57 protein-coding genes and 2 pseudogenes (2 of these 59 running past the window's edge) are annotated in these 55988 nt (G+C 58.9%); 22 read left to right on the top strand and 37 right to left on the bottom strand.

Going from position 1 to position 55988, the window contains the following annotated elements:
* Window positions 1-418, top strand: partial view of a PRC-barrel domain-containing protein gene (locus tag BVL55_RS00910; RefSeq protein WP_075995329.1) — the 3' portion only. Its footprint begins 26 nt before the window's first position; only the last 418 of its 444 coding nucleotides appear in the window; the start codon falls outside the window, past its left edge; its stop codon occupies window positions 416-418.
* 101 nt (window positions 419-519) lie between these two features.
* Window positions 520-1674: an alkane 1-monooxygenase gene (locus BVL55_RS00905; protein WP_075995328.1), complete on the top strand. Its 1155-nt coding sequence runs from the start codon at window positions 520-522 to the stop codon at window positions 1672-1674.
* Window positions 1675-1729: 55 nt separating this feature from the next.
* Here the strand turns inward: BVL55_RS00905 and BVL55_RS00900 are convergent, their stop codons facing one another.
* From BVL55_RS00900 to BVL55_RS00885, 4 genes are all read right to left on the bottom strand, one after another.
* The gene (locus tag BVL55_RS00900) at window positions 1730-2398 is read right to left on the bottom strand and encodes a YiaD family glycine zipper/OmpA-like lipoprotein (protein ID WP_075995327.1); all 669 of its coding nucleotides are present in this window, start codon (window positions 2396-2398) and stop codon (window positions 1730-1732) included.
* Between the two features lie 201 nt (window positions 2399-2599).
* Window positions 2600-3943, bottom strand: a complete 1344-nt coding sequence (gene dddP / locus BVL55_RS00895; RefSeq protein ID WP_075995326.1) for a dimethylsulfonioproprionate lyase DddP — start codon at window positions 3941-3943, stop codon at window positions 2600-2602.
* 145 nt (window positions 3944-4088) lie between these two features.
* Window positions 4089-4439: a PilZ domain-containing protein gene (locus tag BVL55_RS00890; protein WP_083649288.1), complete on the bottom strand. Its 351-nt coding sequence runs from the start codon at window positions 4437-4439 to the stop codon at window positions 4089-4091.
* Between the two features lie 121 nt (window positions 4440-4560).
* Window positions 4561-4950 (bottom strand): hypothetical protein, encoded by a 390-nt coding sequence (locus tag BVL55_RS00885; RefSeq protein ID WP_075995325.1) that lies wholly within the window; start codon window positions 4948-4950, stop codon window positions 4561-4563.
* 102 nt (window positions 4951-5052) lie between these two features.
* On the opposite strand from BVL55_RS00885, the gene BVL55_RS00880 reads away from it, so the two are divergent.
* A complete protein-coding gene (locus BVL55_RS00880; RefSeq protein ID WP_075995324.1) occupies window positions 5053-6063 on the top strand; it encodes a 2-dehydropantoate 2-reductase in 1011 nt (336 codons plus the stop codon).
* A gap of 36 nt (window positions 6064-6099) precedes the next feature.
* Here BVL55_RS00880 and BVL55_RS00875 read toward each other — a convergent pair whose 3' ends face one another.
* Both BVL55_RS00875 and gyrB read right to left on the bottom strand, forming a co-directional pair.
* A complete protein-coding gene (locus BVL55_RS00875; protein ID WP_156892372.1) occupies window positions 6100-6528 on the bottom strand; it encodes a glyoxalase superfamily protein in 429 nt (142 codons plus the stop codon).
* Window positions 6529-6782: 254 nt separating this feature from the next.
* Entirely contained in the window at window positions 6783-9239 is a 2457-nt protein-coding gene (gene gyrB / locus BVL55_RS00870; RefSeq protein ID WP_075995322.1) for a DNA topoisomerase (ATP-hydrolyzing) subunit B, read from the bottom strand.
* A gap of 258 nt (window positions 9240-9497) precedes the next feature.
* Here gyrB and BVL55_RS00865 point away from each other — a divergent pair, with 258 nt between their 5' ends.
* On the top strand, window positions 9498-10877 hold the full coding sequence (locus BVL55_RS00865; protein WP_075997789.1) for a cytochrome P450: 1380 nt from the start codon (window positions 9498-9500) through the stop codon (window positions 10875-10877).
* 33 nt (window positions 10878-10910) lie between these two features.
* Here the strand turns inward: BVL55_RS00865 and BVL55_RS00860 are convergent, their stop codons facing one another.
* The 5 genes and pseudogenes from BVL55_RS00860 to BVL55_RS00840 all read right to left on the bottom strand — a co-directional run bounded on the left by BVL55_RS00860 (window position 10911) and on the right by BVL55_RS00840 (window position 14278).
* Window positions 10911-11387 carry a hypothetical protein gene (locus BVL55_RS00860; protein ID WP_075995321.1) on the bottom strand — a complete coding sequence of 159 codons (477 nt, stop codon included), beginning with the start codon at window positions 11385-11387 and terminating at the stop codon, window positions 10911-10913.
* Between the two features lie 39 nt (window positions 11388-11426).
* A pseudogene (gene cysK / locus BVL55_RS00855) lies at window positions 11427-12424 on the bottom strand (cysteine synthase A).
* A 176-nt stretch (window positions 12425-12600) separates the two neighbouring features.
* A complete protein-coding gene (locus BVL55_RS00850) occupies window positions 12601-13218 on the bottom strand; it encodes a LysE family translocator (protein ID WP_075995319.1) in 618 nt (205 codons plus the stop codon).
* 58 nt (window positions 13219-13276) lie between these two features.
* Window positions 13277-13732: a dUTP diphosphatase gene (dut, locus tag BVL55_RS00845; RefSeq protein ID WP_075995318.1), complete on the bottom strand. Its 456-nt coding sequence runs from the start codon at window positions 13730-13732 to the stop codon at window positions 13277-13279.
* Between the two features lie 42 nt (window positions 13733-13774).
* On the bottom strand, window positions 13775-14278 hold the full coding sequence (locus tag BVL55_RS00840) for an Lrp/AsnC family transcriptional regulator (protein WP_075995317.1): 504 nt from the start codon (window positions 14276-14278) through the stop codon (window positions 13775-13777).
* Between the two features lie 104 nt (window positions 14279-14382).
* Here BVL55_RS00840 and BVL55_RS00835 point away from each other — a divergent pair, with 104 nt between their 5' ends.
* Window positions 14383-14598 carry a DUF6356 family protein gene (locus BVL55_RS00835; RefSeq protein WP_075995316.1) on the top strand — a complete coding sequence of 72 codons (216 nt, stop codon included), beginning with the start codon at window positions 14383-14385 and terminating at the stop codon, window positions 14596-14598.
* Between the two features lie 4 nt (window positions 14599-14602).
* The gene (locus BVL55_RS00830; protein ID WP_075995315.1) at window positions 14603-15427 is read left to right on the top strand and encodes a class II glutamine amidotransferase; all 825 of its coding nucleotides are present in this window, start codon (window positions 14603-14605) and stop codon (window positions 15425-15427) included.
* Here the strand turns inward: BVL55_RS00830 and BVL55_RS00825 are convergent.
* From BVL55_RS00825 to ubiE, 6 genes are all read right to left on the bottom strand, one after another.
* Entirely contained in the window at window positions 15407-18703 is a 3297-nt protein-coding gene (locus BVL55_RS00825; protein ID WP_075995314.1) for a response regulator, read from the bottom strand. The genes BVL55_RS00830 and BVL55_RS00825 overlap by 21 nt on opposite strands.
* Window positions 18704-18879: 176 nt before the next feature.
* Entirely contained in the window at window positions 18880-20355 is a 1476-nt protein-coding gene (gene coaBC, locus BVL55_RS00820) for a bifunctional phosphopantothenoylcysteine decarboxylase/phosphopantothenate--cysteine ligase CoaBC (RefSeq protein WP_075997788.1), read from the bottom strand.
* Between the two features lie 62 nt (window positions 20356-20417).
* Window positions 20418-20813 carry a type II toxin-antitoxin system VapC family toxin gene (locus tag BVL55_RS00815; protein WP_075995313.1) on the bottom strand — a complete coding sequence of 132 codons (396 nt, stop codon included), beginning with the start codon at window positions 20811-20813 and terminating at the stop codon, window positions 20418-20420.
* Window positions 20813-21091, bottom strand: a complete 279-nt coding sequence (locus BVL55_RS00810; RefSeq protein ID WP_075995312.1) for a FitA-like ribbon-helix-helix domain-containing protein — start codon at window positions 21089-21091, stop codon at window positions 20813-20815. Before BVL55_RS00810 ends, BVL55_RS00815 begins: the two co-directional genes overlap by 1 nt.
* A gap of 100 nt (window positions 21092-21191) precedes the next feature.
* Window positions 21192-22757: a 2-polyprenylphenol 6-hydroxylase gene (gene ubiB / locus BVL55_RS00805; RefSeq protein WP_075997787.1), complete on the bottom strand. Its 1566-nt coding sequence runs from the start codon at window positions 22755-22757 to the stop codon at window positions 21192-21194.
* A gap of 13 nt (window positions 22758-22770) precedes the next feature.
* Window positions 22771-23565, bottom strand: a complete 795-nt coding sequence (gene ubiE / locus BVL55_RS00800) for a bifunctional demethylmenaquinone methyltransferase/2-methoxy-6-polyprenyl-1,4-benzoquinol methylase UbiE (protein ID WP_075997786.1) — start codon at window positions 23563-23565, stop codon at window positions 22771-22773.
* Between the two features lie 201 nt (window positions 23566-23766).
* Here ubiE and mutM point away from each other — a divergent pair, with 201 nt between their 5' ends.
* From mutM to BVL55_RS00755, 8 genes are all read left to right on the top strand, one after another.
* The gene (mutM, locus tag BVL55_RS00795; RefSeq protein WP_075997785.1) at window positions 23767-24660 is read left to right on the top strand and encodes a bifunctional DNA-formamidopyrimidine glycosylase/DNA-(apurinic or apyrimidinic site) lyase; all 894 of its coding nucleotides are present in this window, start codon (window positions 23767-23769) and stop codon (window positions 24658-24660) included.
* Between the two features lie 255 nt (window positions 24661-24915).
* Window positions 24916-25182: a 30S ribosomal protein S20 gene (rpsT, locus tag BVL55_RS00790; RefSeq protein ID WP_075995311.1), complete on the top strand. Its 267-nt coding sequence runs from the start codon at window positions 24916-24918 to the stop codon at window positions 25180-25182.
* A 1055-nt stretch (window positions 25183-26237) separates the two neighbouring features.
* Window positions 26238-26678: a rhodanese-like domain-containing protein gene (locus tag BVL55_RS00780; protein WP_075995309.1), complete on the top strand. Its 441-nt coding sequence runs from the start codon at window positions 26238-26240 to the stop codon at window positions 26676-26678.
* Between the two features lie 86 nt (window positions 26679-26764).
* Window positions 26765-28306, top strand: a complete 1542-nt coding sequence (gene dnaA / locus BVL55_RS00775) for a chromosomal replication initiator protein DnaA (protein WP_083649286.1) — start codon at window positions 26765-26767, stop codon at window positions 28304-28306.
* Window positions 28307-28527: 221 nt separating this feature from the next.
* Window positions 28528-29646, top strand: a complete 1119-nt coding sequence (gene dnaN, locus BVL55_RS00770) for a DNA polymerase III subunit beta (protein ID WP_075995308.1) — start codon at window positions 28528-28530, stop codon at window positions 29644-29646.
* A 124-nt stretch (window positions 29647-29770) separates the two neighbouring features.
* Window positions 29771-30961 carry a DNA replication/repair protein RecF gene (recF, locus tag BVL55_RS00765; protein WP_083649285.1) on the top strand — a complete coding sequence of 397 codons (1191 nt, stop codon included), beginning with the start codon at window positions 29771-29773 and terminating at the stop codon, window positions 30959-30961.
* 28 nt (window positions 30962-30989) lie between these two features.
* On the top strand, window positions 30990-31736 hold the full coding sequence (locus tag BVL55_RS00760) for a molybdopterin-synthase adenylyltransferase MoeB (protein WP_075995307.1): 747 nt from the start codon (window positions 30990-30992) through the stop codon (window positions 31734-31736).
* Between the two features lie 18 nt (window positions 31737-31754).
* Window positions 31755-32234, top strand: coding sequence for a GNAT family N-acetyltransferase (locus BVL55_RS00755; RefSeq protein ID WP_075995306.1), 480 nt, complete (start codon window positions 31755-31757; stop codon window positions 32232-32234).
* Here BVL55_RS00755 and BVL55_RS00750 read toward each other — a convergent pair.
* Window positions 32224-33012, bottom strand: a complete 789-nt coding sequence (locus BVL55_RS00750; protein WP_075995305.1) for an arginine deiminase family protein — start codon at window positions 33010-33012, stop codon at window positions 32224-32226. The genes BVL55_RS00755 and BVL55_RS00750 overlap by 11 nt on opposite strands.
* A gap of 15 nt (window positions 33013-33027) precedes the next feature.
* A complete protein-coding gene (locus tag BVL55_RS00745) occupies window positions 33028-34023 on the bottom strand; it encodes a 2-hydroxyacid dehydrogenase (protein ID WP_075995304.1) in 996 nt (331 codons plus the stop codon).
* A 237-nt stretch (window positions 34024-34260) separates the two neighbouring features.
* Between BVL55_RS00745 and BVL55_RS00740 the strand changes: the two genes are divergently transcribed.
* The gene (locus BVL55_RS00740; RefSeq protein WP_075995303.1) at window positions 34261-34842 is read left to right on the top strand and encodes an SH3 domain-containing protein; all 582 of its coding nucleotides are present in this window, start codon (window positions 34261-34263) and stop codon (window positions 34840-34842) included.
* A 267-nt stretch (window positions 34843-35109) separates the two neighbouring features.
* Here the strand turns inward: BVL55_RS00740 and mepA are convergent.
* Window positions 35110-35973 (bottom strand): annotated as a pseudogene (gene mepA / locus BVL55_RS00735) (penicillin-insensitive murein endopeptidase); the annotation flags it as partial.
* A 356-nt stretch (window positions 35974-36329) separates the two neighbouring features.
* Between mepA and BVL55_RS00725 the strand changes: the two are divergent.
* Entirely contained in the window at window positions 36330-37487 is a 1158-nt protein-coding gene (locus BVL55_RS00725) for a zinc metalloprotease HtpX (RefSeq protein WP_075995300.1), read from the top strand.
* Window positions 37488-37490: 3 nt separating this feature from the next.
* Here the strand turns inward: BVL55_RS00725 and arfB are convergent, their stop codons facing one another.
* Complete coding sequence (gene arfB / locus BVL55_RS00720) at window positions 37491-37895, bottom strand: alternative ribosome rescue aminoacyl-tRNA hydrolase ArfB (RefSeq protein WP_075995299.1); 405 nt, start codon at window positions 37893-37895, stop codon at window positions 37491-37493.
* A gap of 57 nt (window positions 37896-37952) precedes the next feature.
* Here arfB and BVL55_RS00715 point away from each other — a divergent pair, with 57 nt between their 5' ends.
* Window positions 37953-38675, top strand: coding sequence for a DUF3800 domain-containing protein (locus BVL55_RS00715; RefSeq protein WP_075995298.1), 723 nt, complete (start codon window positions 37953-37955; stop codon window positions 38673-38675).
* A gap of 166 nt (window positions 38676-38841) precedes the next feature.
* On the opposite strand, the gene pheT is transcribed toward BVL55_RS00715, so the two are convergent.
* From pheT to BVL55_RS00675, 8 genes are all read right to left on the bottom strand, one after another.
* Window positions 38842-41289 (bottom strand): phenylalanine--tRNA ligase subunit beta, encoded by a 2448-nt coding sequence (gene pheT / locus BVL55_RS00710; protein ID WP_075995297.1) that lies wholly within the window; start codon window positions 41287-41289, stop codon window positions 38842-38844.
* An 18-nt stretch (window positions 41290-41307) separates the two neighbouring features.
* The gene (locus BVL55_RS00705) at window positions 41308-41727 is read right to left on the bottom strand and encodes a GFA family protein (RefSeq protein WP_075995296.1); all 420 of its coding nucleotides are present in this window, start codon (window positions 41725-41727) and stop codon (window positions 41308-41310) included.
* The gene (locus BVL55_RS00700) at window positions 41724-42314 is read right to left on the bottom strand and encodes a hypothetical protein (RefSeq protein ID WP_075995295.1); all 591 of its coding nucleotides are present in this window, start codon (window positions 42312-42314) and stop codon (window positions 41724-41726) included. Before BVL55_RS00700 ends, BVL55_RS00705 begins: the two co-directional genes overlap by 4 nt.
* 446 nt (window positions 42315-42760) lie before the next feature.
* Window positions 42761-43048: a GIY-YIG nuclease family protein gene (locus tag BVL55_RS00695; protein WP_075995294.1), complete on the bottom strand. Its 288-nt coding sequence runs from the start codon at window positions 43046-43048 to the stop codon at window positions 42761-42763.
* Between the two features lie 86 nt (window positions 43049-43134).
* Window positions 43135-44217 (bottom strand): phenylalanine--tRNA ligase subunit alpha, encoded by a 1083-nt coding sequence (gene pheS, locus BVL55_RS00690; RefSeq protein ID WP_075995293.1) that lies wholly within the window; start codon window positions 44215-44217, stop codon window positions 43135-43137.
* Window positions 44218-44322: 105 nt separating this feature from the next.
* Entirely contained in the window at window positions 44323-44724 is a 402-nt protein-coding gene (rplT, locus tag BVL55_RS00685) for a 50S ribosomal protein L20 (protein ID WP_075995292.1), read from the bottom strand.
* Between the two features lie 45 nt (window positions 44725-44769).
* Complete coding sequence (rpmI, locus tag BVL55_RS00680; protein ID WP_075995291.1) at window positions 44770-44970, bottom strand: 50S ribosomal protein L35; 201 nt, start codon at window positions 44968-44970, stop codon at window positions 44770-44772.
* A gap of 338 nt (window positions 44971-45308) precedes the next feature.
* On the bottom strand, window positions 45309-45554 hold the full coding sequence (locus BVL55_RS00675; protein WP_156892371.1) for a hypothetical protein: 246 nt from the start codon (window positions 45552-45554) through the stop codon (window positions 45309-45311).
* Window positions 45555-45754: 200 nt separating this feature from the next.
* Here BVL55_RS00675 and BVL55_RS00670 point away from each other — a divergent pair, with 200 nt between their 5' ends.
* Complete coding sequence (locus tag BVL55_RS00670; RefSeq protein ID WP_075995289.1) at window positions 45755-46699, top strand: LysR family transcriptional regulator; 945 nt, start codon at window positions 45755-45757, stop codon at window positions 46697-46699.
* Between the two features lie 43 nt (window positions 46700-46742).
* Here BVL55_RS00670 and infC read toward each other — a convergent pair whose 3' ends face one another.
* Window positions 46743-47282 (bottom strand): translation initiation factor IF-3, encoded by a 540-nt coding sequence (infC, locus tag BVL55_RS00665; protein ID WP_075997782.1) that lies wholly within the window; start codon window positions 47280-47282, stop codon window positions 46743-46745.
* Window positions 47283-47464: 182 nt separating this feature from the next.
* Between infC and BVL55_RS00660 the strand changes: the two genes are divergently transcribed.
* The 4 genes from BVL55_RS00660 to BVL55_RS00645 are packed head-to-tail and all read left to right on the top strand — an operon-like array spanning window position 47465 to window position 50654.
* On the top strand, window positions 47465-48244 hold the full coding sequence (locus BVL55_RS00660) for an alpha/beta hydrolase (RefSeq protein WP_244530555.1): 780 nt from the start codon (window positions 47465-47467) through the stop codon (window positions 48242-48244).
* Complete coding sequence (locus tag BVL55_RS00655; RefSeq protein ID WP_075995287.1) at window positions 48237-48605, top strand: YidH family protein; 369 nt, start codon at window positions 48237-48239, stop codon at window positions 48603-48605. The genes BVL55_RS00660 and BVL55_RS00655 overlap by 8 nt, the downstream gene beginning before the upstream one ends.
* A 4-nt stretch (window positions 48606-48609) precedes the next feature.
* Window positions 48610-49752, top strand: a complete 1143-nt coding sequence (locus BVL55_RS00650) for a benzoate/H(+) symporter BenE family transporter (RefSeq protein ID WP_075995286.1) — start codon at window positions 48610-48612, stop codon at window positions 49750-49752.
* On the top strand, window positions 49749-50654 hold the full coding sequence (locus tag BVL55_RS00645; RefSeq protein ID WP_083649282.1) for a DMT family transporter: 906 nt from the start codon (window positions 49749-49751) through the stop codon (window positions 50652-50654). Before BVL55_RS00650 ends, BVL55_RS00645 begins: the two co-directional genes overlap by 4 nt.
* Window positions 50655-51380: 726 nt before the next feature.
* On the opposite strand, the gene BVL55_RS00635 is transcribed toward BVL55_RS00645, so the two are convergent.
* The 7 genes from BVL55_RS00635 to BVL55_RS00605 all read right to left on the bottom strand — a co-directional run.
* Window positions 51381-51605: a hypothetical protein gene (locus tag BVL55_RS00635; protein WP_075995283.1), complete on the bottom strand. Its 225-nt coding sequence runs from the start codon at window positions 51603-51605 to the stop codon at window positions 51381-51383.
* A gap of 123 nt (window positions 51606-51728) precedes the next feature.
* Complete coding sequence (locus tag BVL55_RS16775) at window positions 51729-52007, bottom strand: hypothetical protein (protein ID WP_075995282.1); 279 nt, start codon at window positions 52005-52007, stop codon at window positions 51729-51731.
* Between the two features lie 115 nt (window positions 52008-52122).
* Window positions 52123-52332 carry a cold-shock protein gene (locus BVL55_RS00625; RefSeq protein WP_075995281.1) on the bottom strand — a complete coding sequence of 70 codons (210 nt, stop codon included), beginning with the start codon at window positions 52330-52332 and terminating at the stop codon, window positions 52123-52125.
* 291 nt (window positions 52333-52623) lie between these two features.
* Window positions 52624-53634, bottom strand: a complete 1011-nt coding sequence (gene mbfA, locus BVL55_RS00620) for an iron exporter MbfA (protein ID WP_075995280.1) — start codon at window positions 53632-53634, stop codon at window positions 52624-52626.
* 109 nt (window positions 53635-53743) lie between these two features.
* Window positions 53744-54880: an ABC transporter permease gene (locus tag BVL55_RS00615; RefSeq protein WP_075995279.1), complete on the bottom strand. Its 1137-nt coding sequence runs from the start codon at window positions 54878-54880 to the stop codon at window positions 53744-53746.
* Between the two features lies 1 nt (window position 54881).
* Entirely contained in the window at window positions 54882-55895 is a 1014-nt protein-coding gene (locus tag BVL55_RS00610; protein WP_083649281.1) for an ABC transporter ATP-binding protein, read from the bottom strand.
* Window positions 55892-55988, bottom strand: partial view of an HlyD family secretion protein gene (locus tag BVL55_RS00605; protein ID WP_075995278.1) — the end only. 872 nt of this gene lie beyond the right edge of the window; 97 of the gene's 969 nt are visible here — the last part of the coding sequence; the start codon falls outside the window, past its right edge — the gene reads right to left on this strand; its stop codon occupies window positions 55892-55894. Before BVL55_RS00605 ends, BVL55_RS00610 begins: the two co-directional genes overlap by 4 nt.

Genomic DNA, 55988 nt, shown 5'->3' with positions numbered 1-55988 from the left:
TGTAATCGCATCGACCATGACCGCCGGGGCATTTTCGGCGGCGGAAACGGCGGCAGCCAGCGAGTACGCCCTGTTCGACAAGCCGATTGCGCTTGCCTACGCTCCACAAAGCGCGCCCCTCGACAATCGCTTCGAACAGTTCGAGGATTTCGAAGAGGAACATGAGCTCAATGATGCCTGGCTCGGCATGCCGGTCCACTCTGCCGAAGGCGAGTTGGTTGGTTTTGTCGAGGATGCCTATCTTGATGAAAATGGTGATGTGGAGGAGTTGCTTGTCGGCCTGAGCGACCAGAACTATGCCGTCTACATTGACGCGAAGAACACCAGCCTGACCGAGTCGGAAGTGGCCGTTTCCCTGTCTTCCAACGCCATTGCAGGGCTTGAGCGGGCCGAAGATTACCAGCTCGTTCAGCGCTGAGAACTGCGCCCTTACACCTTTAACCAATTTACCGCGCCAAGCACCTGCTCCACGTAAAGACGGGCGTTGGCAGGTGCCGGGGGCAATGATAGCCTCCCCAGATGATCTTTATCGCACGATCTGAAAATGGCGAAACCGTCGAATACCAGGACACCAAGCGGTGGCTCTGGATACTCTCGGTATTGTCGCCGTCAGTGCCGCTTGTCGGCGCCATTGCCATGGTCTGGGCGGGGAACCCGCTGTGGGCACTGTTTCCGCTTGTTTTCTATTTCATGACCGTTCCGCTGCTCGATGCCTGGTTCGGCGAAGACAACGACAATCCGCCGGAAGCGGTGGTCGAGGCGCTTGCCGCTGATCCCTATTATCGAATGCTGCTGTTTGCATCAATCCCGGTCTTCTATGCGGGGTTTCTTGCGGCCATGTATGCGGCCATGCAGGAAGCAACGCCATGGTGGGCCATGGTGGCGCTGGTATTGGGCACGGGCGCTGCCTCGGGAGCGGGAATCACCGTCGGCCATGAACTGGGACACAAGCCCAGCCGGGCAGACCAGTGGGGCGCCAAGGCCATTCTGGCACTGACCGGATACGGCCATTTTCCCATCGAACACAATCGGGGCCATCACGTGAAAGTGGCAACGCCGGAAGACCCGGCTTCAGCCCGAATGGGCGAAAGTGTCTACCGCTTTGCCCTGCGTGAGATACCGGGAGCGGCCCGACGTGCCGTTGCCCTGGAACGTGAGCGGCTGGCGCGCAAGGGGCTGCCTTTCTTGCATTGGCGCAACGATATTCTGCAGGCCGGCGCCATTACCGCGGTAATCGCCGGGGGGCTTATCGCGTGGCTGGGGGTTGCGGTTCTTCCCCTGTTGCTCCTTCACCATCTCGTCGGATGGCTGCAACTGACGTTTGCCAATTATGTGGAGCATTACGGATTGTTGCGGGAGAAACTGCCGAATGGGCGGTATGCGCCTTGTGAACCGCGCCATTCCTGGAACACGAACCACATCGTATCAAACCTGATGCTGTTTCACCTGCAGCGCCATTCCGATCATCACGCCAATCCGCTGCGCCCCTATCAGACCCTGAGAAACTTTGATGAACTGCCGCGCCTGCCCAGCGGTTATCCGGGAAGCTATGTGCTGGCGGCCATTCCGCCGCTGTGGTTTCAGGTCATGGACCCGAAAGTGCTTTCCTGGGCCGGCGGAGATATTTCCAGGACCAATCACGTCCCCGGCTGTTCAACCCAGAGCGTGTCCTGATTAGCTGGAAGCAGTTTTTCCAACAAACAAAACGCTGTGAACGCTGCTGCAGCAGTTACTGGCGCAACGGCGAAATGCGAATCTCGACGCGGCGGTTCTGCTGGCGGCCGAAATCGGTCGAGTTGTCGGCAATTGGCCGTGTTTCGCCAAAGCCGACAATCAGCAGGCGGCGCGGATCGATGCCACGCTGGGAGATGTAAGTTCCCACCGAAACAGCGCGGCGCTCGGAAAGCTGCTGGTTGTATTCGGCGCTGCCGGTATTGTCCGTATGACCATCGATATCGAGCAGGGTTTGCGGGTACTTGTTCAGCACGATGGCGACCGAATCCAGCACACCGATGAAGTTCGGGTTGAGATCGGCACTGTCGGAGGCAAACGTGACGTTGCCCGGCAGATTCAGAATAATCTGGTCGCCGGCGCGGGTGACGCTGACACCTGAATTGAGCAGCTGCTGGCGCAGTTCCTGCTCCTGGCGGTCCATGTAGTTGCCGATGCCGCCGCCCACGAGCGCGCCAACACCTGCGCCGATCAGGGCAGCCTTGCGCTGATCATCGCCCTTTTTGTCCTTGGCAATCAGCAGGCCGGTTACCGCGCCTGCAACAGCGCCGAGCGCCGCGCCTCCGGCGGTGTTGTTGCGCTGCGGCTGGCCGGTCAGCGGATCGGTTGGCGTTTGGCAGGCGGTGAGGAGCGCCATCGCGCTCGCCAGAATTACAGCTTTTTTCATGAAACAGCCCCGGTATCGATTGGTTATGCGGCATGGTCGAACTCCATGCCTTAATGATGCAGGTGCAGGGTACACCCAATGGCGCGGAAACTGCCACCCAAGAAGGGCAAAAATACGGCCTGTATCTGAACGCAAAATGAACGCGGGAGGCAGTCTGATTCCGTTTGTCAGAAGCATTGAGCAAAAACGGGTGGTAAAATCCTAACTCAGGAATTTCCGGTCATAAGGATAACTGGTCAGATTTTCAAACCCGTCCTCGGTGACCAGCACCTGATCTTCCAGCTTGATCGAAAAACCGGCATCTTCCGACCCGATCAGGGCTTCCACGCATAACATCATTCCGGCCTCGAGCTCGTAGTCAAAGGCGCCGGGCACATGGTTTTGCGGATAGGCGATCAACGGCCACTCGTCGCAAAGGCCCACGCCATGCATGCGGCAGCCATACTGGCCTTCAACCAGATAGTCGGGAAGCTGGTGGCCCTTGAAGACGAGGTCGTCAAACCGCACGCCGGGCTTCAGCAATGCCATGTTTTCCATGATGTGCTGATAGCCGATCTGATAGTATTTCTTCATCAGATCAGTCGGTTCGCCATCGCCCAGAAACCAGGTTCTGGAAATGTCGACACAAAGGCCATAGGTGCCGATCAGATCCGTATCGAAAGCCAGGATTTCATTGTTCTGGATCACCCGCGGACCACATTCCTGAAACCAGGGATAAGTGCGCGGGCCTGATGCCAGAAGCCGGGTCTCGATCCACTCCCCGCCCCGCTTGATGTTTTCGGCGTGCAGAACCGCCCAGACATCGTCTTCCGTCATGCCGGGAGCGGCAGCCCTCTCCATTGCCGCGACTGCCTGTTCGCAGGCATGGACCGAACAGCGCATCGCCTTGATTTCCTCTTCGCCCTTGATCACCCGGGCTTTTTCGGTGACCTCTTCGCCCTCCATCACCTCAATGCCACGCTGTTCCAGCGCCTTGAGGCCCGCAACCATGATCTTGTCCACGGCAAGACGCCGGTTTTCGCCCGCATGGTCGCGCATCAGGGACTGTATTTCGCCGGTGAAGCTGTCTGCCGCACTGTCGGTTTTGTCGCCGGTGCCGAAATAGAACATGGACGCGCCGCCGCGTACCTCGCGTACAAGCGGATTGAAATCGGCCAGAAACGGCGAATTCTTGTAATCCCAAAGCACCATGTAGCCGTCCGCCAATACCAGACAGGCGCGGAACGGATTGTGAGCGTTCCAAAGCTGCATATTGGTGCTGTCGGTGGCATAGCGGATGTTGAGCGGATCCATCATCAACAGGCCCGCATAATCGCGCTTGTTGATTTCCGCTACCAGGCGGTCAAGGCGGAAGCGGCGCATTGCTGCCAGATTGGGGGGCTCAAGGCCGGCTGCTGCCCATTCCTCGAAAGCCAATGCGGTCGGGCCGATTTCAACCCGGTCATTGTCATCCGGCGATCCATCCGGTTTTACGGGCATGCGCCGCGACGGATCGATCTTGCGGTTTGAAATCTGGTAACCGCTGACGGCTTCAGGAGCATCCATCGCCTAGCCTCCCCTGCAGGACCTGTTGGTTCGTCTGACTGTTCAGGTTAGGACGGTAACGCGCAAAGGCCAGTAGCCAAAAGCGCCAAAGCTGCGCCAAATGCGCCATGGCCACATCTCGGGCCGATGCGAATTCTGCAGGATGCTACAGACGCTCGTCGATGGAAAAGGGCCGCGGCTTGGTCAGGAAGTTGACCCCGATGATCTGGTTCTTGCGCCAGACCAGGCGGCACAACGTCTTGGTGCGCCGGGTGTAGTTGGCCAGTACGAAGCGTTTTGGCAGTTCGCCACAGGAAACTTCAAGGCGGGCGCCACCTTCGGATATGTCATGGATCAGGCAGGCGACGCCGAATTTGCGGCCATCAAGGATGATTTCGCTCAGATCATTGGCCGGGTCGCGCCTGGATCTGCGTTGTTCCGAACCATCGAACGCGTTCGCAGGCGTTTTTCTCTCGGCCAGGTTTCTGGTCTCGAACTTCAGCGCAGGCTGGATCATCGTGTGTTGCCGCTTGTTGTGACATCTGTGGCAATTGTTACCGTAACAGTAGGGGGGAAGTGGTTAACCGAAAGTAAACGGCCAGAAGATACTCAATTTTTAAGTGCATTTCCGGAACATGCTATTCTTTTGGTTTTACCTTCGCCACGTAGCGTTCGCCGCCCGAGGAAACCCAGACAATGGTTGTCTGCCCGCCTTCGGCTGACCAGAACACATCATAGCAGGACCAGGCTTCATTGGGCGGCCACTGGGAGCAATACTGGCCGTTCGCCACTTTCCAACGGCCAAAACTGCCCTGATTGCCCTGCCAATAGCTGGTCGGCGCCGACTCATGGCCGCGCGGATCGCCGAAGGTCTGCTCGAAATCCTCGCCCACGGCCTTCGCATCGACCAGAAGCTCATAAATGCGCCTTTCGCCGGCGCGCTGTTCTTGCTGGGCGAAAGCAGGCAGCGTCAAAGCGAGCAATGCAGCAAGCGGTGCAAAAAGCAGGATGTGGATGTGCGCAGTCATGGGCTGAATCCGGTTTGTGGCATCAGGGAATTGTGCAACACTTGGCCCCCAGGCGGAAGCGACGATTGGTAACAACCCTGCGAGCGGCAGAGGAGGCATGGCATGCGCATAGCTGTATTCGGGGCGGGATCGATCGGTTGCCTGATCGGCGGCTCGCTGCTGGTACGCGGCAATAATGTCGTGCTGATCGGGCGCGAGCAGGTGGGCAGTGAAATTGCCGCGCACGGGCTCACCGTATCCGACCTTGACGGGCGCCATGAGACCATTGCGGCAGACAAGGTGCCCTATTCTCTCGATCCTGGAGCGGTGGCAGATTGCGATGTCATTCTGCTGACGGTCAAATGCACCGATACGCGCCATGCGGCAGAGGAAATTGCCCGGCATGCGAACAAGGAAACCGTGATCTACAGCCTGCAGAACGGTGTCGGCAATACGGATGTTCTGCGTGAGGTACTGAAGGGCTATCCGGTGGTTGCCGGCATGGTTGCCTTCAACGCGCTGTGGATGGAAAAGGCGCGCTTTCACCGTGCCACCGATGCAGGCCTTGTGCTGGGCAAGCATCCTGCCTCGCACCAGCTGGCACGGCTTTTGAAGCAAAGCCATATCCCGACCACCATCGCCTCGGACATGAAGGCGGTGCTTTGGGGCAAATTGTGCCTCAACCTCAACAACGCCATCAACGTGCTTTCCGACCTGCCGCTGAAACAGCAGCTGGAGCGGCGCAACTACCGCAAGGTCCTGGCGGCCTGCGTGGAAGAGGCGCTGGCGGTGATGCGGGCAAAAGACATCGAACCGGCAAAAATCGGCAAGGTCAGCCCGAAATACATTCCTTCCATCCTCAACCTGCCCGACCCGGTATTCAAACTGGTTGCCGGCAGCATGATGAAGATGGACGACAATGCGCGTTCCTCAATGTGGGAGGACTTGCAAAAGGGCCGTGAGCCGGAGATCGATTATCTCAACGGACGCATTGCCGAGGAAGGCGACAAGCTGAAAATCGCCACGCCCGCCAATGAGAAGATCACACAGCTGGTCAGGCTAGCCTTTGCAAACGGCAAGTCACCGCAGATGAGCGGGCAGGAACTGCTGGATGCCATTACCCCGCAGGTGTGAGGACGGAATAACCGCCCTCACACGGGTACACCAAAGTCAGCAAAGATCGAGAGCAAGCTGCGGCTTGCCGTTCGAAGTCTTTTCGGTAGTCGAACCATTTCGGTTGATGGTTGCCTGTACGCGGCGGCGGAAATTTGAAAAACTGTCAAACGTCACAACATCCACCGGCTCGGCAAGGTCGAGCTCAACGCGATAGCGGCCATGAGCGGCCTGTGCGTTTATCCCAATGACCTCGGCCGTAAACGGCTGCCCGAGATAGCTGCCTCCGACGATCTGCCCGACATGAACCGGCGGCCCCGCCTGCCGGTTGCCGCAGGCTGCATGCGCGGTGTTCCAGTCACGGAAGCCGTGCTGGCGCGCAACGAGCTCAAGGGATTGCGAATGGCTGACGGTTTCACCGGATTGCGCCATCGCATTGCGCAGGCGGCGGGCCTGATCTTTAAGGTTTTCAATCGTATGTTTCATCTGAACACCCATGCGTTGCCGCCCACCGCAAATATGCGGTGAAGCGCTGCCAGACATGCGGCTTGAGGGCTGGACGCCCCGGCTGGTGCCCGCGTTGCAGCCTGCCACATGTACTGGACGGCAGGTTGCCAGAACGAAATATCAACGGAACTTCACCAAGGACCGGCGTGGCGGCCCTGCGGACGGCGGGTGTCCGAAACCCGGTGCGCAGATAGGTCGCATCACCGGCGTTGTCAAGTTGCGCCGGTTTTCCGTCAGATGTCCAGGTTGGCTACGCTGAGGGCATTATCCTGAATGAACTCACGGCGCGGTTCGACTTCATCGCCCATCAGGCGGGAGAACAATTCGTCGGCATCGGTGGCGTCATGGACCTTGACCTGCAGCAGGGTACGTTCGTTGGGATCGAGCGTCGTCTCCCAAAGCTGGTCCGGGTTCATCTCGCCAAGCCCCTTGTAACGCTGCAGCGAGACGCCCTTGCGGCCGGCCTCGAACACCATTTCCAGCAGCGCGCGCGGCCCGGTAATCGTCTGGCTGTCCTCCTTGCGGTAGAATACGGGCGGCGTTGCATAAACCTCCTGCAGGCTGGGCGCCAGTTCATCGAGGCGCATGGCATCGGCGGAGCCGATCAGTGCCATATCGATCTGTGCAGCTTCCTTGACCCCGCGCACCACGCGCTCGAAGGACAGGCCCCCGTCGGGCATCAGTTTGGCTGTCCAGCCGCGCTCCGTCTCCTCGGCGATCGCATCAAGCCGTTTTGCCACATAGTCACCGGCAGCCTGGGCACGTTCGGTGTCGCTTATCAGTTCAGGATTGAGAATGCCGGCGATTGCAGCCTGCTCAACCACATCCCGGCTATAGCGCGAATGAATGGCGCCAAGGGAGGCGCGAAAGGACAGTGCAGTGGCAATGACAGCGCGCAGATCCTCGCCCGTGCGCACCTCGCCATTGGCAAGTTCAAGCCTGGCCTCATCGAGCCCGCCCTCAATCAGATATTCCTCCAGGGCACGCTCGTCCTTCAGGTACTGGAAGGATTTGCCGCGGGTAACCTTGTAGAGCGGCGGCTGGGCGATGAAGACATGGCCGCGCTCGATCAGTTCCGGCATCTGGCGAAAGAAGAAGGTCAGCAGCAGGGTGCGGATATGGGCGCCGTCCACATCGGCATCGGTCATGATGATGATCTTGTGGTAGCGCAGCTTGTCGATATTGAACTCGTCCTTGCCGATCGAGGTGCCGAGCGCCGTGATCAGCGTGCCGATTTCCTGGCTCGACAGCATCTTGTCGAAACGTGCGCGCTCGACGTTCAAAATCTTGCCGCGCAGGGGCAGGATCGCCTGGTTGGCGCGCGAACGGCCCTGCTTGGCCGAACCACCGGCAGAATCACCCTCCACCAGAAAGAGCTCGGATTTCGCCGGATCTCGTTCCTGGCAGTCCGCCAGTTTTCCGGGCAGGGAGGAAACATCGAGTGCGCCCTTGCGGCGGGTCAGTTCGCGGGCCTTGCGGGCAGCTTCGCGGGCGGCTGCCGCCTCAACGACCTTGGAGACGATGGTGCGGGCATCGGCCGGGTTTTCCTCAAACCACTCCGAAAGCAGCTGGTTGACGAGGCCTTCCACCGCCGGGCGCACTTCGGAAGAGACCAGCTTGTCCTTGGTCTGTGAGGAAAACTTCGGATCGGGAACCTTGACCGAAAGCACGCAGGTCAGCCCTTCCCGGCAGTCATCGCCGGTCAGGGAAACCTTCTCCTTTTTCAGGATGCCGGAAGTATCGGCATAGCCGGTAACCTGACGGGTCAGCGCGCCGCGAAATCCGGCAAGGTGCGTGCCGCCGTCGCGCTGGGGAATGTTGTTGGTAAAACACAGCACATTCTCGTGATAGGAATCGTTCCACCACAGCGCCACCTCCACGGTGATGCCTTCTTTTTCCGAATTCAGATAAATCGGGTTTTCGATCAGGGCGGTGCGGTTGCGGTCCAGATAGCGAACGAATTCCTGCAATCCGCCTTCGTAAAACAGCTCCTCGCTTACCGCCTCCGCGCCGCGCCGGTCGGTAAGGAGGATGCGGGCGCCCGAGTTAAGGAAAGCAAGTTCACGCAAGCGGTGTTCGAGCGTCTTGTAGTCGAATTCCACCATGGTGAACGTTTCGGGCGACGGCTTGAAAGTAACCTCAGTACCGGTTTCCTCCTTCGGGCAGTCACCGGTCACCTCCAGCGGTGCATCGGCGACGCCATGGGTAAAACTCATTTCATGAACTTTGCCGTCCTGGCGGATGGTCAGCTTCAGCCAGATCGAAAGCGCGTTGACGACGGAAACGCCGACACCGTGAAGCCCGCCGGAAACCTTGTAGGAGTTCTGGTCGAATTTTCCGCCGGCGTGAAGCTGGGTCATGATGACCTCGGCAGCCGAGATCCCCTCTTCCTTGTGGATGCCGGTGGGAATGCCGCGGCCATTGTCGGTAACCGTTACCGACCCATCGGCATTGAGCGTCACCGTCACCCGGTCGGCATGGCCGGCAAGTACCTCGTCGATGCCGTTGTCGACCACCTCATAGACCATGTGGTGCAAGCCGGAGCCATCATCGGTATCGCCGATATACATGCCGGGGCGCTTGCGCACTGCGTCGAGGCCCTTGAGGACCTTGATCGATTCGGCGCCATAGTCGCCATTCGGCGTGTCCCCACCAGGGGTTTCGTCCGGCGTCTGCGGAGTATCGCTCATACAAGATTATCCAGGTTTTGCCGCCTATTTTGCCGCCCTTTGTGCCGTCTGACGCAGCACTTCGAATCGCGGCATTTTCCCTCGATAAAATATAGGCTCTTTGGCCCAAAAAACCAAATCGGCGAGCCTTCTTTTTCGGCCGCGGCCGGGGCCTGGGCGCCATGGCAGGCCTGCATTGCCGGGCAAGTGGAAAACCGCCACAATACGGCGCTATCAGATGCCTGGCGAAAAACCGCCCAACACCCTGGCAATGCTCTCATGGATGCCCGCACAGAGCCTTTCATACCGCCCCATCCTGCGCCCCGCACGGAGATTCCGTCGATGTTCGAGGTCATACGAACGGTGCTCAGAAATCCGCTCGAGCTGTGGGGTGTACCGTCCTATACCAAGCCGCACATTCTGACGCGGTTTCTCAATGAGCGCACGCTGATCGTCAACGATCCAGGCCTGATCCGCCATGTGCTGGTCGACAATGCAAAAAACTACCGCATGGCAACGATCCGCCAGCTCATCCTGCGGCCGATCCTGCGCGAGGGATTGCTGACGGCGGAAGGCGAGGTATGGAAGCGATCCCGCAAGGCAATGGCGCCGGTCTTCACGCCCCGGCACATCGACGGGTTTGCCGCCTCGATGCTTGCAACCTGTGAAACCTTTTGCCAGCGCTACGGGGGCGATGATGATGTCCACGAAATCAGCCAGGACATGACGGAGCTTACCTTCGAGATTCTGGCGGAAACCCTGTTTTCCGGCGAAATCGCCGGACAGACCGAGAGTTTTGCCGATGACGTGAACCAGTTGCTCAACACGATGGGCCGCGTCGATCCGCTGGATCTGATCAAGGCGCCTTCCTGGGTGCCGCGGCTGATCCGGTTGCGCGGGCTCGGGGTTCTGGAGAAATTCCGCCGCCTGGTGCGCGATACCGCCGACCAGCGGCGCGGGAAAATGCTGCGGGAAGCGGAGAGCGTACCGGAGGACTTTCTTACCTTGCTGCTGCGTGCGGAAGGGCCGGACGGGCTGTCGCCGCAGGAAATTGAAGACAATATCATCACCTTTATCGGCGCAGGCCACGAAACCACTGCGCGGGCACTTGGCTGGGCGCTTTTCTGCCTCGCCAACGCGCCGGCAGAGCGCAGAATCGTGGAAGCGGAAATCGACCTGATACTGGGGAGCAAATCCGTTCCCCACCCGAAGGAGTGGCTTGCATTGCTGCCCAGGACCCGTGCCGTGTTTGAAGAGGCAATGCGGCTTTATCCGCCCGCGCCTTCCATCAACCGGGCAGCCGTTGAGGAAGACCGCTATGGCGACGTGATCATTCCCAAGGATATTACGGTACTGATCATGCCCTGGACGCTGCACCGCCACCGCGCCTTGTGGGATGAACCGAACGCGTTCATCCCGTCGCGTTTCTGGCCGGAAAACCGCGATGCCATAGACCGGTTCCAGTATCTGCCCTTCGGTGCGGGGCCGCGCATCTGCATTGGTGCGACCTTTGCGCTGCAGGAAGCGGTCATCGCGCTGGCCGTCCTGCTCCATCGTTTCCGCTTCGACATGGCGGAAGGAGCGAACGACCCGTGGCCGGTGCAGAAACTCACCACCCAGCCCGAAGGCGGCATCCACATGGTGGTGACACGGCGTTAAAGTGCGTTTTGGAAGGCCATTACCACAATGGTATCAATCCACCGGCCAGGCACAGGTCTGATCGCCTACATCCTTGCAGGGTTCATAGACCATGACCTCCGACTGTCCGCCATCATCCCAAACGACCTGGACCGCGACTGTCCGGGCCGTTTCCGGCGGCAGCTGGATGGCGATATCTTCAAGGCCGGAGCCGGACGGCAGCGCGAGCGGGTTCTGCGGATTGCATTTGACCAGTTCGAAGCGCTTGTCCAACAGATCGCTGTTGATGGAATAGCGGATTTCCGAAAGCCTGCAATGCAGGGTTTGAAGCGCCGTGAAGTAGACCAGTTGCTGGCCATTCCAATTGCGGAAGGCGACCCATCCAGAATCCCGCGCCCCATTCAGCATCGCCTGATACACCGCGCGGTCGGGAATGCGCGATTTGGTCTGTGCAGCGCCATGTCCAAACCCTGCCGTCAAAAGCGCTGTGGCAACCGCTACCGCTATCAGAGATCTTTGCTCGCCGGTCATTTGCCTGCTGTTGGTTGGGTCAACTTCCCCAAGTCTGCCTCAACAGGGCACACAGTGGCAAGCGGGCGTTCGGCCCTTACTCCCCAACCCCTCAAACAGCGCCGTTGACAGGTAACGCTCGGCGAAACTTGGGATAATGGCCACCACGTTCTTTTTGGCAAACTCCTTGCGCCTTCCCACCTTGATCGCGGCAAGGAGCGCCGCACCCGACGAAATGCCGACGGGCAGGCCCTCAAGCGCCGCCACCTCACGGGCCATGGCAAAGGCATCTTCGTTGGAAACCTGTACGATTTCATCGTAGATTTTCGTGTCCAGAACGCCGGGCGCAAAACCCGCACCGATGCCCTGTATCTTGTGCGGGCCGGGCTCACCCCCGAAAGTACCGGCGAATCGGCCGGTTCGATCGCCACAACATGCAATTTCGGGTTTTTGCGTTTCAGGTACCTGCCGGCGCCGGTAATGGTGCCGCCTGTGCCGATGCCGGAAACAAACGCATCCACCCTGCCCCTTGTATCGTTCCAGATTTCAGGACCGGTGGTCTTGCGGTGGATTTCCGGATTGGCCGGATTTTCGAACTGCTGGGGAATGACGGCATTCTTCGTCTTCTCTGCCAGTTCTTCGGCCGCCGCAATTGCCCCTTTCATGCCCTTGGGACCTTCGGTCAGTACAAGTTCAGCCCCCAGAAGCGCCAGCATCTTGCGCCGCTCGATGGACATGGTCTCCGGCATGGTGAGGATAAGGCGGTAGCCCTTCTGGGCGGCGGCAAAGGCGAGCGCCACGCCGGTGTTGCCGGAAGTGGGCTCGATCAGCACGCTTTTGCCGGGCTTGATGATGCCCTTCTTTTCCATCGCATTGAGCATGTTGACGCCGATGCGGTCCTTGACCGAGGCGATCGGATTGAAGAACTCCAGCTTGGCGAGCAGGTTTGCCTGCACCTTGTGCTTGTTTGCCAGCTTGTCGAGGCGGATGATCGGCGTGTCGCCGATGGTTTCGGTGATGTCGTTGAAAATGCGGCCGCGGCCGGGCGTCTTTGCCATGGGATTACTCCTTGTACCGGTTGCGGCGAGTAGACCACGGTCTTGCGCCGGTTGCCAGAAACCTGTGCCGCCGCAAGGAGAATCCAGAGAAGAATTTTTCTATTGCCTTGCAATAATGCAGGACGGATTGGCGCCGTCTTTCGCTGTCAGCGTAAATCAGCCGCCATCAACCCGTTTCAGCCTTTGGCAACGATCCAGCCCGCCGTGCCGGCCATGGCAGCGGCAGCAGACCGGTTGAGCCGCCGCAGTGCCCGGGGATCGGTGAAGAACAATCGTGCCCTGGAGGCAAGCGCCATATAGGGCGTCATGACGACAAAGAGCACGAGAAAGGTAAGAATGACCAGCACGCCGTAACCGGCAAGGGTTACCGCGCTCAAATCCATCACCGCAGGCAGGATCGCCATATAGAAAACGATGGTCTTGGGATTTCCCAGGGTGACCGCAAGTCCGGCGAGAAAGGAAGCGATACCGTCTCTTCGGCCAGCCGATTTTTCAACCTTGCGAACGGCGATCCCTTCGTTCCAGAAGCGCCAGGCGAGCCAGAGGAGATAGGCGGCCCCGGCCAGTTTGACGACAAAAAACGCAGCGGAAAATGCCGTGGCAATGAAGGCAAGACCGGCAATGGCCAGGGTCAGATAGATCACATCGCCAACCGCAAGGCCCAACAGCATGGGCACGGACCGGGCAAAGCCCGTTCCAAGCGCACGGCCGACCAGCGCGGCAACACCGGGGCCGGGAATGGCAGCAGCAATACCAAGCGCTATGGCATAGGCGAAGAAGGCGGCGACGGTCATGACTGGCCTTTGTTGAAGTTAGGACTCTTTAACAAACGCGAAAACCCATACAGGCGGTTCAGTTTCCCGTCGAGCCGAAGCCGCCGCTGCCACGCTCGGTCGCGGTGGCCAGATCGGCAAGTCCGATGCGGGCACGGCTGACCGGCGCAAGCACCATCTGCGCAATGCGCATGCCACGTTCAATGGTGAACGGATCTGTGCCGTGATTGATCAGCAGGATCATGACCTCGCCGCGATAGTCGCTGTCGATGGTGCCGGGTGTGTTGAGGCAGGTGATGCCGTGCTTGCAGGCAAGGCCCGAGCGCGGGCGAATCTGGACTTCATGGCCGGCAGGAATTTCAAGGATTAGGCCAGTGGGCACCAGGCTACGCTCGCCGGGCTTGAGGGTGAGAGCCTTTTCGACCGCGGCGCGGATATCCATGCCGGCGCTGCCCGGTGTCTCGTAGACAGGAAGGTCCAGCCCTTCGCCATGGGGCAAGCGCACCACATTCAAAAGAACTTCCGATCCCGCCATGTCGACTTTCCCCAATCCGGCACCCAAGTTCACCCTTGGCGCTCACTGCTGTCGCTCCAGACGGGCTTGCCTGCGAACACGCGCCAGATCAAGCGGCAATTCGGCGGTTTCCTTGATTTCCTCCATCACGAAGGAAGCCGATACATCGGTAAGCGGCACCCTGTCGATCAGACGCTGATACAACTCATCATAGGCCTTCACATCGGCCACGCGAGCGTGGAGCACGTAGTCGAGATCACCACTCATGCGGAATGCGGCGATGATCTGCGGCATGGACTGGATTGCCGAACGGAAGGCCGCCAGCCATTCGCGGTCATGGCTGGAGGTGCGGATCAGAATGATCACCAGAAGGCCGAGGCCGATCTTTGCAGGATCGACCAGCGCCACCCTGCCGCGCAGATAGCCTGATTCCTCCAGCCGCTTTACCCGCCGCCAGCAGGCATTGCGCGACAAATGCACCAGCTCGGCCAGCGCGTCGGCGGTCAGCGAAGCATCGCGCTGCAGCGCCTGCAGAATCTTGAGATCAAATTCATCCAAATCACTCATACCCGATTTTTTATCCCATTATTTACGCAAAAGTAACAACAGAATTGAATAATCACCCAATGGCATCGGGATAAACTCCACCAACAAATCATATGGAGGAAGCCATGTCTCAACTGATCAACAGGTTTTTCATCTCGCACCCCAACTCGGTGGACGAGAGTTATGGCGAACATGCATTGTTCGCATTCCGCTTTTCCATGGCGCTGTTTGCCGCCGCTTTTGCAGCGCTGGTGCACGCCATCATTCCGGGTCTGTGCGAAAAAACGGCAAGCCGCATCGTGCGCCGTCTTTATGAGCGCACCCACAACAGGGGAAACTAACCTGATGTGCCGCTGGGCCGCCTATTCTGGAAAGCCTGTCCATATCGAGGAAATCGTCGCCTCGCCGCGCCATTCCCTCATTGAGCAATCCCAGGCGGCGAGCGAATGCAAAACCAGCGTCAATGGCGACGGGTTCGGGCTTGCCTGGTATGGCGACCGCCCCGAACCGGGCCTCTACCGGGATATCCTGCCAGCCTGGTCCGACTGCAACCTGCGCAACATTGCACGGCAGGTGCGCTCACCGCTGTTCCTGGCCCATGTTCGCGCTTCCACCGGCACACCAACCAACCGCCAGAACTGTCATCCCTTCGTTATGGGGCACTGGGCGTTCATGCATAATGGTCAGATCGGCGGTTTTACCCATCTCAGGCGGGCATTGGAAGAGAAACTGTCGGACGCCCTTTATCAGGTCCGCTTCGGGTCGACGGATTCAGAGCTACTGTTTCTGCTGGCACTGCAGGAGGGGCTTGAAGAAGCGCCCGCCCGCGCCCTGATGAAAGCCGTCGAAACGGTTCTTGAAACAGCCCAGCGCCTGAGTGTTGAACCTCTGGTCAGGCTCACGGCAGCCCTGTCGGACGGCAGGCAGCTCCATGCGGTACGGTATTCGACCGACGCAATCTGCCCGACCCTGTATGTTTCACAGGAAACCATTGGCGAGGGATGGTGCCTTGTTTCCGAACCTCTGGACAGGCAGGACAGCAGGTGGGCCGCCGTTGAACCCGGCACATTTATTACGGTCAGTGGAGCAGAAATGCGCTGCGAGCCGTTCGGCCGGCAGAATGCAAGCAGCCGTGGCAAGCATCGCCAGTTAGCCGAAAGCGCTGCCTGAAGCAGACTTGCTGCTCTTCGGGGCCAGCCATTTTCTGATCATTTCGCCAAGGCGGTCGGGTGAAACAGGCTTGGCAAGGTAGTCATCCATGCCCGCTTCCAGGCATTTTTCCATGTCGCCTTTGAGCGCATGCGCGGTAATGCCGATGATCGGCGTGTGGCGACCGCTGTCGATTTCCAGCTTTCGGATCGCACGGGTGGCCTGAAACCCGTTCATTTCGGGCATTGAGACATCCATCAAAACGAGACGGGGATGCAGTTCCTTCCACAACGCCACTCCCTCCTTGCCATTGACGGCAATTCGGAAATTCAGATTTGCGGCCTCCAGAATCTGGCGGAATACAATCTGGTTCACCTCATTGTCTTCACAGATCAGGATATCGGCATGGTGCTCGTGGCCGGCATCTTCAGGCAGCGCCAAGGGGGACAGATCATCCGAGCCTGCCGCCGCCCGGGATGCGCTGGCGGCATCGGCCTCATTTGCTTCGGCCGGCTGCGGCATGCCTTCCTCCTGCAGCACTGAAACGATGGTTTCCAGCAGCATGGAGGAACGGGTCGGCTTGGTCAGATGACCGGCGATGCCGAGCGAGGAAAACGACTTGCCTTCACGGGTCTGATCCACCGAGGTGAGCATGATTACCGGAATATCGCCGATTGCCGAATCACGGCGCATTCTTTCGATAAATTCACCGCCGTTCATTTCCGGCATCTGATAATCGAGAACAATGCAGTCGATCTTGAGGCCTCTTTCGCCGGCCAGCCTAAGGATTGTCAAGGCATCCTCGCCGGTTCCGGCCGCCGCACCATCAAAGCGCCAGGCCGCCAGTTGCTCGCTCAGGATGGAGCGATTGACTGCATTGTCATCGACAATGAGGATCCGCGCGCCGGTGACATCCCGCGGAGGCCGCTTGCCAGACTTGCCGGTGGCATGTTCCGGCAATTCCATTTCAAACCAGAACGTGGAGCCTTCGCCTACGGCGGATTGAACGCCAATTCTGCCACCCATGAGCTCGACCAGTGAAGAAGCGATCGCCAGGCCAAGACCGGTGCCTTCGTGCTTGCGGTTTGAAGAGGCATCTACCTGGCTGAATTTTTCGAAGATCGTCTTCTGCTTGTCGGCGGGAATGCCGATGCCGGTGTCCTCCACCTCAAATCGCAGACGGTGAGCGCCAGCTTTCCCGGAAGTTCCCAGTGAAGAAACATTCACATAGACATGGCCCTGCTCGGTGAACTTGACTGCATTGCCAAGCAGATTGGTCACAATCTGCCGGATTCGCCCGACATCGCCGACCATCATTGCAGGCAGGGCCGGGTCGACCCGCACAATCATTTCAAGATCCTTTTCAGCGACCCTCGAAGTCACCAGCGTTGCCACATCCTCTATCGCCTCGGCCAGTTTGAAGGGAGCAGGATCAAGCTCCATCTGTCCGGCGTCGATCTTGGAGAAATCCAGTATGTCGTTGATGATGGTCAAGAGCGCCGAGCCGGATTTCACGATGACATCGGTAAACATCTGCTGTTTTGCATTGAGATCGGTTTTCGACAGCAATTCAGCCATGCCCATCACCCCGTTCATCGGTGTGCGGATTTCGTGGGACATGTTGGCCAGAAACTCCGATTTCGCACGGTCTGCATGCTGTGCCAGGCTACGTGCCTTTTCGAGCTCGCTTTCGTGTTCCTTTTGTTTGGTAATGTCGGAAATGGTAATGACGGCACCGCCGTGAATGCCGGGTGCTGCCTCGATGGCCAGCATACGGCCGGAGGGCGTGGCACGCTCGACACGGTGCATCCTGCCATCGCGCACATCGGCTGCTATCTGCGATGTCTTCCTTCGGCCGGCTTCCGTATCCTCATAGTCACCACGCTCGATCAGATATTCGAAATACTCCTCAATTGAGGTACCCACGCCGATCTCTTCAGGCAATTCAAGAAGCTGTCTGGCCTTGCCCGACATGTACTCGATTTTTTCATCGCTGAATATCATCAGTCCCTGCACCATCGCGGAGGTCGCCTGGGAAACAAGGCGGGAAGCTGCCTCGAACTCGGCGCGAATGCGCATTTGCTCGTTCACGTTCCGGCCGGAGCCGATATAGCCGGTGAATTCCCCGTCATCGCCGTACAGCGGCGTGCCGCTGGTGGAAATCCAGATTTCCTCCTGCCGCGCCTCGGACCAAATCCTGTAGGTAAAGTCCTTGAAAGGCAGACGGGTTTCCATCGCGTCCAGATGGCCTTGAAAGTCGGGATTGATTTCCCCTCCAACAATCAGCTCGCGGCGGGTTTTCCCGACAATCTGTTCAGGGCGAATACCGACTGCGCCGTAAATATGTTCCGACAGAAAGGTAAACCTCAGGTCCTTGTCCATCTCCCAGAACCAGTCGGCAGCAGTTGCGGCGAAGTCCTCCAGTTTTTGCCGGCTTCTCTCGATTTCTCCGGTGAGTTCTTCAAGCTTGCGCTCACGCCGGCGGATGTCGGACACATCGTTGACAACGACGCAAACATAGGATTCGCCCTCACTGGTGTCGAGGCGCTTGCAGCTGGAAACAACATCGATTCGCTCACCATCGGGCGTTTGCCAGGCTTCCTCCAGAACCACCGGCCTGCCTGTCTTCAGAACGATCCGCTCGCGGGCTTCCAGCTTGCTGGCGATGTGCTTTGCGGTCACATCCGACAAGTCCTTGCCGATCATCGCCTGACGGGTTTTGCCATGGAGCGCGGCAAAGGCGTCATTGACCATGACGTAACGCAGGGAGGAATCCTTCACCGCCACCGGATTGGCCAGGGTTTCCAGGGCAATGGCCGAAAGCTGTTCGCTCTGGTTGTTTTGCCGCATCTGCGTGACGTCCCTGCGGATGGATAGCGTCCCGGCATTGGGCAGGGGATAATCGATGGCGGAAATCAGCCGGCCGTCCGGTGTGGTGTACTCACGTTCCCTGCCCATCAAGGCCTGGCGTTTTTCAACCTGCCGGGCCACCCACTCCAAGGCATGGCTTTCAGGCTCAAGCACCTCGCTCGAGAGGGCATAATCTGTAAGGCACTCCTCGAAGGTCTTGCCGGTCCTGAATTCCGGACAAGCATAAAACAGCTCGCGGAAATCGGTGTTGAAGGCGACCAGGCAGTCTTTCTCGTCCCAAAGCGCAATGGCAACATCGAGTTTGGAAATCAGGCCGCCCAGAACAGCGGACAGGAAATCGGCGTCACGATCGGCAACGATTGCCAGATTGTGTGCCGCATCTCGGCCGTCAGCCCCGGCGCGGGGTTTGTTGTACTGGTGCGCCATAAAATTCCACACCTGACTGCCCGGATTTAACTCCGGGTGGATTCGAAAAGGTGCAGTTCGCCGCAACACAGCAATGCAACGCATGGCAAAGCGATCATCTGCCCCTGTCCGAGTAGTGCCGTGTCAGGGTTAACAACGGGTGAACGCAGTCCTTATTTGATGGCCGGCAGATGGCGTCAGGCCGTTGTGGTTGCCGCCGCCAGATGCTCGCAAATGCGCGCGACAAGGCGCTCTGCCACCTCTTTTTTGGTCAGCTCGGGCCACGCTTCCACACCCTGGCGTGTGAGAATGCGAACCCGGTTGCGGTCGCCGCCCATGACGCCGCCATCGCCGGCGCCAATGCCGCTGTCGGGGGAAACATCGTTGGCGATGATCCAGTCGGCATTTTTGCGCTCAAGCTTGGCCCGGGCATGCTCAACCACCTTTTGCGTTTCGGCGGCAAACCCGATCAGCAATGCGGGGCGCTGCTTGTGATGGCCGAGGCCCTTTAAAATGTCGGGATTCTCCGTCAGTTCCAGATGAGTTGGTCCCTTGCCGCCTTCCTTTTTCATCTTTTCATTGGCTTCGCCCCTGGAGCGCCAGTCTGCGACCGCAGCGACCATGACAGCGATATCGGCGGGAAGCGCTGCCTCCACCATGCGCTGCATCTCGCGGGCGCTTTCCACCCGTACCATCTCGCAGCCCTTCGGATCGGGAATGGAAACCGGACCTGAAACCACGATCACCTCGGCGCCGAGATCGGCAAGTGCCGCCGCGATGGCGTGGCCCTGCTTGCCGGAAGACCGGTTGGCGATGTAACGCACCGGGTCGATCGGTTCATGGGTCGGCCCGGACGTCACAATTGCCCGCTTGCCCCTGAGCGGCTTGGGGCGAGTATCGAGCAGTTCACCGGCCCGCTCCACGATCTGCATGGGCTCGGCCATGCGGCCTTCGCCCGCCTCACCGGATTCGGCCATTTCGCCGGCCATCGGTCCAATGAAGTGTATTCCGTCTTTTTCGAGCGTTTCCGCATTGCGGCGCGTCGCACGATGGCGCCACATGGCCGGGTTCATGGCAGGGGCAATCAATACCGGCCGGTTGGTGGCGAGCAGGACGGTGGAAGCCAGATCGCCGGCAAACCCGTTCGCCATCTTTGCCATCAGATCGGCCGTTGCCGGGGCGACGATGATGAGATCGCAATCGCGGGCGAGCCGGATGTGGCCGACATCGTGCTCGTCCTCACGGTCAAACAGATCGGCAAAGACTGTATCGGCCGTCAGCGCGCCAACGGAAAGCGGCGTGATGAACTCCTGGGCGGCCGCCGTCATGACCGCGCGAACGTGAACGCCGCGCTCGCGCAGGCGGCGTATAAGGTCAAGGCATTTATAGGCTGCAATCCCGCCGGAGATGATCAGCAGGACGCGCTTTCCGGCCCCGGGAAAACCTGCAATGGCCGGTTCGGGCGCCGGCGTTTCGGCAGGGGCTGCCGGTATTGCCGATATTGGCGGCTGATGCGGGACACCGGTACCGGCCGGGTCCGGGAACTGTGCCCGCTCCAGTTCTGCCAGCAGCAGGCGGGCCTCCTCCTCCATGGAGCGGCCGTTGGCCGCCGCACGCTGGCGCAAGGCCTGCTTGGTGGACTCATCGAGATTGCGTATGGTGATGCTGGCCATGGCATCAGCATGGCATTTGATTGCATTGATTTCAAGTAGTTGATTGCATTGCAATCAACTGATTATGGAATTGCTGCCTCGACATCCGTCGCGGCAAAATCCATGCCCTGAAACAGTAGCGGCAGGCTGCGGCTTTTTGCCAGGGCATAGGAAAAACAATCGCCGAGATTGAGGCCTGCGCGATGGCCTGACCCTTTTCCGTATCTGCACCGCGCTTCAACAGCCCTGTCCATCTGGCCGGCATCAAAATCGATCAACCTTACAGGAAGCCCCTCGATCAACTGCTCCAGGGCACGCAACCCGCGTTTTGGCGCACGGCCATGCATCACAAAGGCGCATTCAACATAGGTAACGCGGCTCATGATCCTGAGCGGCGCAGCAACAAGGGCATTCGCGAAACGTTCTGCATCGGCTTCTTCAAGCAGAATCGCAACAATGGCAGATGAATCAATCACCATCAGCGATCATGCCCTTCATTCCACAAGGTGTCCGTCAGTTCCTTGTGGGACAGTTCCTTGTACATGGGGTCAAGTGGCGCTTCATCCCGCAAACCCCGGGCCATTTGCAGAATATCTTCAGCTGCCTTGAACTGCATGTGCTTTACCGCCGTCTTTTGCATGCTTTCAGCGAGAATGCGCCGCACTTCCTGCTCCATGGAAACGCCGTTTCTGGCCGCCCGCTCGCGGAGCGCCTGCCTCACCTCGTCAGGGAGATTTCGAATTGTCAGCGTTGCCATATGCACCTCCACAGTTGCACGCCAGATGTTTGCTAGCAATGTAAGCACTGCTAGCAACGCTGTCAAACTTGAAGACTCCAATGCGCGGCGTTAGCCCATCTCAGGCGAAAAACACCTGCCAGGCCAAAATCGCAGCGATTACCCACAAGGCAATGTGGCCCCAGCGTGAATGGCGTGCTTCCGCCTTTCCGATTTTTTCTACCGTTTCCGGCGACAGGCGGAAGCCGGCCTCACCCATGTCGGCCATTTCCCTTGCCAGTTTTTCAGCGCGTTCCGACAGTTCGGGAAGCTGGCGGGCAAGATGCAGGCCGGCCTTCAGCCCGTCACGGGCGTCTGCGGCAATCGCCGCCGGACCGAGATTGCGGCGGATCCAGTCGCCAACCACCGGCTCTGCCGTCTTCCACATGTTGAAGTTGGGATTGAGGGTGCGCGCCACGCCTTCGACAACCACCATGGTTTTTTGCAGCAACAGCAGTTCCGGCCGGGTCTGCATGTCGAAGAGCTCGGTAACCTCGAACAAAAGGGTGAGCAGCTTGGCCATGGAAATGGTTTCCGCCGGCTGGCCGTGGATCGGCTCGCCAATGGCGCGGATCGCCTGGGCAAAACTTGCCACATCGTGATGGGCGGGCACATAGCCGGCCTCGAAATGAACCTCTGCCACACGGGTGTAATCACGGGTGATGAAACCATAGAGGATTTCGGCAAGAAAGCGCCGCTCCTTCTTGCCCAGGCGTCCGGCAATGCCAAGATCGACGGCAACGATATCCCCATTGGGATCGACAAACAGATTGCCGGGATGCATGTCGGCATGAAAGAAGCCGTCGCGTAGTGTGTGGCGCAGGAACGACTGAACCAGCGTTGCTGCCAGTTGCTGAAGGTCGTGGCCCGCAGCGCGGATACCGGCCACGTCGGACAGCTTGAGCCCCTCAACCCATTCCATGGTCACGCAATCGCGGCCCGACAGTTCCCAATCCACCTGCGGCACGCGAAAGCCCGGATCATCTGCGGTATTCTCGCCAAGCTCGGAAAAGGCAGCCGCTTCCAGCCGCATGTCCATTTCGATCTTGGCCGATTGTGCCAGCGTATCGGTGACCGCCACGGGCCTGAGGCGCCTTGATGCCGGGACATATTTTTCCTGCAGGCGGGCAAGGGTGTAGAAGGTTTCAAGATCGCGGCGGAAACGCGGCCTCACGCCAGGCCGGATTACCTTTACCGCTACCGTTTCTCCATCGCGCCTGCGGACTGCCTTGTGCACCTGGGCAACCGAAGCAGCAGCAACGGGCTCGGAAAAATCGGAAAACAGGTCTTCAAGCGGACGGCCAAGGGAAGCCTCGATCTGGCGCACCGCCTCGGCACGCGAAAACGGCTTCATGCGATCCTGCAGCAGTTCCAGGTCGCCGGCGATTTCAGCCCCCACCACATCGGGCCGGGTTGCCAGAAACTGGCCAAGCTTGACCCAGGAAGGGCCGAGGCGGTTAAGGGCGATGGACAGTTTTTCCGACCGGGTCGCATTCTTTGCCCTGGAACGGCGAATGAGACCGGCGAGCTTTTGGCCGAACCGGGCCGGTGGCGGCAGGGGATCGGAGGGAAGCGCGGAAATCACGCCCTCCCTTGCAAGCACATATCCGGCCCGCGCCAGCGACAAAAGGTTGGAGAAGACACTCATGATCATGATGCCGTCAAAGCTTCCAGCCGGAATGCAGCGCTGCGATGCCGCCCGAAAAGTCCGACCAGTCAACCCGGGAAAAGCCCGCCCCGGCAATCATGGCGGCAAAATTGCGCTGACTGGGAAATTTGCGAACCGACTCCACAAGATAGCGGTAAGGTTCGTCATCCCCGGCGACCGCCTTGCCGATTTGTGGAATTACCCGCATCGACCATTCATCATACAGCCTGTCGAGAACCGGCACCTCGACTTCTGAAAATTCCAGGCAGAGGAACCGTCCGCCGCGCTTCAGCACACGCCAGGCTTCTGCAAGGGCCAGATCGATGTGCGGCACGTTTCTGATGCCAAAGGCGATCGTGTAGGCGTCAAAGGCATTGTCCTCAAAAGGCAGTTTCTGGGCGTCGGCTTCGACAAATTCCACATGGCCATCCAACTTGCGGCCCACCGCACGCTTGCGGCCGACTTCAAGCATGGAAGCATTAATATCGAGCACGGTTGCCCGAACATTCCGGTTTGCCGCTTCCACCACGCCGAAAGCAATGTCGCCCGTTCCGCCGGCAACGTCGAGCAGATGCCAGGGAGTGCCCGGCTTGCGCGGCGGTGCCAGGCGGGCAATCATGGCGTCCTTCCAGACGCGGTGCATGCCGCCGGACATCAGATCATTCATCATGTCGTAGCGGCCAGCCACCTTGTGAAAGACATCGTTGACCAGAGGCTGTTTCTCGTCACTGACGACTTCCGCAAAACCAAAGCTTGCGGAAAGTTCTTCAGCAGATTTCGACCTTGTTTTTGTGTTCTGGACGGGCATGTTGCGGTTCCGGTGATCGAATGGCGGGCGTCCGGTCTGGCGTTCCGGCGTGTTGGTTACAACCTTATAGACAGCCTGGGAGCATATGGCACCCCGCAAGCAGGAACGGAGGCGATCCGGCCTTGAAGAAAGACCATAACGATACCAGCCGGCAATTGAATGCGTCAGCTTCCCGCAGGGGCGGCAGGGGGCGGTACGGTCATGCCTGAACTGCCGGAGGTGGAAACCGTGCGCCGCGGGCTGGCGCCGGTGATGGAAGGCGCGCGCATTGCTGCCGTGGAAGTCCGCAGGGCAAATCTGCGCTTTCCCTTTCCCGCAAAATTTGCCGAACGGCTTGAAGGGCGCACCGTGACCGCCATGGGCAGAAGGGCAAAATATCTGACGGTGGACCTTGATGACGGCATGGTGCTCATCATGCATCTGGGCATGTCTGGGTCGTTCCGGATCGAAATGGAAGCAGAAAACAGCCAGCCTGGCGTCTTTCATCACGACCGGTCGAAAAAACCTGCGCATGACCATGTGGTTTTTCACCTTGAGCGTGCCGGCAGCGGCAAGGCACGGGTGACCTACAATGATCCGCGCCGGTTCGGCTTCATGGACCTGATACCGCGCAGCACATTCGACCTGCATCCCCTGTTTTGCGATCTGGGGATCGAACCCACCGGCAATGCCTTGTCGGAAGACTATCTTGCTGCGTGCTTTGCCGGCAAGCGCACACCGCTCAAGGCCGCCCTGCTTGATCAGAAGCTCATTGCCGGCCTCGGCAACATCTATGTCTGCGAGGCGCTGCACGGGGCAGGGCTTTCTCCGAAGCGGCTCGCCGGCAGCCTGACAAGGAAAAACGGCACACCATCGAAGCGGCTTCGGCCCCTTGCTGCGGAAATCCGCAGGGTGATCGCCCGGGCAATCGAGGCGGGCGGCTCTTCGCTGCGCGATCACCGTCAGGCCGACGGCAGTCTCGGCTACTTTCAACACCAGTTTTCCGTCTATGGCCGGGAAGGCGAGCCCTGTCCGAAGCGGGATTGTGAGGGCACCGTCCGCCGGATGGTTCAATCGGGACGCTCAACCTTTTACTGTCCTGCCTGTCAACGCTGATGTGCATGGGCTGAAATGGACGAGCTGAAATCGGCCAAGCCGGCCTGTTTTTAAGCCCGATGCGTTGACTTTGAGCCCATTATCCCCTTATAAGCGCCTCGAAATTCCGGCGGCTCATTTCGGATGATGTGAGCCGCCGTGTTTTGTCGTGCTGCCGCAGCCAGGATACGCCGGTTAACAGGCGGGGCATGCCAGCGCGCCAGACCGAAAACCCGAACATGAACGCCCGATCAGGGCATTTGAGAAAGTCCGACCATGGCAAACACTGCCTCAGCAAAAAAAGCGGTCCGCAAAATCGAGGCCCGCACCGAAGTCAACAAAGCCAATCGCTCGCGCATGCGCACCTATGTGCGTAAAGTTGAAGAAGCGGCTGCCGCTGGTGACAGGGATGCCGCCAACGAAGCCTTCAAGGCCGCACAGCCGGAAATCATGAAGGCCGTCAGCAGGGGCATCCTGAAAAAGAACACTGCAGCCCGCAAGGTTTCGCGCCTCGCCAAGCGCGTAAAGGCTGCCAGCGCCTGATTTCAGGCCCCGGAGCTGCAAGGCGGGCGCAACGGTGTTGCAGCAGCCATTCAACGCTCAATCGCTGTAAGATTGTTGACAAACCCTGCCGATGCGCAGGGTTTTTGCTATTTTGGCGGCCGGCACCTGTCTGCCATCCATGCGGTAGCCGGTATGGCGATGTGCCTGAAGTCCGTTTCAAAGAGATTTGCCGAGGCAAATTTTCCGAAACACCCAAAATTGGAGGATTATTTTCCGTTATTTTTTTATTGTTTTTATTCAACAAGATACACCATGGTCGTTCTGAATTATTTCCTATCAACTGAATCAACACGGTTTTTTGAGTCAATCCCCCTTGGGTGAGAAAATTTTTTTCGCTCACTTCCGCCTGGCTGCGGCGGGCATGCAAAGGCGGCAAAAAACCGTTGAATCACAAGCTGTTTTTGAAATGGCACCCCGCTGATTTCCGTATCGGGAAGCGGTTAAAAAAATTACTTTTTCGAAAATCTCCGATTGCCTGTTGCAAGGCAAAATGGGCCTGTGTAGGTTTCTTCCTGTCGGCGGCAAACCCTAGGATTTCTGGGGTTTTCGCTCCCGGAAGAGGGGATTTCTTGTTTTGTGAGACCGGATGGATCATCCGGCAGCACCCAGTTAGGCACATGCCTGTGCGGGGCAGGGATTTCTATGTCTTTCGGACGCCGATAAGGCCGCTCTGCCGGCCGGGAAGCTCGCGCTTTCCGGACTCACGCGGATGCGGCAAAGGCTGCAAACTGCCCTCGCCCTGAGGACAGGCAGCCGGTTTCGGCGGGCTGGCCGGGGGGCTGGTTAAACACGACGCGGATTCTGGCCGGAAGGTCGGGACCCAACTGTGGCATTTGCCAGCCGGGGCATGGCGTTGTTGCGCTTTGATCAAAGCGTGAAGCGCTCAAGTAAAGCGTAACGGGGCTTTTGCTCCTTGTTCTCCGGAAACAGGTTCCGGAGGGTGAGGCGATTTGCCGGACGACAGGGCAAAAGCCGGCGGGGTCGTTGTCAACGTGCCGGCAAGGCTGTGAGCGTTGGAAAACGAAGAAAGGAAGATGGGCAATATGTCGTATGCGGGCGACAAAAGCTGCAAGGATACCTGGAACGCGCTTGAGGCGGACGAGAATGCCGTGCTGGTCGATGTCCGCACCACCAGGGAATGGGATGTCATCGGCGTGCCGGATCTCTCCCCCCTGAACAAGGAAACCGTGTTCGTGGAATGGCAGATGTTTCCTTCCATGGAAGTTAATGCGGACTTTGCCGAAACAGTGGATGCAAACCTGAGGGCAGCGGGAAAGGACCGCAACATGCCGGTGTTCTGTCTGTGCCGTTCGGGCGCCAGAAGCAAGGCGGCGGCGGCGGCGCTGACCGCGCTCGGCTACAGCCATGCCTATAACGTTGAAGCCGGCTTCGAGGGCGATCCGGACGAAACCGGGGAGCGGGCCAAGATCAATGGCTGGCAGCACGACAAGCTGCCTTGGAAAAGGAAGGATTAGGCAGCGCGGCGGCGGCCGCGAGGAATTGGCACAATGAGAACAGAAAAGCCGGCACAAAAGCGGGCAATATACAATCAGGCGGGAAGATGAAACAGACAAGCGGCGAAACTTTCGGGCAGAGCAAGGCAGCGGGCAGCAAGAAACCACCGGCAGGCAGAAAAAGAAAAAGCGGCGATGGTGATGGCACCGGCGGAGGAAGCGTCGACCATCGGGCTTGGATCAAGGTGCGTCAGAAGCTTCAGGCAAAGCTCGGTACCGAAATCTTCAACAGCTGGTTCGGCCGCATCAAACTGGTTGGAACCGAGGGCGGCGTGGCTGTTCATTCCGTACCGACGGCGTTTTTGAAAAGCTGGATCAATTCGCACTACCGTGACCTCCTGCTCGAACTCTGGCAGAAAGAGGACAAGGCCATTTTACGCGCCGATGTCATTATCCGCTCGGCAGTGCGGCGGACCAATGTGCGTGCTGCCAGCAAGCCGCTGAACGGCGAGGACGGTGCCGGTGAGGACGCTCGCAGGGGTGGCCAGCCGTTTTTGCCCCGCTCACAATCCAGCCGGAATGCGGTTGAGGGCGAGCCGGGATTTACCGGTTCCCCGCTCGATCCGCGTCACACCTTCGCAAATTTCATCGAAAGCAAGTCGAACCGCATGGTCTATGCGGCAGCCCGTTCGGTCGCCGAGGGGGATGGTTCGTCCGTACGGTTCAACCCGCTGTTCATCCATGCCAATGTGGGCCTCGGCAAAACCCATCTGCTGCAGGCGATAGCCTGGGAAACCCGGTTGCGCGATCCTTCCAAGAAGGTGCGCTACCTGACCGCCGACTATTTCATGTGGGTGTTCGCCAAGGCCCTGCACAACCACACCGCCCTGTCCCTGAAGGAAACCCTGCGCGATATCGACCTTCTGCTGATTGATGACATGCAGTTTCTGCAGGGCAAGGCGATCCAGGCGGAATTCTGCCATCTTCTCAACGAGCTGATCGACAGCGCGCGGCAGGTGGTGGTGGCAGCGGACCGTCCGCCCACGGAGCTTGAAAGCCTTAATGAGCGGGTTCGCTCCCGTCTCAAGGGCGGTGTGGCACTCGACATCGAGGCACCGGACTACGAATTGCGCAAGTCGATCCTGAACATGCGCTATGAGGAGGCCAAACGCGACCAGCCGGGGCTCGATATTCCCGAGGACATCCGCCATTACGTCGCCCGGCAGGTTAATACGAGCTGCCGCGACATTGATGGCGCGTTCAATCAGCTCCTGCTGCAGCACCGTTACAGCGACGGGCCGGAAGGGTATGAGGAGCTGGACAAGATGCTGCGGCACCTGATCCGCTCCGGCGACAACAAGCGTGTGCGCATCGAAGACATCCAGCGCGTCGTTGCCCGGCAGTTCAACGTTGCCCGCAACGACCTTCTGTCAAACCGGCGCACCCAGCAGATCGTGCGCCCGCGCCAGATTGCCATGTATCTTTCCAAGGTAATGACACCGCGCTCGCTGCCGGAGATCGGAAGGCGTTTTGGAGGCCGCGATCACACAACGGTTTTGCATGCTGTGCGCAAGATCGAGGACCTGATGTCGGAAGACCACAAACTTGCCCAGGAAATCGAATTGCTCAAGCGTCTGATCCTCGACTGAGCAGCAGGAACCGTCCCATGGCGGTTTTCCCCAGCAAAGCCACCGGCAGGACTGTCAAAAACACGCAGACCATTGCAAAATGCCGCGGATTTTCACAATCTGCGCTGCCCGGCGCGAATTCTACCCAGAAGCAGCAGCCGGCAAGATCAATCTGCCAGCCAGATCAACGTCCGGTTTCCCCATGGCAACCGCCTGGGAGGTAGCAGACGGGAACAGTCAAAATGCGTGTAACGATTGAACGGTCCAACCTTCTGAAGTCCCTTGGCCACGTGCACAGGGTGGTCGAGCGCCGCAATACCATTCCGATCCTGTCGAACGTGCTGCTGACGGCAGAAGGCAGCGAGTTGCACCTTAAGGCAACCGATCTCGATCTTGAAATCTTCGAGAAAGTGCCGGCAGTGGTCGAGCAGGCCGGTTCCACGACGGTTCCCGCCCACATGCTGCATGACATTGTGCGAAAACTGCCCGAGGGGGCGGAAGTCATGCTGTCGATGGAAGAAGACGGCAATTCGGTCAAGATCGCCGCAGGGCGCTCGCGCTTTACCCTGCAATGCCTGCCATCAACCGATTTCCCCGACATTACGGCTGGCGATTTCAGCCACATGTTCCGCCTGGCCGCGGCGAACCTAAAAAACCTGATCGACCGGACCCAGTTTGCCATTTCGACGGAAGAAACCCGCTATTATCTCAACGGCATTTATTTCCATTCGGTTGAAGAAGACGGCAAGCCGGTGCTGCGTGCTGTGGCAACCGACGGCCACCGCCTTGCCAGCGCCCAGGCTGAAGCCCCGTCGGGGTCTGAAGGCATGCCTGGCATCATCGTGCCGCGCAAGGCGGTCGGCGAGATACAGAAGCTGGTGGAAGATCGAGACGCCACGGTTACCTTTGAGGTATCGGACACCAAAATCCGCCTGACGGTCGGCGATGTGATCCTGACTTCGAAACTGATCGACGGCACCTTCCCCGACTATACCCGCGTCATCCCCACCGGGAACGACAAGGAACTGAAAATGGACCGGGCAACCTTCGCTGCTGCGGTCGACCGGGTATCCACCATCTCCTCGGAGCGCGGTCGGGCGGTCAAACTCACCATTGGCGAGGGGCAGGTAGTGCTTGCCGTCAACAATCCGGAATCGGGCACGGCAACGGAAGAAGTGGCCGTGGGCTATGACGCCGAGGCGCTGGAGATCGGTTTCAACTCGCGCTATTTGCTTGATATCACCAACCAGCTTTCAGGCGACGAAACGGTCTTCATGCTGGCAGACTCCGGCTCGCCGACCCTGATCCGCGATTCCGGCGATGACGATGTCCTGTTCGTGCTGATGCCCATGCGGGTATAAGCGCCCGGGTGCCCAGGGGTGTAAGGCGCGCCAATACGGCGCCTTGCGGATTTTGCCGCCAAATATGCTATCCATCGGGTGAATCACCCTTGTGCCGGCAAGAGCCCGGCAGGAGCGTTGCGCGATGGCCCGGACGGAAGAAACAGCACAAGACCAAGCCGCCGGGACAGAACCGGCCTACCGGCCCGTACATCTTGAGGTGCTGCGGCTGACCGATTTCAGGAATTATGACAGCCTTTCCCTCGAAATTGATCAGCGTCATGTGGTGCTGACCGGAGAAAACGGTTCCGGCAAAACGAATTTGATGGAGGCGGTTTCCTTTCTGTCGCCAGGACGCGGGTTGCGGCGGGCTGCCTATGACCAGATAGCCCGGGCGGGCGGATCGGGGGCATGGAGCGTGTTCGCTGCCTTAAGTGGCGCGCACGGGCCGGCCGAGATCGGAACCGGGCTGGTTGAAACTCCAGCAGGCATAGAAACCCAGCGCAAGGTTCGCATCAATGGCAGTCAGGCAAAAACCATCGATGCGCTGCTGGAGCACAGCCGGATTGCCTGGCTGACGCCGGCTATGGACGGGCTGTTTACCGGACCTGCCAGCGACCGGCGCAAATTCCTCGACCGCATGGTGCTTGCGATCGACCCTTTGCACGGACGGCGAGTCAACGATTTTGAAAAGGCGATGCGCGGGCGCAACCGGCTCCTGTCGGAAGACACTACGCCAGGGCCCTGGCTTGACGCGGTGGAAACCCAGATGGCGGAACTGGCTACCGCCATTGTTGCTGCCCGGCGGGAACTGGCCTCGCTTTTGTCGGCTGCCATCATTGCGCAGCACGAGGCAGGTTCACTCTTTCCCGACGCAGTGGTTGCCCTTGAGGGTACGCTTGAAAGTGCCCATGGGGACATGGCGGCAAGCGACCTGGAAGCCGAGTATGCCGCCCGCCTTCGCGCCAATCGATGGAATGACAAGGGGGCGGGCCGCACCCTGGAAGGGCCACACCGCAGCGACATCGCAGTCCACCACCGGCCGAAGTCGATGCCTGCTGCCTTGTGCTCGACCGGCGAACAGAAGGCACTGCTGATCGGCATGGTGCTTGCCCATGCAAGGCTGGCCCGCGAGATCAACGGCTTTGCGCCGATCCTGCTGCTGGATGAAATTGCAGCCCATCTTGACGAAAAGCGCCGCACCGCCCTGTTCGACATGGTGGACGGGTTGGGCTGTCAGGCCTTCATGACGGGCACGGACCGGGCACTGTTTACCGCGCTGGGCGAGCGCGGCCAGTTCTTCACCGTTGGCGGCGGCAGTGTTACAACCGGCTGAATTACACCTGGTCTGCGGAGCCACCAACATGCTCGATGAAAGCGAACTGGAACGCTATGCCCGCCACATCGTACTGGCGGAAGTTGGGGGAGCAGGCCAGCAGAAGCTGAAAGCGGCGAAAGTGCTGGTGATCGGCGCGGGGGGGCTTGGTTCGCCGGTGCTCCAATATCTTGCCGCTGCCGGAGTTGGCACGCTGGGGATTGCCGATGATGACACGGTTTCGCTGTCGAACCTGCAGCGCCAGGTCATCCATGACAGCAATGCAGTCGGCACCGCAAAGACGCAGTCGGCCGAGCATTCCCTTCAGCGGATCAACCCCTATGTGACCGCAATCCGGCACGATGAAAGACTGAATGAGGCAAATGCCGAACGCCTGATCGGCGGTTATGATCTTGTGGTGGACGGTTCGGACAATTTCGCCACGCGCTATCTGGCTGCAGATGTCTGCGAAAAGCTTGAAAAGCCGCTGGTGACGGCTGCCGTCGGGCGGTTTGACGGCACGCTGACGGTTCTGATGCCCCATCTTGCAGACAATAAGGGCAACCCCAATCCGCGCTACCGGGACATCTTTCCCGACAAGCCCGATGACGGATTATTGCCGGCCTGTGCGGAAGCCGGCATTCTGGGAGCGCTGACCGGCGTGATGGGTTCGCTTCAGGCGATGGAGGCGATCAAGATCATCACCGGTGTCGGCGAGCCGCTGGTGGGACGCCTGTTGATGATCGATGGCAAGGCGATGCGGTTTGAAACCATCCGTTACAAGCGGCAGGGTTGAATTGACCCTGAAAACGCCATGACAGTGATACTGCGGCGGATGATGCCGGGCGAGCCACACTGGCCCGCCGTCCTTGATCTGATTCTTGGCGCATTCGCTTATATGGACGGTGTTATCGATCCGCCTTCCTCAGCCAATCGCCTGACAATCAAAACCCTGCAGCAGAAGGCAGCGCGTGAACATGCACTGGTGCTTTTCGACGGCACTGCGCCTGCTGCCTGCATCTTCTGCGATCCGCGCGGCGACTGTCTTTACGTGGGTAAACTCGCCGTGGCAGAGAAATCGCGCGGGAAGGGGCTGGGCCAACGTCTGATGAGCGAAGCGGAAGCGCTTGCCCGCCAGCTCGGTTACCGGGAACTTGAACTGCAATCGCGTGTCGAACTGGTGAACAACCACCGGTTTTTCGAGGCGCTCGGTTTCACCAGAACCGCCGAGACGGCCCATGCAGGTTATGACCGCCCCACCTCGATCACCATGCGAAAAAGGCTCAAAGACTGAATCTCAGTGACATGCAGGACAGCCCGCCATCCACCAGGGCGGCCTGATCGGCGGAAAGCGTTATCACCTTGTATCCCTCAGACTGGAGCAGGGCGAGAGTCTTTGGAAATCCGCTGCGCAGGAACACCGGATCGTTGAAGCGGATCAGGTTGGCGGCTGCCTCCTCGCCCGCAACTGCCTCGATCACCCGATAGCCCTCAAAGCAGCCCGAATTGGCAAGCCGCGCCGTTGAAAAGATCGTATTGCTGTCAAGCAGTCCGCAATCCGATTTGAAATGCAGAACGCCGGGCGGCGTGTGCACGGTGCGGGTGCGGTAGCCGAGCGGCTCAAGGATTTCAGAAAGCGCGTCGACACCTTCCTGATCGGTGCGCTCCGACATGCCGATCAGCGCTTCGTCATCGGTCAGGAGAACATCGCCGCCATCCACAAAACCCCGTTCGAGCCGTTTAACCGAGCCAAAAATGGCTTCAAGCGCTGGGGCGACGGCAGCGGCCTCTCCATAGCGGCTTTCAGCGCCCGGCCGCAAAATGATCGCCGTGCCGCCAGCGCACAGGGCGGCATCCTCGATGAAGACCGAATCGGGAAACTCCTCCAGCGCATCAAGCACGGTAACCTTTGCCCCGGTTTCCTCCAGCGCCCTGGTATAGGCTCGGTGCTCTGCCAGAAACGTTTTCGGGTCAGGGTCGGTGCCCGCCTGCGCACGCAGGCCGCTGGCGATGCTCTCGCCGGGCAGGCGTGAAACCGCATGGCTGAACCGCCAGGAACGTTCTCCCTTCATCTCGCTTTCTCCAGGTTACACCATGTTCGGCAGAATTCGGTCGGGCGGGCGGTGGCCGTCCATCCAGGTGCGGATGTTGATGATCACCCGTTCGCCCATTTCCTGACGGCTCTCAATGGTCGCCGATCCCATATGGGGCAGGATGACCGCCTTGCCCTGCCGCGAAAGTTCCATCAGGTCCTCGCTCACCGCCGGTTCGTGTTCCAGCACATCGAGGCCGGCACCGGCAATCTTGCCCTCCTGCAGTGCCTTGACCAGGGCATCCTGGTCGATGATCTCGCCGCGGGCCGTGTTCACGATGATGGAGCCCGGCTGCATCAGCGCGATGCGGCGGGCTGAAAGAAGGTGAAAGGTTGCCGGTGTGTGGGGGCAGTTTACCGAAACCACATCGACACGGGCCAGCATCTGGTCCAGCGAAGCCCAATAGGTTGCTTCCAGTTCCTGCTCCACCTGTTCTGCCACGCGTTCGCGGTTGTGGTAGTGGATCGAAAGGCCGAACGCCTTGGCGCGTCGGGCAACAGCAGTGCCGATGCGGCCCATGCCGACAATGCCAAGGCGCTTGCCCCAAATGCGGCGGCCGAGCATCCAGGTGGGCGACCAGCCCTTGAAGCGGCCTTCGCGCATGGCATCAACGCCCTCATCGAAGCGGCGCGCCACAGCGATCATCAGTCCCAGGGTCATGTCCGCCGTATCTTCCGTCAGCACATTGGGGGTGTTGGTAACGGCAATGCCCTTTTCGGCGGCGGCGGCAATATCGATGTTGTCCACCCCGTTGCCGAAATTGGCGATCAGTTTCAATTGCTCGCCTGCCTGGCCGATCACCGAGCGGTCAATGCGGTCGGTGACCGTGGGAACCAGGCACTCAGCCGTTTTGACCGCCTCGATCAGCCGGGCACGGGAGAATGGCGTGTCATCGAGGTTCAGTTCCGTGTCAAACAGCTCGCACATGCGGGTTTCGACCGCATCGGGCAGCTTGCGTGTAACAATGATCTTCGGTTTCGTAGCGGTCATGTGCTGGCTGCAAACTCCTGCCCGTGCCGGTTTTCGCCCGGCCTTGGCTGATTCCGGCGATCTGTTGACGGCTCTTTAACCCTGTCCGGTGTAGCTTCAATCACCATGATTTTTCCCGGACGGCAAGCCTGTTTATCAGACGCATTTGGCACCGCCAATGGGCCTGCGGTCAAGACGGCAGCGGCCGGGAATTGCACATTTGGCCAATCAACCTGAAACACGGATTGTCGAGTAAAAATGAAGAAGTTGCGTTCTCTTCGTCATCTCACCGCCTCCCTGCTTACCGCCGGCATGCTGACCGCGCCACTGCTCTCAACACCGATTCTTGCTGCTTTGGGCACGGCCATCGCTCCAACTGCTGTCCTGGCTGCCGCAAACAAGGGAAAGTCCGGACTGCCACTGCCGCGGTTCGTTTCGCTCAAGGCAAGCAAGGTCAATATGCGCGTCGGGCCGGGCCGGGAATATTCCGTCGACTGGATGTTCACCAAACGGGGCCTGCCGCTGGAAATCCTGCAGGAATACGACAACTGGCGCAAAGTGCGCGATTCAGACGGCGCTGAAGGCTGGATTGTTCAAACCCTGCTGACGGGCAAACGCACTGCCCTGGTCTCACCCTGGCTGAAGGACGAAGGCGGCATGGTGGAACTGCACAGCAAGCCCGATACCAGCGCCCCTGTCGTTGCAAGGATGGAAGCCGGTGTGCTGGCAGAGATTGATGCCTGTGAAAACGGCTGGTGCGAGATCCAGGCCAGAGACTGGTCCGGCTATGCTCGGCAGGTCACTTTGTGGGGTGTCTATCCGGACGAGAAAATCGACTAGAGCGTGTCCTGGACCTTGATGCCACTACCGCGCCGGCCTTGGCGTCGGGACGGGTACCGGGCCGGTGATCGGTTCGAAAACGGTTCGTGCATTCTGCCGCCTTGTGGGTACTGCGGCAGCCGCCGGCTTTGCTGCGGCAGCGATTTTTTTCAACGGCTTGCCACTTGCCTCGATCGGGCGGCTGGCGAGCGCTGCCATGGGGTCAAACCGTGCCGGCAGATCGAGTTTCGGCGCGACAAACCCCGACAGGGACCTGGCATTGTAGATGGCAGCACGTCCCGGCTTTTCACCGGCTCTCACCACGCCCTGACAGGTTTTCGGAAGATCTGCCACGGTGATCACCTTGGGCTTTTTGGGCTTGGTCTTTTTTGCGGTTTTCTTTTTCTTGGTCTTTTTCTTCGGCGCAAGAGCGACATCAAACCACCATTTCAGGGATGAATCGCAGCCGGTTCCCGGCGTCGTCGCCTTTTGACGCCTGCAGTCCACCGAGCCTGGCGGGCAGCCGATCCGCAAATGGAAATGGTAGTGGTGGCCGTAAAATGGCCGCACTTTCTGGAGCCAGGAGCGGTCGCCTTTTACCGTGTCGCAGAGTTTCTTCTTGATGCCGGGATGAACCAACAGGCGCTCAACCTGGGGAAAGTTCGCGGCATGATAAAGCAGTTTTTCGAATGACTTGTTCCAGCGCCGGTCATCAACATAATTGGTGCCCTTCTTCAATATGGAAATCGCGCTGGTATCCTCGCGCTCGCGATAGGTCAGCCGCCGGTTGGGCATGGGTGTCAGCCAGATATCGGCATCAAGCCCGATCTGATGGGAGCGGTGACCGGTCAGCATGGGCCCGCCGCGCGGCTGCGAAATGTCGCCGACCAGCAAACCATTCCAGCCGCTGCGATTGGCCTTGATCGACAGTTCCTCGATGATGCGGATGAGATCGGGGTGACCCCAGCGGCGATTGCGGGAAATGCGCATCACCTGCCATGTGGGGCCGTCGAACGGCATGGCCACGGCGCCCGCCAGGCAGCCGCGTGAATAAAATCCGTGGGCAGCAGGCTTTAGCGCCGCCGCACCCGCCATGGAGCCGAACACCTTCTTTGCCGGGGTTTGCGCAACCGCCTGTCCCGAAAAAAGCATGCACGCAACCGTCACCAGAGCGATAAACCGGCATATCGCGAAGGGAGCTATGAATCCGGTCCTGGCAGTGATTTCCAAGGTATCAATCCTGAGCTGGATGTTTTGCGCTTCAGCCTTCCGGCGGCATGGTGCGCCATAATGATTTCCGGATGGTTTCTGGCTCAACCGGCCACCCGTCCCATCGTGCTGCCTCGCCGGGAATCACGTCCGGCCAGTTTACCAATGGGAACATGGCAATGGCAAGAATGCACGGCTTTGCCGTTTCAGACCGACCGTCCCAACAAATGGCGAACGTTGCAGCGGGCGGCAATGCCACCTATCTGGGAGATGAATACCACCATTAACCGGAGAGCGGCATGGCCGACACGCAATTGAGTTTCTTCCGCCAGCGGCAGCATGCCTGGCTCAATGCGATCCACACCTGGCTGCTGGTCGGCGGTTCCATTGTGCTGCTGGCTGTGGTTGCCTGGGTGTTTTTCGGCGCCAACGGCATCCTGTATGCGGCGGTTTTCGGCGGCGTCAGCCTTTTCATGGCAAGCCGTGTCAGCCCGCAAATCGTGCTGCGCATGTACAAGGCACAGAAGGTTTCACCGGCGCAGTTTCCGGCGGGCCATGCCATTCTCGACCAGCTTGTCGAGCGGGCCGGGCTTGAAAGCCGGCCGGAACTCCATGTGGTACCTTCCAACATGATGAATGCCTTCGCCGTGGGCAGAAAGCACAATTCGGCAGTGGCGATGACCGACAAGCTGATACGCGCCATGACCAAGCGGGAGCTTGCCGCCATCATGGCGCATGAGATCACCCATATCAAAAACGATGACATCAAGGTGATGGCGATTGCCGACATGGTGAGCCGGTTCACCTCGATGATGTCCACCTTCGGCACCTTCGCCCTGCTTGCCAATATCCCCTCGATCCTGTTCGGCGGCGGAGCTGCTGTTCCCTGGCTCGCGGTCCTCGTGCTGATGTTCGCACCGACGGCAGGCGGGCTGTTGCAATTGGCACTCTCGCGCACCCGCGAATACGATGCCGATCTTGGCGCGGCAATGCTGACGGGCGATCCCGACGGGCTGGCCTCTGCCCTCATCAAGCTTGAAAATGCGCAAAAGCCCCATTGGGAGGGCATGGTGCTGCCCGGCGGGCGCATTCCCAACCCGTCGCTATTAAGAACCCATCCCAGGACGGAAGACCGCATCGAACGGCTGATGGCATTGAAAGAGGCGCCGGAAACCATTGAAGAGATCGCTAGAGGCAGGAAACCTGCCGGCGAGATCATTCCGGGGGAAATGCGCCGGAAACTGCCCAAGCGCCCATCGCCCGTACCGCGTATCCGGCGCAGATGGGGCCGCAGCGAAAGCTCCAAATATGCCGACTATGCCAGCGTGATGAGCTCTGATGCCGTAAAGCCGCTGAAAGGCCAGGCCCGGCACAACAAACCGGCCAGCAAAGAAAGCCTTGCGCCCGCCGATGGAAAGCCGCGCATCCGCATCACCCGCGGCGGGGTATGGTGGTAGGGGTCAATCTTCCCGGCGCACCCTGCCGCGCAGTTTCTTGACCTGGCCGCGGCCTGCCTTGGCTTTCAGCCGGCGCTCGATCGCTCCCTTGGAAGGTTTGGTCTTCCTGCGCTTCTTGGGCGGCGGCCTGGCCGCTTCGGCAATCAGTTCGGCAAGCCGCGCACGGGCATCCTCGCGGTTGCGGCCCTGGGTGCGGTAGCGCGAAGCCTCGATCACCAGTTCGCCCTCGCCCGTCATCAGATGGCTGGCGATCTGGCGCAGCCGGTTTTTCACATAGGCGGTCAACGACGGCGAATTGCGCACGTCAAAGCGCAATTGAACGGCGGTTGCCACCTTGTTGACGTTCTGCCCGCCGGGGCCGGCCGCATGGATGAACTTTTCGGCAAGTTCGGATTCGGGGATTCCCATGTTGAATCTACTTCGGTTATTCTTTTTCGAGAGGAGAGCTCAGTATATAGTTCTTAGATGCATTTTCTGTACATTGACGACTCTACAGATCGTCCAAATCACATTTTCTCTGCCATTGCTGTGCCTCACCGAAGGTGGAACGAAGCATTTGCTTTCATCAAAAGCTGGCGACAACACCTTAAGGAGATTCACAACATTCCAATTGCCTATGAATTACACGCCACTCACTTTTTGTCAGGCCGCGGAAGTGGCCCTATTTTGGGGCACTTGTCGCGGCACAAGCGCGCGCAAATCTTTCATAAGCACTTTCAAGTGATAGAATACATGAAGCGGTTTGATGTTAGAGTATTTAATGTTTGCAACAGTGACGATGATCAATTTCGCGCATTTGAGCGACTGCTAAACCGTGTAAACAGAACAATGCAGGCGTGGGATTCCTATGCCTTCCTCGTGTGCGACGAAGGCAAAGAAACACAATATCGGCGCCTTGTTAGGAGGATGCGGGTCTTCAATCCAATACCAAGTAACCGGCAAGTCTGGGATAATGGGGATATATTCAAGAACATTCCAATTGAACGAATCCTAGAAGACCCGCAGTTCAAGCCTTCGCAGGACAGCTTTTTTATCCAGTCTGCTGATTTTATCGCCCACGGATTACTTCGTAGAGAGTTTCCAACACCTAACGCTAGGAAGCGAAGAATCCACCAGTCTTTTGACCAATTGAACTCCGTATTAGTTTATGAGTGTAATCGAGAAGATGCGAAAGGGATAATCCGATAAGCGAAGGGTGGGAACAAGTCCCACCCTTAAGCCAGACTTACCCCTGCTACTTCCGCAGTCTCAGTCAGGCATTATATATATAGCAGTATATGTTTGAAAATTCAATAGATTCAAATAGTTACTAACATATTCTGTAACTACTTGATTTGAATCGGTATTTTGCGCCCTACCCCCTCAACACCCCGCCGGTGGATTTTTCCACGTTCTCGATGATCTTTTTCGAGACACCCTCGATCTCCTCATCGGTCAGCGTCTTTTCGGTCGGCTGCAAAGTCACCTCGATGGCAATCGATTTCTTGCCCTCGCCAAGCGACGCGCCTTCGAAAACATCAAAGACGGAAACGCCGGTAATCAGCTTCTTGTCGGCGCCCGAAGCTGCCCGAAGCAGGCTTGCCGCGTCCTTGTCCTTGTCGAGCACGAAAGCGAAATCGCGCTTGACCGCCTGGAAAGCGGAAAGCGACAGCGGCGGCTTGGTTCTGGTTGCCCTTGCGCGCGGCTGGGGAATGGCATCGAGGAACATCTCAAATCCGCAGGCAGGCCCCGCCACATCGAGGGTTTCCAGTGCCATGGGATGAAACTCGCCAAACGTACCGAGTACAATTTTCGGCCCGAGCTTGATGGTTCCACACCGGCCGGGATGAAACCAGTCCGGCCCACCTGCTTCCACCTGCACCTTGGAGGCATCCATGCCGCAGGCTTCCAGCACGCAAAGCGCATCGGCCTTGGCATCAAAGACGCTCACGGCATCGGATTTTCCGGACCAGTGACGGCTTGCCCCCTGTAGTTTGGCGGTGCCCCGGCGGATGCCTGAAGCAACACGGCGCTGCTGGTCGGGTTTGTCGCCTTCATAAAGATGGCTGACCTCGAACAGCGCCACATCAGCTACACCATGATCCGCATTACGCTGGGCAGCCGTCAGCAGGCCTGGCAGCAGAGAGGGCCGCATGTGCGACATGTCTGCGGAAATCGGGTTGGCAAGCGCCAGTTCTTCCTTGCCTCCGCCAAAGGCATCGGCATGGTCTTTGGAAATGAAAGACCAGGTGACCGCTTCCAGCATCCCCCGGGCAGCCAGTGCCCGGCGGGCATTGCGCGAGCGAATCTGCCCGGTGGTGAGGATTTTCCGTGAAACGGCGCCAGGGGACGGCAGCGGCGATGGTTCAATCTCGTTGATGCCATGAATGCGCATCACCTCTTCCACCAGATCGGCCTTGCCTTCAATGTCCGGCCGCCAGGAGGGCACGATGAAGCGCACCGTGCTACCGGTGTCATTGCCGGTCGGTTTGAAACCGAGCTTCGTCAAGATCGCAATGCTCTCCTCGCGCTCAACGTTGAGGCCTGTCAGGCGTTTCGTTTCGGAGAAGGGGAAATCAACCTCCCTGTAGTGGTGACCGCTTGCCCCGACGACCCCGCCTTCGGTATGAGTGGGATTACCAAGGACGATTTCCGGCTGCGTCGGCGTACCGCCGCAGAAATCCAGCACCAGGTGCGTGGCAAGTTCCATGCCATCGGTCATGAATTCCGGATCGACGCCGCGTTCAAAGCGGTAACGGGCATCTGTGATGATGCCAAGATCACGCCCGGTACGGGCAATGTTCATGGGATCCCACAGCGCCGATTCAATCAGCACATCGGTCGTTGACCCGTCACAGCCGGAGTGTTCGCCGCCCATGATGCCGGCGATCGATTCAACGCCGTTTTCGTCGGCGATGATGCAGTTTTCCGGCGTCAGCGTGTATTCGCGCCCATCGAGCGCCAGGACCTTCTCACCCTCCTTCGCGCGGCGAACGGTCAGGTTTCCCTTGACCTTGGCGGCATCGAAAACGTGCAGCGGGCGGCCCCGGTCGAAGGTGACGTAATTGGTAATGTCCACCAGCGCATTGATCGGCCGCATGCCGATCGCAAGAAGGCGCTGCTGCATCCATTTCGGTGAGGGCCCGTTCTTTACGCCCCTTACCAGGCGGAGGGCAAAACCGGGGCACAGATCGGGCGCCTCGATGTTTACCTTCACCGGACAGTCACCCTCGCCCCTTGCCGGTTCGACCGAACCGTCCTTCAGCGTACCGAGACCGGCAGCGGCCAGATCGCGGGCGATGCCGTAAACGCCGGTGCAATCGGCACGGTCCGGGGTCAGGCCGATCTCGATGATCGGATCGTTAAGACCGGCATAATCGGCAAAGCGCGTACCGACCGGCGCATCTTCCGGCAGATCGATGATGCCCTGATGATCGTCGGAGAGTTCAAGTTCGCGCTCCGAACACATCATGCCATGGCTTTCAACGCCGCGAATGTTGCCGACCGCCAGCGTCAGATCGATGCCGGGCACATAGGTGCCGGGAGCAGCAAAGGCGCCGACGAGGCCGGCACGGGCGTTGGGCGCACCGCAGACGACCTGCACCGGCTTGCCGTCGCCCTTGTCGACTGACAACACCTGCAGCTTGTCGGCATCGGGGTGTTTTTCCGCCTTCAGGACCCTGGCGATGACGAAATCGTTGAAGCGGCCGCGGTCGTCAACGCTTTCGACCTCAAGGCCGATCATGGTCAGCCGCTCGACGATTTCATCGAGTGATGCTTCCGTTTCAAGGTGGTCCTTGAGCCAGGACAAAGTGAACTTCATCGTTTCAGGTCCGTTTCGTTATGGTCTTTTGATCGAAAGCGTGGCTTTCGCACGGGGTAGGCTGTCTTTCAGTTCCAGCCAGCCAAGCTGCTCGCCCTCGAAGGTATGAGCTTGCGGTGGATAGCGTTCCGGCGCGTCCATGAAACCGGTGTTGAAGAAGGTTCGGTCGGCGGCGCTGTCATGCTCCTGGGCAACGGGCGAACCGCACTCGCCGCAGAAAAGGCGATGGGCGGTGCCGTTGGTGTGGCGCTTGAGGCTGCCGGCCGATTGCCAGTCAATGGCGTCTTTCATGAAGGCCACCGCCGCAAGAACAGGCGCGCCGGCCGCCCGGCGGCAATCATCGCAATGGCAATAGACCGAAAACACCGGCTCTGCTGCCGCGATCATGACCATCGCGCCGCAGCGGCAGTGGCCGCGATGTTCGCTTTTGCCGGTCATGGCTTTGTACTGCCCTTTGTCTTGCCGGTTTTTTTGCTGCCGGATTTTCGGCGGGCAGGTTTTTTCCCGGCAGCAGTATTGGGCAATCCGAAAGGCTGTGTCAGGTCCACATGCAGTTTCTTCTTTTTGCTTTTGTAGCGCGCTTTCTGGCGCTCTTTCAGCTCGTCGAAAATGACAAAACCGATTTTGAGCCCCTCGTCCTGCGTTTCGTCCTTTGCCAGGGGAACGCGGGTCAGGGTCAGCGAAAGCAGGGCGGCATGAATGATGACCGAGGCGGGTTTTGCCGCCGGCATCAGCAAGCCGTCAATGCGCAGCAGGTCGCCCTCGCCCGGCACCACGGCAAGCACCTTGATCTGGCCTGCAGCCGAATAGGTAAAGACCTCAAGCTGTTCGGTTTCAGGATCAAGCGACTGCTGAAAGGCGAAGATGTGCTTGGCAACGTCCTGGGCGGCTTCCTCCGCCTGGTTGTCGCAGGCGGTCTTCTCCCATTCGGCAGGCCCCGGCGCGGTGCGGTCCCCGGCCCGCAATTGCGCGGCCATATGGGCATACTCTCCCGTCAGCAATGCTGCGTCGGTATAGCGGGTCATTTCTCTTTCCGGTTCAACGTAGTTGTAACTGCTTCAGCAAACGATCTTTTACGTTTTTCCAATGCAGCCATTGGTTCTGCTCTTTTTTCGGACGACAAATTCTCGGTTTCCAACTCTGCTTGTATCAATATGATTTTCCGCCGAAGCGAATTTTTTCTTTTTTCACGGGCTGCTTACCCAGCCGACTTAGCTTTGTTTTCCAGGTTGGTATTTCGGTTTTTGGGGAAAAGAATGCCTCCACTTCCAGGATATCGTCTGCCCCAATTGCTACTCATATCAATTTCTCACCTTGCTAGAATTCCGCCGACAATTTGAGAGCCAACCTCCGTTCGTCATCCTCGGCCTTGAGCCGAGGATCCAGCACCAAAAAACTCATTCGTTCACGCTGGATGCTCGGGTCAAGCCCGAGCATGACGGGTTCTGTTGCGATGTTCCTTCCAAACCAGCTACCAGCCAAGTGTTTCATACAAGTCATTCCATTCGGGATTGATGCTTTCGATCAGGTCCAGCTTCCATTTCCGGTAGTAGCGCTTAATGCTCTTTTCGCGCTGGATGGCATCGGCAACATTGAAATATTCCTCATACCAGACCAGCATCTTGCAATCATAGCGCTTGGTGAAGCCCTCTATCAGCCCTTCCCTGTGTTCATAAACCCGGCGGGCAAGGTCGCTCGTCACGCCGGTATAAAGTGTTCCGTTTCGTTTCGACGCCATGATGTAGACAAAACCGGTCATGGCATCAGTTTGTGGTTCTGGTTCCTCGGGTCAAGCCCGAGGATGACGAACGAGTTTGACGCTGCGATTGTTTCCTTTTCGCCTCCCTAGCTACTCAGCCCTCCGAACAGGGTCGGGATGTCGAGCGGGCGGAAGCCGTAATGGGCGATCCACCGCGCATCGGCGTCGAAGAAGGCGCGCAGGTCCGGCATGCCGTATTTCAGCATGGCGATGCGATCAATGCCGATGCCCCAGGCAAAGCCCTGATAGACGTCGGGATCGAGCCCGCTCAAGCGCAGCACGTTGGGATGCACCATGCCGCAGCCCAGGATTTCCATCCAGTCGCCGCCTTCGCCGAACTTCACTTCGGTTCCCGACCGGTCACACTGGATATCGACTTCCAGCGACGGTTCGGTAAAGGGGAAGAAGGACGGGCGAAAACGCATCTTGAGCTGATCGACCTCGAAAAAGGACTTGCAGAACTCCTCAAGCACCCATTTCAGGTTGGCCACATTGGCGGATTTGTCGATTACCAGCCCTTCAAGTTGATGAAACATCGGCGAGTGGGTGGCATCGGAATCGCAACGATAGGTCTTGCCGGGAATGACGATGCGGATCGGCGGTTTCTGGTTTTCCATGGTGCGGATTTGCACCGGCGAGGTATGGGTGCGCAGCAACATGCGCTCCCCCTCTTCCTTCTCGTTGAAGAAGAAAGTGTCGTGCATCTCGCGGGCCGGATGGCCTTCGGGGAAGTTGAGCGCCGTGAAGTTGTAATAGTCCGTCTCGATGTCGGGACCCTCGGCGATGGCAAAGCCCATGTCGGAGAAGATGGCGGTGATCTCATCGACCACCTGACTGATCGGGTGGATGCGCCCCGCTTCGGCAGGCGATGCGCGCACCGGCAGGGTGACGTCGACGGTTTCGGTTTTCAGCCGCTCCTCGATGGCTGCGCGTTTCAGTACCTGCCTGCGCGCCGCGATCGCATCGGTGACCGCACTCTTCAGCCCATTCAGCGCCGGACCCATGACCTGGCGCTCCTCGGCGCTCATGCCACCGAGCGTCTTCATCTTTTCGGAGATCGTACCCTTCTTGCCGAGCGCGCCGACGCGCACCGCTTCGAGCGCGGCTTCGTCGGCAGCAGCGTCGATGGCGGCAAGAATTTCCGTTTCCAGTGCGTTCACATCGGTCATGGCGATTGTGGTTCCGTACTATGGTTCAAAGAAAAACCCGCGCAGGCTCACCGGCCGGCGCGGGTTCCGATTACAGTATTCGTCCAAGCTTCGGAAGCGCCAGCCTTATTTGACGGCACTTTCAAAAGCGTTGGGCGTGGTATCTTTCAGATAGGCAAGCGCCTCCTTGGCTTTGCTGCAAACGGCAGCGAAAGCTTCGGCTTCATGGATTGCCATGTCGGACAATACCTTGCGGTCCATGTCGATGCCGGCCTTGTTGAGGCCGTCCATCAAACGCGAATAGGTAAGGCCGTTCTCGCGGGCAGCAGCATTGAGGCGCTGCACCCACAAGGTGCGGAAATTGCGCTTTTTTGCCCGGCGGTCGCGGGTGGCATACTGCATCGACTTGTCAACAGCCTGACTGGCGATGCGGATGGTGTTCTTGCGGCGGCCGCGGAAACCCTTGGCAGCCTTGATAATCTTCTTGTGCTTGGCGTGGGCGGTAACGCCGCGTTTTACTCGTGCCATGATCTAAACTCCTTCAATCCGTGTGCCTTGTGGTCCAACCGGTCTTCAGTTGGCGTAAGGCAGGTATTTCTTGACGATTTTCGCATCCGCATCGCTGAGCACCGTGGTGCCCCGCGCATTGCGGATAAAATCGTTCGAGCGTTTGATCATGCCGTGGCGCTTGCCGGCCTGTTGCGCCTTCACCTTGCCGGAGGCGGTCAGCTTGAACCGCTTCTTGGCAGAGGACTTCGTCTTCATCTTGGGCATTTGCGTTCTCCAGTGTTCAAAACAAACAGAAAAGCCCCGCCTGCCGAAGACATTCCCGGTCCATCCCAAAAACAAGGGCCCGAATATCGAGGGATCAGGAAAAGCAGGGGAGCTTTCGCTCTCAGACCGCCATGGCATGCCCTGCCAGCCGGTCAATAGCGGGGCTTATAGGGGGCGCTGCCTCAAATGGCAAGAAAAAAGGCGGCGTTCAGGATGGACTGTACCTGCGATATTTTTCAGAGTCACCGGCCAAACGAAAGCCCCCATTGCCGGCAGGCAACAGGGGCTTTTCGAACTAGTGCCGGTAGATAGATTTTCTACCGTGCAGGAAGGCTGTTTCAGCGCAAAATCGCAGGTTTGCCGTTTTGAGCGCTATCTGCTTCGACAGGTGCCTGGACTTTAGTGTCTGCCGGCCGAAAAAGGCCGGGTGCATAACCGGAAACCTGCTTGGTGGCCCGTTCTGTTACCGGTGCCCGTTCCATGTCACCAAACTGCAGGGTAAGGGGAATGCCTGCCATGTCGCCGGCAAGAACCGGGTTGGCGGTGGCAAGGGCGATAACTGCTGCTGCGACGATCGGTTTCATGATCTTTTTCCTTTTGTATGCCGGCCACCATGGCCGGCCTTTCATCGGGACCGCTTTGACCGGTTCGCCGGTCTGTGCCGTCCTGACAAGGCCAAGATAGGGAGGATTGATTATGTTGATAATCCGTCATATATGAAAATGACTATTCAGAAATATCGAATAATTAAATTCGCCCCTGAACCAGCCCTGCGGAGGAAGCCATGATTGAAAACCTCAAACCGGTAGCGGTCTTCGCCAAGGTGGCGGAAACCGGTTCGTTTTCGGGGGCGGCCAAGGCGCTGGGCATGTCGGCACCGGTGGTAAGCCAGCATATCAGCCAGCTCGAGAAGCGGCTGGATACGGCGCTTATCTACCGTTCGACACGAAGTTTGAGCCTGACCGATGCCGGCCGGCGTTTTGCGGTGCATGCCCGCAACATGCTCGATGCGCTGGCAGACGGGTTCGATGAGGTCGAGGGGGACACCCAAACACCGTCGGGAACGCTGTCTGTCGCCCTTCCGGCGCTCATTCTGGAATCGACCTTCATGGACTGGCTTGCCTGTTACATCGCCAAGTTTCCGCAAATTCACTTGCGGCTGTCGTTCGACGACCAGTTCAAGGATCTGGTGCGCGAGGGCTATGACCTGGCCATCCGCAGTGGAGCCATGGTCGATTCATCCCTGAAGATGCGCAAGCTGATGGACGGGGAACTGGCGCCGGTCGCAACCCCCGAAATGATCGAAAAGCATGGCCCTTTCAACCGGCCATCGGACCTGGAGCGCGAAGACGTGCCATGGATCGGGACCCATCTGGCGGTCAACCGGCTGACCTTTCGCCAGACGGGCGGCGGCAATGACTTTGAAGCCATTTCACCGAAACCCAACATCATGGTCGACAGCGCCTTGGGGGCGATCAAGCTGATCGAACGGGGCGCGGGGTTCGGCTTTGCGCCCAAATTCTATATCGAGTCGGGACGCCATGAGGGGCGCCTTGCGCAGGTGCTGGACAATTGGGAAACCGACCCCATCGGCGTTCACGCAGTGTGGCCGGCCAATAGCGGCAGGCGCTCGCTGTCACGCCATTTCATCAATTTCCTGGAGGATGAGTGCCTGCCCAACCTGCCTGCCGGCCTGAAGCGCACTGCCAGCGCAAAAAGGCCGGCTTGACGCCGGCCTTTGAAATCTGGGCTACGCCAGCAATCGTAGCAGGTTATTTCACAGGTGAGACCATCATCATCATCTGGCGTCCTTCAAGCTTGGGCTCCTGATCCACCTTGGAGATGTCGGAAATTTCTTCCTTCACACGCTGAAGCAGTTCCATGCCCAGTTCCAGATGCGCCATTTCCCGGCCGCGAAAACGCAAGGTGACCTTCACCTTGTCGCCTTCCTCGAGAAACTTCTTCACCGAGCGCATCTTCACCTCATAGTCATGGGTGTCGATATTCGGACGCATCTTGATTTCCTTGACGTCCTGGGTCTTCTGCTTCTTGCGCTGGTCGGCAGCCTTCTTCTGCGCCTGGTACTTGTACTTTCCAAAGTCCAGAATCTTGCAGATCGGCGGATTGTTGTTGGGGGAAATCTCCACAAGATCGAGCCCGGCCTCGGCAGCCATTTCGAGGGCTCTCTCAATGGTCACATTGCCATGGTTCTCGCCTTCGGCGTCGATTAGTTGAACCTGAGGGACATTGATTTCCTGATTGGACCGTGGACCGGTCTTGACGGGTGCTTGCGCTCTATGCGGACGGCGAATGGTCGTTTTCTCCTGTATTGTTTCGTTTGGCGGTTTTACAACGCACGAACTATAGCAGGCCGAAGAAAACTCCGGCCAGCACGCGCCGCATAGCATGAATCGATTTCAAAATCACATAAAAATGCGTAGGGGTTAAATCCCGGTGGAAGCCGGGCGAACGGCAGGCACAACGGGGAAATATCTTGAAGACAGAACACATCACCGTGGGAAGCGGCAGCGCGGCGCGCAAGATCGCCGTCCGCAACCGGCAAGGCAAGGCGCCGGGAGTTGTGTGGCTTGGCGGCTATCGGTCCGACATGATCGGCACCAAGGCCGAAGCACTCGACCGGTGGGCGAGCGAATCAGGCCGCCAATGCCTGCGGCACGATTATTCCGGCCATGGCGAATCGGGCGGCGACTTTGCCGATGGCACGATATCGCGCTGGCTGGAGGAAAGCCTCGCCGTATTCGAGCGTTTTGCGGCGGGCCCGCAAATCCTGGTCGGCTCGTCAATGGGCAGCTGGATCGCGCTTCGCATGGCCCAGGAGCTCAAGAAGGCCGGGCGGGAAAACAGGTTGCATGCAATGGTGCTGATTGCGCCGGCACCGGACTTCACCCATGAACTGATGCTGCCGGAACTCACCGGCGACCAGAAGCGGCAGCTTGCCGAACAGGGCTATATGGAGGAACCGTCGGAATATTCGGACGAACCGAACATCTTTACCCGTGCGCTGTTTGAGGATGGAGAGAAGAACCGGGTGATGACCGGGCTGATCGAAACCGGTTGTCCGGTGCATATTCTTCAGGGCATGCAGGATCCCGACGTGCCATGGCGCCATGCCATGAAACTTGCCGAATTCCTGCCGATGGAAAATGTGACCATGACGCTGATCAAGGATGGGGATCACCGGCTTTCACGGGAAAGCGACATCGCGCTGCTGCTTAGAACACTGGATGCAATGGTGGCGCACGCCGATGGCTGAAAACGAAGAGGAAAAACTGGCACAGCATCGTACGCGTCTTTCCGAGGACCGGACCTTGATGGCCAATGAACGGACCTTCGCAAGCTGGGTCGGCGCGGGGCTCGGATGCGTGGGGATTGCGCTTGGTATCCAGGCGATTTTCCGGGAGACCGAACCGACCTGGATCGCCAAGATGGCCGCAACGGTCTTCATGGCAACGGCAGTTTTGGTATTCCTGTCGTCACGGCGTAACGCCCGCCGCGCTCTCGAGCGGCTTGAAAGCCATGAAGCCACGCCGGTTTCCCGCAAACAACTGGATGTCATCGTGGCTATTCTCTGCATCGGTGCCCTTTTGATCACCGCCATTTTGTGGACGCTTTGATGCAATGCCGATTTCCCTGATTTCCAGCGCACTGGTCGCAGCGGTTGTCGGCTTTGCCGCGACGCTTGCCCTGCTGATCGCCGCTGCCCAGGCCGTGGGCGCCACCCCGGCGCAAACGGCGAGCTGGGTTACCGCGATCTGCCTTGCCAAGGTGGCTGAAACGCTCATCCTTTCATGGCGCTACAAAACGCCGATCATTACCGCATGGTCGACAGCGGGGCTGGCGCTGATCGGGGCAAGCACGGGGCTTTCCATGGAACAGGCCGTCGGGGCCTTTGTCCTGGCGGCCGTGCTGCTGGTGATCACCGGACTGTTCAAACCGGTCACGCAACTGGTCGAGCGTATCCCGGCCAGCGTGTCGGCGGGCATGCTGGGCGGCATTCTGCTGCCCTTCGTTCTGGCCGCTGCCCAGTCGGCACGGTTCGAGCCCGTCTTTGTGCTGCCGCTTGCCGTCCTGTTTTTCGTGCTGCGGTTATTCAATCCGGCCTTCGCGGTTATCGCCGTACTGCTGGCGGGCACTGGCTATGCGCTGGTATCGGGCGGGATCGCAGGCTCTGGAGGGCTTGAAGCCTCCAGGCTTGTCTTCATCGCGCCGGAATTCTCCCTGCCGGCCCTGATCGGCCTTGGTGTGCCGATCTATCTGGTCACCATGGCCTCGCAGAACATGCCGGGCATGGCGGTGCTGAAAACCGACGGGTACAACCCGCCGGCCGGGCCGATCATCGCGGTGACCGGCTTCTTTTCCTTCCTGTCGGCCTTTTTCGGTGCTTCCACCACCAATCTGGCCGCCATCACCGCTGCCATCTGTACCGGCAAGGACACCCATCCCGACAGGAACAAGCGCTGGCTGGTCGCCTTTCCCTATGCTGCCAGCTACGCCCTCTTTGCCCTTTTCGGTGCATCGCTTGCAGCGCTGTTTTCCAGCCTGCCGCCGAGCCTGATCGCGCTGGTGGCAGGCCTTGCCCTGCTCGGGCCGCTGGCCAATGCGACCTCGATCGCACTTCAAAAGGAAGACAACCGGATCGCCGCCATGGCCACTTTCGCCATCACTGCCTCGGGCATTGCCTTTTTCGGGGTTGGCGCCGCCTTCTGGGGCCTGGTGGCGGGCATGATCATTCTTGCCATGCAGCGGCTGAGGCACACATGATGGAACGCAAGCAGCACATCGATGCGCTGGGGGCGGTTCTGCTCATCGCGATCTCGGCCAATCTCGGCCTCAACCAGGCGCTGATCAAGCTGGTCAATGCCGGCATGTCGCCGGCGTTTCAGGCCGGGTTGCGCTCTGCCTTTGCGGTTCTGCCGGTGGCCGCCTACATGGCGTGGCGGGGAAAGAAAATCCGCTTTGACGACGGCAGCCTGCTGCCCGGCATTTTATGCGGATTTTTCTTTGCAGCAGAATTTTACCTGTTGTTCGGCGCCCTGGAGCGCACCACGGTCAGCCGTTCGGCGGTGCTGTTTTACACCATGCCGGTGTGGGTTGCCGTGGCGGCGCATTTTCTCATTCCAGGCGACACGATGACGAAACGGCGGGCACTGGGCCTGGTGCTTGCAATGGCCGGGGTCGCGGTGGCGATGTTGCGGCCTTCGGCAGGCGGTGCGGCCGGCAATGGCATCTCGGCGGACGTCATGCTGACGGGCGATCTGATGGCGCTTGCAGCTGCGACGGGATGGGCGGCCATTGCCATTCTTGCCCGCACGACGAAGCTCTCCAAATCCTCGCCGGAAATGCAGCTATTGTATCAGCTTGCCATCTCCGCACCGATCCTCATCGCGCTGGCCTGGTCCACGGGCGACATGTTCCGCGCCATGACGCCGCTGTTATGGGGCGCCTTTGCCTATCAGGTGATCGGTGTGGTGGCCGTGGGCTTTACCGTCTGGTTCTGGGTGCTGTCGGTCTATCCGGCATCCGCCATGGCAAGCTATGCCTTTCTGACGCCGCTCTTCGGTGTTGGTTTCGGCTGGCTCATCTTCGGCGAGCAACTGACCGCAAGCCTTGTCATCGCACTGGCGCTGGTGGGCGCGGGCATATGGCTGGTGAACCGGAGGTAGGGGCGAATCGCGGCTGGCTGCGCTGAGCCCTTTTGGCATTTCTGGAGCGCCGGCAAGTGAAGCCGGAATGCCGCGCGCAACGATACCAGCGCGAAAAACGCCGTTCCTCCCGCTTCAAATATCGCTATCTATTTCGCCAGAAGGGAATACATTCGCCTCACGAGGGAGGATTGCATGTCGAATTTTTGCGAATTCCAAAAGACAACATCCGACAGAAGCATTTTTGTAAATGCAAATCAGATAATCATGGTCAGCTACGGATCATCCGGCGACACCACGACCATCGAACTTGCAGGTCAACGCACGTTTGAAGTGCGCGGGAGCGTCAAAGACACCATGTTGAAACTCACAGGCACGCCCGGGTGATGCCACAGATTCCGATCAGGGAAAGCGACGCGAAATGATACGGTTTGAAAAAACTCCTGCTGCGCAAGGCAGGCGGGATGCTGACAAGACAACTACCGCCAGGAATGATACCCCGGCGGACAAAAAAACAGTGCCCGAGCCGGACAACTCATCACCAGAAGGTTCTGCATCCCGGGAAACCCGGGGTCAGGTTATTACGAAACCGAAGAACTGAATGCATGGCACAAAACCAACGGAATTAACCGTTGTACCCGGCTAACCCGCTGTCGAAACGTGAAGCGAGCCAGTTGCGCGGCGGATCCGCGATCGAGGCAACGGTGCGATTTTGCGCCGGTATTCGGGTTTTGAACGCAAGTGATGTTACACGCGCCGGGTTGTTTCGCCCGCACTGTCTTTTCTGTTTGGTATGACGGTACAGCGGACAAGCTGATCCAGAGCCGGTCCGTGTTCAATGATGCGAAGCAAATCGGACATCGCCTCAAAATAGTGTGTCACTATGTAGGGCTCCCCTTCTCCCTCATACTCGATGGCAGCCTTCCATCGTTTGTCGTCATGAAGCGTGAAGACATAGCTCATAAGCTCCATTCTACACACCTGTTCAAACGGTGATGCTGGTCAGAACGAAATAGATCATCACTCCTGCGATGCCTGACACAAGGAGAATCAGCAGCCACATGAAGAGATTTTTTGCCGTCTCGCCAAAGGGGTTCACTGAGGTTTCCTCCCGTTCGTCCGGCTCTCGCTCACAGGCGTGCGCTGTATTCGCTTGCCAGCCTTCGCTCCCTTATTTTTGCCGGGTGGTGTGTCGGTGACTTTCTGAGTTTCACCGGACAAGCGCGCTTTGCGGAGCTTTTCTGTCTTTGCCTTGCGGCGCTTGACTTCGTCGTCGATTATCGCGCGCGCTGTACGGTTTGTGACATCTGCCTTGACCTCGGCTTTTGACCGCACAGATCGAAACGGAACGTGTAGCTTCGACATACCAGCCATGATTCCCCCTTTGCTTCATGAAAATGCAAAAAGGCCGGGTATTGGAACCCGACCTCTTCCCTTCGTCCCGTTGAGTGGAGCCAGTACATCCGTGGTCACCAATCAGGGATGATACTTAAAGGGCCTGCAGATTCTCTGCCGCGTTTTTTCCGGACTTTGAGTTGAGTACAACATCAAAATTGAGCTTTTGACCCTCAACGAGGGTACTTAAGCCTGAGATTTCGACAGCAGAGATGTGGACAAAGACGTCCGGTTTGCCGTCGTCGGGCGCGATGAAGCCAAAGCCCTTGTTTGCATTGAAGAACTTAACTGTTCCCGTGTTCATGACGAATTCCTTTCAATCGGTCATAGCAAATGGTTTGCCGCCACGTATTCAGGGGCAAACCGGTAAGATCGACGTTGAGAGAGGAATATCGCTGTGAGCGCGAAGCTCTGGAAACAAAGTCCGACAAGCAAAATCGATGGATGGGAAATACGCCTCAAAGGTGTTCAAAACAAGTCCGTGCGTATTTAACTTCAGCCTGAAGGGAGTCGGGGCCAGGACTCATTTCGCTGATCTCGAAAGCAGCCCGGAAGCAACGGCTTCCATCGACGGAACGTAACGCCCGCCAAGCCCTCACCCGCTGCCGATCAGTACGCCGGCACCGAGGACCAGCGCGCCGCCGAGGAGGATCTGCATCATTGCCTTCAGCCACGGGGTTTCCATGTATTTGTGCTGTATCCAGGTGATCACGGCGAGTTCCACGAAAACGATGGCAATTGCCGTATAGGTCGCCACCCAGAAATCGGGAATGAGATAGGGCAGGGCGTGGCCAAGACCGCCCAGTGTCGTCATCACCCCGGTCACCACGCCGCGGATCATCGGCGAACCCCGGCCGGAAATCACCCCATCGTCGGAAGCAACCTCGGTGAAGCCCATGGAAATACCGGCCCCGACGGAGGCTGCCAGACCGACGAGGAACGTCGTCCAGGTGTCCTGGGTCGCGAAGGCGGTGGCAAAGATCGGCGCCAGGGTTGAAACCGAGCCGTCGATGAGCCCTGCCAGTCCCGGCTGGACATAGGTCAGCACGAACTGCTTGTGTTCGGCGGCCTCCTCCTCCTCGCGCACATCCTGGGGCGTGTGTTTTTTCTCGGCGTTCATGGCCGCGCCGATATGGCCGGCTTCGGCGCGGGCAAGATCGCCCAGCAGTTTGCGGATCGAGGCATCCTTGGCGCGTTTCATGGCCGCCGAATAAAACCGCGCTGCCTGGGTTTCCATGTCGGCTGCCTGCTTGCGGATCGCATCGATGCCGCCGATGGTTGCCAGCGTTCCCTTGGCCAGCCAAATCGGCTTGCGGGCATAAAAGCCGCGCACGTGCTCGCGGCGGATCAGCGGAATCTTGTCGCCGAATTTCTCCTTGTGCAGATCGATCAGCCAGCGGCGGTGCTCGTCTTCCTCCTCGGCCATCTCGGTAAAGATTTTCGCCGAATCGGGAAACTCCTCGCGCAGCATCTCGGCATAGGCCTCATAGATGCGGCCATCGTCTTCTTCCGAGGAGATGGCGAGCGCCAGCATTTCCTGTTCGGAAAGGTCGTCAAACCGGCGTTTTGAAAAATCGGCAAACCGCGAAAAGAGCGAAAGAACCATCGGACCAGTACCTGCCTGAGGGAAAATCGGATTGTAGGAATGAATTAGAATGATTCCAATCTATTAGCCACAGGGTGCAAGTCAACAGCACCGGACGTCTTGCCACAGGTCAATCCAGGGTGCGGCGGAACCGCGCCAGGGCAAGACCTGCAAACAGCAGGGCGAACAGGATGAGCGCCGCCACTTCGCCGGAAACGACCGGGTAGTCGGCCCCCTTCAGCATGATGGCGCGGATAACCCGAAGGAAATGGGTGAGCGGAAAAATTTCGCCAAAATACTGCGCCCATACCGGCATGCCGCGAAAAGGAAACATGAAGCCCGACAGCAGCAGGGAAGGCAGGAAGAAGAAGAAGGTAAGCTGCATGGCCTGCATCTGGTTTCGCGAAAGGGTGGAGATGGTGTAGCCGAGCAGGACCAGTGCCAGCACGAACAGTAAAATGCAGAACAGCAACAGCACGAGCGAGCCGACAAACGGCACATCGAACAACAGCTTGGCGGCAACCAGCACGACAACCACCTGAACGGCACCGACCACCAGATAGGGCAGGATTTTGCCGAGCATGATTTCGGCAGCGCTTGCGGGCATGGCAAGCAGGTTTTCCATTGTGCCGCGCTCGGTTTCCCGCGTCAGCGCCATCGACGTCATCATCACCATGGTCAGCTGCAAGATGACTCCGAGCAGGCCGGGCACGATGTTGTACTGGGTAATGCCCTCCGGATTGTAGCGGCGGTGAACGACCACCTGCATGGCATTGGCGGCGCGGCGTGCGGTTTCAGCCTCCGTGCCGAGCTCACGCAGCAGGGCGTTTGAAACCACCGTTTCCAGCGTCGAGATGGCGCCGGAAGCAACGGAAGGATCGGTGGCATCGGCCTCGATGAGGATTTGCGGCCGGTCACCGCGCTGGACCCGCACGGCAAAGTCCGAGGGAATGGTAACGACGAAGGAAACATCGCCGCGCTCGATCAGCATCTCGGCCTCGGTGGCGGAGATGCCTGTCTTGTGAAAACGGTAATAGCCGGTCAGCTCCAGCGCGCTTACCATGGCACGGGTAAACCGGTCCTGGCTGGCGGAAACAAGCGCGGCGGGCAGTCCCTTGGGATCGGTGTTGATGGCAAAACCGAACAGTACGAGCTGGATCAGGGGAATGCCCAGCATCATGGCAAAGGTGATGCGGTCGCGGCGCATCTGGATCGATTCCTTGGCGAGCATCGCAAACAGGCGGCCAAAGGAGAAGAAGCGGCCCATTCTATGCCTGCTTTCCGGTTGTGTGATGTTCGCCCCTGCTTGCCGCACCGGTGCTCATGTTGTCGGTTGACCCTGCCATGAACTGGATGAACACATCCTCCAGACTGGTTTCGCCCCTGGCAGCGGCAACGCCATGGGCTTTTGCCATCTGCCGCACGGAGCGCTCCAGCGCCGCCGCGTCGCGTCCCACCACATGCAGGGTCACGCCAAAGGGCGCGATCTGGTCGACCCCCGGCATGCCCTCCAGTTCGCGCGCAATGACGCCAAGATCCGGCCCTTCGAGGACCCAGGTGGTCAGTCCCGCCGAAGCCAACACCTCAGCCACGCTGCCGGAGGCGACAAGCCTGCCATAGGAAATGTAGTTGATGCGGTGGCAGCGCTCAGCCTCGTCCATGTAGTGGGTGGAGACCAGCACCGTCAGGCCGTCAGAAGCAAGTTGATGGATCTCATCCCAGAAATCGCGCCGCGCCTTGGGATCAACGCCGGCCGTCGGCTCGTCAAGCAGCAGCAATCTGGGTTTGTGCATGATGCAGGCAGCCAGCGCCAGGCGCTGTTTCCAGCCGCCCGAAAGGGTGCCGGCCAGCTGATGCTGGCGGCTGGTCAGACCCAGATCGGCCAGCGTTCCGGTGACGGCGCCCGGAGCAAGACCGTACAGGCGGGCGACGAATTGCAGGTTCTCGCGGATCGACAGGTCTTCGTAAAAGGAAAAGCGCTGGGTCATGTAGCCGGTTTCGCGCTTGATTTTCCAGGCTTCGGTGCGGATGTCATGTCCCAGCACCCTGCCCTCGCCGCTATCGGCACGCAGCAGGCCGCACATGCAGCGGATGGTGGTGGTCTTGCCGGAACCGTTTGGCCCGAGAAATCCCGATATCTCGCCCTTCGAAACCTTCATGGAAACATGATCGACCACGGTCTTGTCGCCGAAGCGCTTGACCAGATCACGCACATCGATCACCGGCGCTTCGCTCTTGCGCCCGCCTTGCGGCAAGGCTGCGGCTGGGGAAAAATCCGTCATCGGGTACCGTCCCCGCCCGATTGCGCCAGATCGACATCGACGATCTGGCCAGGCTTGAGCATTGCAGCACCGCCGGAGGGCGAGGCCTCGACG

Origin of the sequence: Salaquimonas pukyongi (assembly GCF_001953055.1) — a bacterium.
GTDB classification, from domain to species: Bacteria; Pseudomonadota; Alphaproteobacteria; order Rhizobiales; family Rhizobiaceae; genus Salaquimonas; species Salaquimonas pukyongi.
The sequence above is the reverse complement of the archived record's forward strand: the minus strand, read 5'-3'. Positions and strand labels throughout refer to the sequence as shown.

Coding starts and splice junctions, on each gene's coding strand:
- BVL55_RS00905 (WP_075995328.1), top strand. CDS start 520: ATGATCTTTATCGCACGATCTGAAAATGGCGAAACCGTCGAATACCAG.
- BVL55_RS00900 (WP_075995327.1), bottom strand. CDS start 2,398: ATGAAAAAAGCTGTAATTCTGGCGAGCGCGATGGCGCTCCTCACCGCC.
- dddP (WP_075995326.1), bottom strand. CDS start 3,943: ATGGATGCTCCTGAAGCCGTCAGCGGTTACCAGATTTCAAACCGCAAG.
- BVL55_RS00890 (WP_083649288.1), bottom strand. CDS start 4,439: ATGATCCAGCCTGCGCTGAAGTTCGAGACCAGAAACCTGGCCGAGAGA.
- BVL55_RS00885 (WP_075995325.1), bottom strand. CDS start 4,950: ATGACTGCGCACATCCACATCCTGCTTTTTGCACCGCTTGCTGCATTG.
- BVL55_RS00880 (WP_075995324.1), top strand. CDS start 5,053: ATGCGCATAGCTGTATTCGGGGCGGGATCGATCGGTTGCCTGATCGGC.
- BVL55_RS00875 (WP_156892372.1), bottom strand. CDS start 6,528: ATGAAACATACGATTGAAAACCTTAAAGATCAGGCCCGCCGCCTGCGC.
- gyrB (WP_075995322.1), bottom strand. CDS start 9,239: ATGAGCGATACTCCGCAGACGCCGGACGAAACCCCTGGTGGGGACACG.
- BVL55_RS00865 (WP_075997789.1), top strand. CDS start 9,498: ATGGATGCCCGCACAGAGCCTTTCATACCGCCCCATCCTGCGCCCCGC.
- BVL55_RS00860 (WP_075995321.1), bottom strand. CDS start 11,387: ATGACCGGCGAGCAAAGATCTCTGATAGCGGTAGCGGTTGCCACAGCG.
- BVL55_RS00850 (WP_075995319.1), bottom strand. CDS start 13,218: ATGACCGTCGCCGCCTTCTTCGCCTATGCCATAGCGCTTGGTATTGCT.
- dut (WP_075995318.1), bottom strand. CDS start 13,732: ATGGCGGGATCGGAAGTTCTTTTGAATGTGGTGCGCTTGCCCCATGGC.
- BVL55_RS00840 (WP_075995317.1), bottom strand. CDS start 14,278: ATGAGTGATTTGGATGAATTTGATCTCAAGATTCTGCAGGCGCTGCAG.
- BVL55_RS00835 (WP_075995316.1), top strand. CDS start 14,383: ATGTCTCAACTGATCAACAGGTTTTTCATCTCGCACCCCAACTCGGTG.
- BVL55_RS00830 (WP_075995315.1), top strand. CDS start 14,603: ATGTGCCGCTGGGCCGCCTATTCTGGAAAGCCTGTCCATATCGAGGAA.
- BVL55_RS00825 (WP_075995314.1), bottom strand. CDS start 18,703: ATGGCGCACCAGTACAACAAACCCCGCGCCGGGGCTGACGGCCGAGAT.
- coaBC (WP_075997788.1), bottom strand. CDS start 20,355: ATGGCCAGCATCACCATACGCAATCTCGATGAGTCCACCAAGCAGGCC.
- BVL55_RS00815 (WP_075995313.1), bottom strand. CDS start 20,813: ATGGTGATTGATTCATCTGCCATTGTTGCGATTCTGCTTGAAGAAGCC.
- BVL55_RS00810 (WP_075995312.1), bottom strand. CDS start 21,091: ATGGCAACGCTGACAATTCGAAATCTCCCTGACGAGGTGAGGCAGGCG.
- ubiB (WP_075997787.1), bottom strand. CDS start 22,757: ATGAGTGTCTTCTCCAACCTTTTGTCGCTGGCGCGGGCCGGATATGTG.
- ubiE (WP_075997786.1), bottom strand. CDS start 23,565: ATGCCCGTCCAGAACACAAAAACAAGGTCGAAATCTGCTGAAGAACTT.
- mutM (WP_075997785.1), top strand. CDS start 23,767: ATGCCTGAACTGCCGGAGGTGGAAACCGTGCGCCGCGGGCTGGCGCCG.
- rpsT (WP_075995311.1), top strand. CDS start 24,916: ATGGCAAACACTGCCTCAGCAAAAAAAGCGGTCCGCAAAATCGAGGCC.
- BVL55_RS00780 (WP_075995309.1), top strand. CDS start 26,238: ATGGGCAATATGTCGTATGCGGGCGACAAAAGCTGCAAGGATACCTGG.
- dnaA (WP_083649286.1), top strand. CDS start 26,765: ATGAAACAGACAAGCGGCGAAACTTTCGGGCAGAGCAAGGCAGCGGGC.
- dnaN (WP_075995308.1), top strand. CDS start 28,528: ATGCGTGTAACGATTGAACGGTCCAACCTTCTGAAGTCCCTTGGCCAC.
- recF (WP_083649285.1), top strand. CDS start 29,771: ATGGCCCGGACGGAAGAAACAGCACAAGACCAAGCCGCCGGGACAGAA.
- BVL55_RS00760 (WP_075995307.1), top strand. CDS start 30,990: ATGCTCGATGAAAGCGAACTGGAACGCTATGCCCGCCACATCGTACTG.
- BVL55_RS00755 (WP_075995306.1), top strand. CDS start 31,755: ATGACAGTGATACTGCGGCGGATGATGCCGGGCGAGCCACACTGGCCC.
- BVL55_RS00750 (WP_075995305.1), bottom strand. CDS start 33,012: ATGAAGGGAGAACGTTCCTGGCGGTTCAGCCATGCGGTTTCACGCCTG.
- BVL55_RS00745 (WP_075995304.1), bottom strand. CDS start 34,023: ATGACCGCTACGAAACCGAAGATCATTGTTACACGCAAGCTGCCCGAT.
- BVL55_RS00740 (WP_075995303.1), top strand. CDS start 34,261: ATGAAGAAGTTGCGTTCTCTTCGTCATCTCACCGCCTCCCTGCTTACC.
- BVL55_RS00725 (WP_075995300.1), top strand. CDS start 36,330: ATGGCCGACACGCAATTGAGTTTCTTCCGCCAGCGGCAGCATGCCTGG.
- arfB (WP_075995299.1), bottom strand. CDS start 37,895: ATGGGAATCCCCGAATCCGAACTTGCCGAAAAGTTCATCCATGCGGCC.
- BVL55_RS00715 (WP_075995298.1), top strand. CDS start 37,953: ATGCATTTTCTGTACATTGACGACTCTACAGATCGTCCAAATCACATT.
- pheT (WP_075995297.1), bottom strand. CDS start 41,289: ATGAAGTTCACTTTGTCCTGGCTCAAGGACCACCTTGAAACGGAAGCA.
- BVL55_RS00705 (WP_075995296.1), bottom strand. CDS start 41,727: ATGACCGGCAAAAGCGAACATCGCGGCCACTGCCGCTGCGGCGCGATG.
- BVL55_RS00700 (WP_075995295.1), bottom strand. CDS start 42,314: ATGACCCGCTATACCGACGCAGCATTGCTGACGGGAGAGTATGCCCAT.
- BVL55_RS00695 (WP_075995294.1), bottom strand. CDS start 43,048: ATGACCGGTTTTGTCTACATCATGGCGTCGAAACGAAACGGAACACTT.
- pheS (WP_075995293.1), bottom strand. CDS start 44,217: ATGACCGATGTGAACGCACTGGAAACGGAAATTCTTGCCGCCATCGAC.
- rplT (WP_075995292.1), bottom strand. CDS start 44,724: ATGGCACGAGTAAAACGCGGCGTTACCGCCCACGCCAAGCACAAGAAG.
- rpmI (WP_075995291.1), bottom strand. CDS start 44,970: ATGCCCAAGATGAAGACGAAGTCCTCTGCCAAGAAGCGGTTCAAGCTG.
- BVL55_RS00675 (WP_156892371.1), bottom strand. CDS start 45,554: ATGAAACCGATCGTCGCAGCAGCAGTTATCGCCCTTGCCACCGCCAAC.
- BVL55_RS00670 (WP_075995289.1), top strand. CDS start 45,755: ATGATTGAAAACCTCAAACCGGTAGCGGTCTTCGCCAAGGTGGCGGAA.
- BVL55_RS00655 (WP_075995287.1), top strand. CDS start 48,237: ATGGCTGAAAACGAAGAGGAAAAACTGGCACAGCATCGTACGCGTCTT.
- BVL55_RS00650 (WP_075995286.1), top strand. CDS start 48,610: ATGCCGATTTCCCTGATTTCCAGCGCACTGGTCGCAGCGGTTGTCGGC.
- BVL55_RS00645 (WP_083649282.1), top strand. CDS start 49,749: ATGATGGAACGCAAGCAGCACATCGATGCGCTGGGGGCGGTTCTGCTC.
- BVL55_RS00635 (WP_075995283.1), bottom strand. CDS start 51,605: ATGGAGCTTATGAGCTATGTCTTCACGCTTCATGACGACAAACGATGG.
- BVL55_RS16775 (WP_075995282.1), bottom strand. CDS start 52,007: ATGGCTGGTATGTCGAAGCTACACGTTCCGTTTCGATCTGTGCGGTCA.
- BVL55_RS00625 (WP_075995281.1), bottom strand. CDS start 52,332: ATGAACACGGGAACAGTTAAGTTCTTCAATGCAAACAAGGGCTTTGGC.
- mbfA (WP_075995280.1), bottom strand. CDS start 53,634: ATGGTTCTTTCGCTCTTTTCGCGGTTTGCCGATTTTTCAAAACGCCGG.
- BVL55_RS00615 (WP_075995279.1), bottom strand. CDS start 54,880: ATGGGCCGCTTCTTCTCCTTTGGCCGCCTGTTTGCGATGCTCGCCAAG.
- BVL55_RS00610 (WP_083649281.1), bottom strand. CDS start 55,895: ATGACGGATTTTTCCCCAGCCGCAGCCTTGCCGCAAGGCGGGCGCAAG.